The sequence below is a fragment of the Anaerotignum sp. MSJ-24 genome (assembly GCF_018918145.1).
GTDB lineage: Bacteria > Bacillota > Clostridia > Lachnospirales > Anaerotignaceae > Metalachnospira.
This window is the reverse complement of record NZ_JAHLPX010000007.1, coordinates 461,372-519,042: the sequence shown is the minus strand read 5'-3', so window position 1 is coordinate 519,042 and position 57,671 is coordinate 461,372. Positions and strand designations below refer to the sequence as shown.

Below are 57,671 nucleotides of genomic sequence, written 5' to 3'. Positions count from 1 at the left end.
CATCTGACAGCATTTGCGGATTATGTTTTCAAGACAGTCCTTATCACCGGACTTGATTTTCTCTTTATTTCCCTTTATATAATCATAAAATTCCTCCGAGGCTATTATTCCGTACTTAATAACCTCTGCCATGCCTGCGGAAAATTCACGCTTAGGCAGTGTATCAAGGCTTGATGTATTTATGTATACAAACTTAGGCTGATAGAATGCACCTACGGTATTTTTATAAGGGCCGTAATCCACTCCGACCTTTCCGCCGACACTGCTGTCAACCTGCGAAAGAAGCGTTGTCGGAATTTGTATAAAATCAACGCCGCGCATAAATGTAGCCGCCGCAAAACCTGCCATATCTCCGGTAACACCGCCGCCAAGACCGGCTATAACGCTTTTTCTGTCGATTTTATGCTCCAGAAGAAAATCATAAAAGCTCTTTATTGTATCAAGATTTTTGCTTTTTTCTCCGGCAGTAAATGTACATACATATACCTCGGAAAAAACTTTTTCAAGCTCGCTTTTTACCTTTTCGGCATAAAGCGGAGCAACATTGCTGTCGCTTATTATACAAAGCTTCTTTCCTTTGCAGCCGCACTTTTCGGCGGCAGAAGAAAGTGAATCAAAGCTTTCCTCAAAATAAATGGGATAGCTTTCCTTACCTGTATCAACTGTAATATAATTCATTTCATTTCCTCCAACTTTAAGTTGAAAACCATAAAAATTCTGACTTGGAGTTTTCAGCATTCTTTAAACATATTTACCTATTTTTATGCTTATTCTGCCTTTTTTTGTTTCGCCGTTTACCGAAATCAGAACGCCTCTGCCGCTTCCCTTAAGCGAAAGAACATCGCCTTCGTTCAGCTGTGCGGAAACACTTTTTAGCGGCAGCCAGTTAACGGACGCTTTTTCGGCATTGATAAGCTGTTTAATGCTTTCTCTTGATTCATTAAAAACCGCACCAAATATTACATCGGCACGCATTGATGCAACGGTTATATTTTTTTCGACCATTTTCTTTTGCGGAACAAGGTCATCGGTTATATCTGCCTTTTCAGCAGTCACCTTAGTATGTCCGACTCGCTCAAGACCGGAAACAACATAATCAGCAATTCCGTCCTCAATAAAGCAGACCGCACCGTTTTCCACAACGGCAATATCGCCGACCTTTCCGCGTTCTATCCCCATACCGAGCACAGAGCCGAGATAATCCCTATGGGACGGAGGCGAAGAAAATTTCGGATTAAACTTTATCTTCACTGCCGTTATCGGAAAATATACGTCCTCGGCAGACATATAATCAGGATAAAAGCCAAGCATTTTTCTTTCGCAGTCGTTATAACCGCCGTATGCCAAAAAAGACAGGTCATGTACTTTTTTAAGAAGCTCAACCGCCTGTGCCGTTTCCGCCGGCGACAAAAAGTCCGAAAAAGTAATGATATGTCTGCGTAAACTCAAATCAGCCTGATCCAAGACTTTTGCCAGCAAAAGCTTTTCATCAGGCTGATAATAACTTTTTAACAAAGCATTCTTATTTATAAATTCCATAATAAGAATAACCGCCCTTTCAGAATATTGATATAATTCCGAGAATAATCATCTGAATAATATCTAATATGAATAAAGCAATAACGGGAGAAAAATCGAGCATCATTCCTCCGCCGAGCGGTGATTTATCCATCATTCTTTTTACCGGTCCGAGTATAGGATCGGTAAGCGTTACAATAAAATTACCTATTGTTGTATATCTGAGATTAGGCACCCAAGACATGAACACCCTAATGATAATCAAAATATACAATAATTTAAAAAATACATTTACAGCATTTGTAAGCAGTGTCGTCATTGACGCACCTCCTGAAAGTTAAGCCGAAAACAGGTCTATATTTCAAAACCTGTTTCCGATTAATCTCTTATTATCTTCCGCCAAGTCCCATCCATGAAGGAACGCTTGTCTTAGCAAGCTTAGGCTCTTCCATAGACTCGCTTGAAATGTTATAGTTCACCGGTGCAATAATAAATATCTGTTTTGAAACACGCTGAAGTTTTCCTTCAAGTGCATAGCATGTTCCGCTTAAGAAATCCATAACTCTCTGTGCAACCGGAAATTCAAGCTTTTCAAGGTTTACAACAACCGGTCTTCTAAGCTTCATCTGGTCTGTTACAGCCTGAGCGTCTTCAAACGTAATAGGTTTGATAATAACAACCTGCTGTTCCGATGAGCTTGCCTGAGCGGCACCGAAATCAACAACCTGAGGCTGACTTCTTCTTGAAGATGTCTTAGGTGCTGTGTATTCGGGAATTGATTCATGTTCACGTTCTTTTACACTTTCTCTCTGTGTTCTTGAAGAACGTGCAGGCGCATGGTATTCTTCTTCTTCGTCATCATATCCGTCGTAGTCGTATTCATCATAATCATCATCATAAGGTCCGGCTATAAAATCCTTGATTTTATCCATAAATTTCGCCACAGTATTTTCCTCCTAAATGGTAGTAGTTTTCTTGATTTAATTCTTATTTCGTATAATCTCTTTTACCGAAAATTCCGGTGCCGACTCTTACGATAGTTGCACCCTCCTCAACGGCGGTTTCATAATCACCTGTCATACCCATAGACAGAATGTCCATGTTTATATTATTAATATTTTTTGCGTTGATGTCAACTAATAATTGCTTCATATTCCTGAAATAAACTCTGTTTTCTTCTCCGTTTTCGACATTAGGCGCAACAGTCATAAGTCCTCTGACTCTGATATTGTCCATTAATGCCAATTCTCGGATAAAGCCTTCGGTTTCCTCCGGTTTAACGCCGAATTTGGATTCCTCATCAGCCATGTTTACTTCAACAAGCACATCCATAACAAGATTATGCTTTTTAGCCTGTTTATTAATTTCCTCAGCAAGCTTAATACTTTCTACCGAGTGAATAAGTTCAACCTTATCGATTATATACTTAACCTTGTTTGTTTGCAAGTGTCCTATTAAATGCCACTTAACATTTTCGCCCATAGGCTCGTATTTTTCCATAATTTCCTGTACACGGTTTTCACCGAGGCTGTTAAGTCCGCAGTCAACAGCAACCTTTATTCTGTCAACATCCACAGTCTTTGAAACCGCAAGAAGAAGAACATCCTTAGGATCTCTTCCGCTGCGTTTACAGGCAGCATCAATATTTTTTCTTATATTTTCAATATTCTCGGAAATATATCCGTAGTCTTCCATACTATCATCCTCCGAATTAATATATTTCATCGCCTTCTGCCGCATCAGCCGCATTGGTGATTATTTTGTCATAAGCCTTTAAGCCGGATTTATTCGCATCGGCTATTGTATATTCCCCGTTTTTACCCAAAACGGAGATAGATGCAAACTGGGCAAACGCACCGTTAGCCGTAAGAACTCCCGTCTTTGTGGAAACCTCGCTTATTGTATATTCCGTTGCCGTTTCACCGGTTCCTTTAAGAATAACATCGCCAAGCTTAAGCTGGTCAAAATCCTGACGAACATAAATAAAGTTTTCGTCACTGCTTTCCACATCAAGCTTAACAACGCTGTCGTTTCCGTCAACACGTTTTATTACACTTCTCTGGTCAAGGCTTGTTGTTACACAATCAACAGGTATTTTAATAAATGTCTTTTCCACAATGGCGCTATTCGGAACCTTAAGTCCTACATACGAAACATCACTTATATAAAACTCAAATGTTCTCACACTCATAAAATCCTGAACATTTCGGTCACAGGCAAAAACAACATATGTACTGTTTTCCTTCTCTGTCATGGATTCGATTGTTGCCTGAACGGTTTTTTCGCTTTTATCCACAAGTGCACGCAGCATCTTTGTATCACCAACATTCCATTCGGCGGCAATATTGGTATCTATATAAGCGCATATATACCAGTTGTTGCTTCGTATTATTTTAAACAGCGGACTGTCTGCGTCAACTGCCGTTGTTTTGGAAAGGTATGTTACCGAAGATCCGTCACGAATATCCTTTTTAGATATATCCTCCATTGTATCCGGAGTATACGTTTCTTCCTTACCGTCACATGAAAGCACCAGTATTCCGCTGTCTGTCGCTCTTTCGGCATGAACACTGCTGTCAAACTGTGACTGATATGATTTACGCTGTGACGAAAGCGATGAATCCGAGCCTTCGCTGTTTTCGGTAATCCAGATTTCAGTCCTTATATCAAGCTGTGTTTCAACCGCATTACGCATTGTATAAATGGCATATGTATTTCCGGACGTAACATTTCTTGCGGCAGAATATATTGATGATTCCATATTTTCCTCTGCCCTGTTTATATCGTCCTTATATATGGATATATCTATTCTGTTTTTCTGTGCCTCAATTATGCTTTCATCTATATTTTTGAGCTTGTCCTTTGCAGCCGCGGCAGATTCGCCTTCGCTTACGGTGGCAACTATTGAATTTTTGGCTACCTTATCGCCTTCGCCGTAATTAAAGGTAGGCACGCCGGTTGTATCCGTATTAACAACATATTCATCTCTTACCGCAATTCCGTCAAAGGAATTCGGTATATCTATCGTGCCATATGAAACGGATTCTATCGAAATATTGTTTCCGCCCTTTGCAAAGTCAATGGTATATTTAACCATATAAGCAAGTATAATCGCAAAAAGCACAAAGGCAAGTTTATTAAGGCCACTGCCGTGCCGTTTGCGTTTTTTTCCGCGGTTTGGCTCAGGCGGAGCCGGTACAGCCGTATTTCTGTTATCGGTGTAACCCGGAGGCACACCGTTTCTTCGTCTATGTTTGTTGTTAGGCATAAAAATTCTCCTAATCATTTATTAAAATCGATATATAAAATCAATTCAATATATTTGACTATTTATTATACCATAAAAATAGCGACATTTAAAACCTTTTTGTTAATATTTTAGTAATATGTTCTTACAATTTTGTATATAAAAACAGGCAGAGAGAAACTCTCTGCCAAAAAATACAAATAACTAAATGAAATTGTCAGGCTTATTTTCTGTCAAGATCTATACTGTCAATATCAAATACTCGTATTGCGTCAATGGAATTCTTCTCCTTTGAAAGTGCCGAATATTTATCGACCTGTGTAACATCCTTAGGTCCGTGCGAAAGTGATGCCGCACCGCCGATACAGCCGCATTTGCAAGCCATACCTTCGATAAAGTTTCCGTCAAGCTTTCCGGCCTTTGCAAGTCTGAGTATTTTTGTACAGGCATCAAGTCCGTCTGCCGCAACCGGTTTAAACTCAACATTGAATTTTTCATGTCCGACAACCTGTTTAACAGCCTCGCTTACACCGCCGCTTCTTGCGAAAAGTCTTCCATAGAATGAAGCATTGTCAAGCACGCTGTCCTCGCATTTTTCAAGCTCAATGTTCATTGCATCAAGCATAGCCTGAAGCTCCTCAAAGGTAATAACAAGGTCAACTGCGTCCTTAATATCGTCCTTTTTGATTTCCATTTTTTTAGCCGTACAAGGTCCTATGAATACAATCTTTGCGTCTTCATCAAGACTCTTTATAAGTCTTGCTGTTGCAACCATAGGTGAAACCGTTTTTGAAACATGATCCATAAGCTCAGGGAATTTTTTGCTTACATAATCAACAAAAGCCGGACAACAGCTTGTTGTTTTCCACTTCATTTCTTCTATTGTTTCGGCAAATTCGTGTGCCTCATGGTATGAAACAATATCGGCACCGAGAGCCGCCTCAACAGCATGATAGAAGCCGATTTTCTCTATTCCAGTGATAACCTGCTCTATTCTTGCGTTTGTAAACTGACTGGATATTGCCGGAGCAACAACTGCATAAACCTTATACTTTGTATTGTTTTCGGATTCCTTAAGAAGGTTAAGCACATCGAGTACAAACGGTTTATCCACAATGGCACCGAACGGGCACTGATGAACACAGGCACCGCATGATACACATTTGCTGTCATCGATAACCGCTTTTTTATTTTCGTCTATCTGTATTGCTCCGATTTCACATGAACGTATACATGGACGTTTAACATCACTTATTGCATTAAACGGACACACCTCTTTACAGCGTCCGCACTCTATACAAAGCTCCTGATTTATGTAGGCATGGTGGTTTACCATGAATATCGCATTTCTCGGGCAAACCTCCTGACATCTGTGTCCGAGACAGCCTCGGCATGCCTCGGTAATCATAAAACGGTTTACCGGACATTCGTCGCAAGCGTCATGGAGAATACTGATTACATTTTCTTTTGTCTGAGGATAGATAGCGTTTTTCGCTCTTTCCTTTATGATATGTCTTTCTTTATATATACAGCAGCGTGTAGCCGGCTTAGGTCCTGGAACAAGCTTTTCCGCAATTTCGTCAAGAGAGCTGTCCAAAGTACCGTTTATAAAGCGTTCTGTTATTTCCCTGTTGACAAGATATTTAATGTACTGAACATTGCTTTCAAATTTTCTCATTTTTATAATCGTCCTTATTGTCAAAATTTATATATATGTTACCTCTACGTCCTTACCCATTTTTTCAAGCAGATGGGTAAGCTCATTAATCTGGTTTACCTTATAGGTAAAGTCCATTTTGAATGCCAGATCCTGATGTGCCGGATTTACTGCCATTCCCTGATATATTTTTACACCGTCGCAGTCCTCAATAAGCAGCTTTGCAAGCATTGATGCCGCATTGTTTTCATTGAGCTTTTTATCAATTTTCGGATTGTAGTCAGGCTTAACGTATTCACGAAGAATATCTATTGTTTTACTCAATGTGATTATACCTTCGGTAACAAGCTCTATGCCTTCAATATGCGCCATCGGCGGAATATCCATGGTCATTGTGTCCATATCAAAATCCACTTCTTTATCGAGTATTCTTGCGGCTATCTGTGCAGTTGTACCTCCGCATATAACGGTCTTTCCGCCGGAGGAAAGCACCTGTTTGAATACGGCATTATCGTTTTTCTTATCCCTCGGAGGCCCTACAAGAAGATTTATTACCTGCTGCTCCTTTATTTTTACGGCAAGCACGGTTGTATCGTCACCGGGCTCCTCCTCATAAAGCTCATTGCAGCTGTCAAGGACATTTTTAACGACGTCCTTTGTCGATATATCTTCCTTGGACATATCTCTGAGATATGTGTTTACATTCACCCATTCCCAGCCGAGATCGAGCGAATGGCCTACTCCGGCGTGAACAACGCCGTCGCTTACAGCAACAAGCATTGTGTCTTTATCCATCATGAAATTACTTTCATATATATTTTTATCACCTATTTTTTTCAGTGTTTTTTCAATAGGTATATCCTTGCCGTTTTTATGCAGAAACAGCGCCGGATTATCGAACTCTGCCGCATAGGCATGTCCGTCCTTGAATATCTTTATAAGCGTAAATGTTGAATACGCAAGATGTCTTTGCTTACAGACAGGCAGAGTATGGACTATTGTGTCTATTGTTTCCTCAAGCGTTGAGCCTTCTCGCAGCATTGTAATGGCTATTTTGGACGTAAGTGTAGACAAAATATTAGCTTTTACACCACTGCCAAGGCCGTCCGCAAGTACAAAAATCTTGCTGTCGTCAAGGTTAGCCTGCTGAATACAGTCACCGCAAAGCTCCTCATGGTGTTTTTTCAGGCTGTTATAGGAAGCGTCAATAAAGTACACCGTCATTCACCTTCCTTTATTACGACCTTCTTAAGCTTATTAAGGGCAACCTTTGTCTCGGCAGTTGTTTCACCCAGCAGACTGGCGATTTCCTGAGCAACCATCATCTGTTTATCAATGACCTTCTGCGCTACCTCAACCGTATTGAGCTTAAGCTTTTCAAGCTCTACCCTTCTTTTTTCCTCTTCTGTTATGTTCTGCATTGTGACCATGAACTTTTGGTCATCGGGCATATACATAATATTCATAAGTCCCGTATAATCATTGAACTTGGGTATATTGATTTTTTCGCCGACAATATCCGTCTTTGTGGAAAAAACCTTTTCAAAATATTCTCTTGGTATGAACTCCTCAACAGACATACCTGTTGCATCATCCATGCTTATTCCCGTAACTCTTGAAGCCGCCGGATTTATTCTTACAACCTTATAATCAAGGTCTGCCATCATAATAAAGTTTCTTGCGGCAATAAATATGGCACTTGTCATCGTTTCGGCTTTTCGCTTCATAAACGGCATACACATATCCACCTGTGCCATTCCCGAAAGAACGGCAACCGCTTTATCACGACAGGAATTATATCCGCATGCGCCGCAATCAAGCTCATCTGCCCTGCTGTTTTTGCCCATTGCAACAAGAACGTCCTTTATCTCTTTTTCGGAATAAACAGGCTTTTCTATTCCTTTCGGCGAGAAATTGTTTTTAAAGCTGACACCGGACCAGTTCATATACTCGTCGCTGTCATCTCCACCCATGGTTTTTTTACGATGGTCAACGTGTTTTCTAAGCTTCTGGAGAGCAAGGAACATATTCGTATTTGAACCGTGCATAAACGGGCCGTCAAGACACGAACCGGCACACATCGCCAAATCAGCAACAGTTCTATCAAGTATGCCATCTTTTATAGCATCAAGAAATTCAGTAACCTGATCCGCACCTTCAATCGAAACCATACTGTAATTAAGACTGTTTGCTTTTACCACCAATCTGTCGCATGTCTTTCCGGGCATTGCATAGTTCTTTCGTTCACTGCCGGAAACTATGTCCGGAAGAAGAGGCTCAATCTCATTATAATCAATAAAGCTGACCTTCATCATTCTTACAGCCTCAGAAAAGCTGATTGATGCATCAAGGCCTGTTTTTTCACTGTGCTGACTTTCATATCTTCGACTTAAGCAAGGACCTACATATACATTAAAGCTGTTCGGTCTTCTTTTTCTTACATACTTTGCAAGAGCAACAACAGGCGAAACAACAGGTATAAGATATTTAACAAGCTCCGGATAATATTTACATACATATAAATATACGGATGGACAGCTTGCCGTTATCATATATTTGAGGAATCTGTGATCCTCCATGTATTCCATCTGTTCTTCGGTAACAACCGCCGTACTTGATGCAATCTCCATAACAGAGGTAAAACCAAGCTTTTTAAGACCGGCAACAAATCTCTCCGGTTCATCGAACATAGCAAGATATGATGAATCCACAAGAGCACTTACTTCTTCTCCACTCTTTATTTTGTCAAACACCTTTGAATAATCATTATCCACATTTCTAACATGTTTCGGACATATAACAAAGCATTGCCCACAGGCAATGCACTTGTCAGAATCGATTTCCGCTTTTCCGCTTTCAAAACGGATTGCCTTTACAGGACAATATCTGATACATTTGTAACAGTTTTTACAGTTGTCGCTCATGAAATCGAACATTTTTACCATGGTAATTTATTCTCCTTTGATTACAGAGTGATAAAATTCCTCTGTTGTGGCAGGCTGAAGTGAATACATGTTATCATCATAAGTAACGGCAACGGCACCTTCGCAGTTACCAAGACAGAATGATGCCTTTACATTGACATCATTGCTCAAACCATCTCTTTCGATAGCTTTTTTAAGAATATTTATAATTTCATAAGAACCTTTTAAATGACAAGCACTTCCAATGCACACTTTTACAGTTTTCATCAGAAAAACCTCCTCTATATAATGTTAAATAATTGTATTTTTTCCATACAGGCACAGCTTAAACGGCTATACCTATTCGTTTATATTATAGCAGATATGTCTATATTGTCAAAGCCTAAACAAGTATAAATACAGATACAAGGACGATAATTTTAACCAATATTACCGGTTTATTTTTTCTTATTACTGTACATATTAATTACTCTAATATTACGCCGTTTTTACATATAATGTCTGATATTGCTCATTAAATGACCATGTCGTATAATATGTCAGAAATGTTAATGTATATAAAATACCACAGTAAGCTTTTTCACTCTCTGCACTACATTATATATATTTCGCAAAAATTGTATGACAAAATAAACAATTCAGACAAAAAGAATAAATTTTTAACAGACATGAGGAGATACAATGACTACCCTAATTGATTTTTCCAACCCAATCCTTGATAAGCAGACCGCCGAACAGCTCGCAACAAATATACTTGACAATTTTTATGTTTCCGAAGATGTATATAACAAATTCAATCTATACTTTGTTCTGGAAATCTCGATTATATTTTATGAAAAAAGCGGAGATACGGCTCTTGCGGCACATTTAAGCTTTCTTGCCGCATATTATATTTTTTATGCCTTAACGCCGCCGGGTTCATATGAGCTTGCTCTTTATCACATGAGTAATGCCATAAGGCTGAATGATACAAGCGAATACAGGGAACAGCTCGAAATAATGAAAAAAGGCAATTAAAATGTCAACTTTTTAGTGTATAACACAAAAAACATGGTATAATCCTTTATGGAATTATATTAAAGGAGTTGTTTTAATGGGACTTATATCAGAATTTAAAGAATTCGCCGTTAAAGGCAATGTAATGGACATGGCTGTCGGCATAATTGTCGGCTCTGCTTTCACCAGCATAGTTAACTCCCTTGTTAAGGATATAATTATGCCGGTAGTAAGCACAATAACAGGCGGCATTGATTACTCGGCATGGTTTGTTGCTTTGGACGGCAACAAATATGCAACAGCCGCAGCAGCAGAGGAAGCCGGAGCAGCAACACTTAACTACGGTATGTTCATTTCTTATGTTATTAACTTTATAATCGTTGCATTTGTGCTTTTCCTTGTTATCAAGGCAATGAACAAAATGAGAAAGCCTGCACCCGTTGTCGAAGAAGCGCCTACAACAAAGGTATGTCCTTACTGCAAGAGCGAAATCTCTATCGATGCAACAAGATGTCCTCACTGTACATCAGAGCTTAAATAAATATGAACGCAAAACTCCGCCTATCGCATTTCAATGACAAGCGGAGTTTATTTTTACAATTCTATGTCCAGTTCAACCGGGCAGTGGTCCGAACCCATAATTTCCGAATGAATTTCGGCAGCCTTTATTTTATCCTTTATACTGTCTGAAACAATATAATAATCTATTCTCCACCCTGCATTGTTCTTTCTTGCATTAAAACGATAGCTCCACCATGAATACGCACCTGTTTTATCGGGATAAAGGTATCTGAATGAGTCAACATAGCCTGACGCCAAAAGATCGGTCATTTTTGCCCTTTCCTCATCGGTAAAACCGGGATTTTTTCTGTTTGATGCCGGATTTTTCAAATCTATTTCGTTATGTGCCACATTAAGGTCACCTGTAACTACAACCGGCTTTGTTTTATTAAGCTCGTTTATATAATTTCTGAAGGCATCGTCCCACTGCATTCTGTAATCAAGTCTTGCATTTTCACTCTGTGAATTCGGAGTATAAACCGTAACATGATAAAAATTATCAAACTCAAGAGTTATAACTCTGCCTTCTTTATCATGCTCATCTATGCCAAGTCCGTAAGAAACCGAAAGCGGCTCTTTTTTAGTAAATACGGCAACACCCGAATATCCCTTTCTTTCGGCATAATTCCAGTAACAGTTATATCCTTCGGGAGCAAAATCAATCTGTCCTTCCTGGAGCTTTGTTTCCTGAACGGAAAATATATCCGCATCGGCGTTCTCAAAGTATTCCTTAAAGCCCTTTGTAACACAGGCTCTCAATCCGTTTACATTCCAAGAAATCATTTTCATAATCTATCACCTTTTCAGTTAAAATTTTAAATTAGTTTTCAAACAACAATAATCGTGCTATACTCATTGATGACGACATAACAGGAGGTCAGCATTAATGAAAACAGCACTCGCACAATTAGATATTATATGGGAAAACAAAGAGGCAAACAAGATCACCGCAGTGGAATTCATAAAAAAAGCCGAAAAAAACAACTGCGACATAATTATCTTTCCCGAAATGTCACTCACAGGCTTTTCCATGAATATAGACATAATTGCCGAAAAAGAAGAAAACTCGGAAACAGTTAAATTCTTCTGTGAACAGGCAGCAGAAAACAATATTTACATAACCTTCGGTATCGCACTCACCGGTTCAGACGGCAAAACTCGCAACTACGCCATAACCTGCAACCGACATGGACAAATTGTTTCCAAATACGCAAAAATACACCCGTTCTCACATGGCGTTGAGCACAAATATTTTGTCGGCGGCGACCATATCGAATGGTTCGACCTTGACGGTGTAACCGCATCAACTTTTGTCTGCTATGACACACGTTTTCCGGAAATATTCCAGGCCGCATCTATGAAAAGCAAGCTTATAATAGTAATCGCCTGCTGGCCGGACGTCAGAACCGAACATTGGGAAACACTGCTTAAAGCGAGAGCACTTGAAAACCAGTGCTACATATGCGGTGTAAACAGAACAGGCCGTGAAATGAAATATACATATAACGGACATTCTCTTGTTGCCAGTCCATACGGAAGAATAATAAGCGACATCAGAGAGGACGAAGCTCTTATCATAACCGAATTCGATATTGCCGAAGTTGACAAATACCGTCATGCCTTTGCTATGAAGAGCGACCGTCGTCCGGATATATACAAAAAGTATTTGTAATTATTATGGGGCTTTTTAACAAGCCCCATAAACTTTATTTTTTCTCTTTTTCAAAATCCACAAGCTCTATTCCGGCTTCATTCAGCATTTCAAGTGAAAGCTTGTCCGGATAGCTTTTTGAATAAACTATCCTCTTTATTCCGGCATTAATACAAAGCTTTGCACATATTACACAAGGAAAATCCGTTACATATATTGTAGCTCCTTCTGTTGTATTGCCTATTCTTGCCGCCTGTATAATTGCATTCTGTTCCGCATGTATCGCTCTGCACATTTCGTGGCGTTCTCCCGAAGGAATATTATGCTCCTGTCTGAAACAGGTTCCTATTTCCGTACAATGGCGGCATCCCGAAGGTGCTCCGTTATATCCGGTTGTTATAATTCTGTTATCCTTAACAATAACCGCTCCTACCTGTCTTCGCATACATGTCGATCTTGTTTTGACAATATCGGCTATCTGCATAAAATACTCATCCCAGCTTACTCTCATACTTATCCCCCAAAATCACTTATTTTTCAAATATTCCAGTGCTCTGTTCAAGTGATGGCGCATAACAATGCTTGCTCCGACACCGTCACTTTCCTTTATGAATTTGACCACTTCAAAATGGTCCACAAGAACACCGTCGTCAAAGCTTTTATTTCCTTTTATATATAATGCCTGTCTTGAATCCTCTATTTCATAATCCACAGTAGTCATAAGTCTATACAAAATGGCATTATGCGACGCCTTTGCAAGAGAAATATGAAATTCCCTGTCTGTATCATCAATAGAGCCGCCGTTCAAAAGGCATTCTTTACAATTTTCGGCACACTTGAGCATATCCGCTATATCCTCTTCCGTTGCTCTTTCTGCCGCAAGCATAACTATTTCCGGCTCAATAATACGTCTTGTTTCAAAGGAATCCTTTATATGCTCCTTCTTGCTTTTCGTAAAATATATACCGTATGGATTGACAGAATCCTTATTCTCATTGGAAACAAAAGTGCCCACACCCCTTTTAATATAGAGAATATTGTTTGCAATAAGAGTTTTGACCGCTTCTCGAACAGTTAGCCTGCTTACCCCAAGTTCATGTGCAAGCTCATATTCGCTCGGTATTCTGTCACCGGGTTTAAACCGTTTTTCGTTAAGAATCATGTTACTGATTTTCCTTGCCGTTTCCTCCGGCAAACTTTTTTCCTTTCCTAACATATATAACACCCCATTCTTTTTTAACTATATCACAAAAGAATTGCCTAATCAACTTTTTAATATTGACATCTGATGTTCAAATATTTACAAAGCCTTTTAAAATACGTCCTACCAATTTATATAAATTGATGAAGTTGCTTAAATTAAAGTTTTTTTCAAAAAACGTATTGACTTTTAGACATCAGATGTGTATTATATAGCCATAAGTTAATTAGACATCAGATGTTAAACAAACATCACTCAGGTTCTAAATTTAAGGAGGAATTATTATGAAGGCTACAAAAACAGGTTATTTTCTTATCACATTAGTAATGGCAATTTTCACAATCGGACTTGGTTCTTTATCACTCTAAGAAGAGCTTAAACATATAGGAGGTAATAATTATGAAAGCAACTAAAACAGGTTATGCACTTATCACTTCAGCTATCGCAATCTTAACAATCGTTGTTGGTTCTTTTTCACTTTGATTTTGATTTCGGTTTTATTTAAAGGAGGCTGTTATTATGAAAGCTACTAAAATGGATCGTGCACTTATTTCATCAGCTATTGCTATATTAACAGCTGTTGTAAGTACTTTAGCACTTTGATTATATTGATATACAGACATTTTAAGGAGGCAGTTATTATGAAAGCTACAAAAACAGGTTACGCACTTATAACTTCAGCTATTGCAATCTTAACAATCGTTGTTGGTGCTTTTTCACTTTAATTTTGGACATAATTTAGAGGAGGTAATTTTTATGAAGGCTACAAAAACAGGTTATGCACTTATAACTTCAGCTATTGCAATCTTAACAATCGTCGTTGGTGCATTCTCACTTTAATATATATTTAAAACTAAAACGCAATTATAAATCATTCTTTATTTTTATATATTTTTTCACAATTCACCTTACATTCCAACCCCAACGGAATATGAAATATAAACCAGGAGGTCATATGACCTCTTGGTTTTTTGCATTCATAGTAGTCTGATGTCTGTAAAATATACTATCCATATTTTTTAATCAGCTGTTCCAACTTTATTTCCGGCATACAAAAGCGGCAGAGGTCTGATGACCTCTGCCGTTAATTTTACTTGCATATCAATATTTATCTGTAAAGTTTGAAAGCATCATAGCAATATCTGATCTTAAAGCATTTGTTGAAGGAGCAAGATACATTGCATATCCACTGCCATAGCCTTTCATAATTCCGCTGCCTACCGCCCAGCTTACCGCAGGTCTTGACCAGCCTGTCGGTGCATCAACATAACCTGTAAGTGTGCTTACTTCTGATACATTATATCCTTTAAACTTAGCATATGTGTAAAGGAACTGAGCTGCCTGTTCTTTTGTTACATAGCCGTTAGGATTGAAGGTTGTTTTTGTCATACCGCTTGCAATACCTACGCTCTGTGCCCATGCAACCGCATCGCTGTACCATTCGTTGCTCGGAACATCTGTAAAGCTTGAACGTCCGTATACCTTAGGCGTGCCTTCGATATTGTAGAGAGTTTTAACAACCATTGCTCTTGTAAGTGTTGAGTTAGGACTAAATGTTGTGTCGCTTGTACCGGCCATAAGTCCTTTCTTATATACATCAACTACCGCATCATAGAATGAGTCTGTTTCATAAACATCAGTAAAAGGAATATCATCTTTCTTTTCCTTAACGAATTCAGCCTCAATCTTATTATCGGAATCAACATCTTTAAATGTATATTTTGAAATATCTCCCTTACTTCTGCCGTTTACATATACATCACTTATCTTATAGCCTCTGTCAGGTGTGATTGTGTAAGTGATGTCACTGCCCTTCTTAACCTCTTTTGGTCCTTCATGGCTAATTGAGCCACCCTTACCGGCTATCGCCTTGATTGTATAGTATTTTGCACTTGAACTCGAACTTGCAACCTTAAATGTACCTTCTGCCGAGCCATCTTCGAATACTATTTCAACATCATGATCGCCCTTCTTTAAATCCTCAGTGTAGCTGCCTTTAACCTTAACAACTACATAGCTTCCGGATTCGTCTACTGAGTAGTATTTACTTGCAAGCTTTTCATCATCAATAAGGATCTTTTCAAAATCATCTTCATCAGCATTTCTTACTCTGAATGTTATGCTTTCGCCTCTATCTATTCTGTTATCTCCCGAAAGATTGTATTCTGAGCTCTTATCTATTTCAAACTCCTTATATGCAGGCTTTGATGCAAAGTTCTTTGATGTAGCTTTTTCTCTTACATATACTGTATAAGTTTTTCCATTTTTAAACGTTCCCTTAAATGTTCCACTGTTCTGCCAGTCGGATTTGTCCATCGAAAATTCACATTTGTTGTAATCATCGGCATTTGTTATTTCTACTTTTGATTTTGTTGCTTTTACCTTAAGCTTTCTCGTAGGTGCATCCGGTCTTGACGGAATTTTAAGCATCTGTGCATAGCTATCATCAGTTTTATTTGTTCCCTTCTTAACTATGCTGATTGTTTTTCCGAACCAAGCCTCGGGAATACTGATTGTCGTTCCGTTTGATGCTGTTTTATATTCTTTTCCTTCGATTATATATGTACTTCCCTTTACAAGGTCTGTAAGTCTTTCCTTGCCATAATCAATGGAAGCATCCGGTGTTTTTTCGCTTTCTTTTGTTGCGGCAAATTTTTTTGTAAGAACAAGCTTGCCACCTGATATGACTGCCTTATCCCAACCGTCTGCCTTTACAGATTCTGCAAAGCTATAACCGGTCTTAGGTGTAAGTGTAACAACTGCTGTATATTCAGTTTTTGCTTTAAAAGCAGTACCGCTAAATTTACTTGAGCCTATCTTCCATTCGATTGTTCCTGTATAGCCATCTGTAGACTCAATTGTTCTCTGAGGCTTCTGACCTGTTGACGGTGCAGTAACATTAATTGATACACTTCCGATTTCAGATGAAAGAGTAACTGCCAATGCTGATGAAACTGCTTCATTATAAAGCTTATTTTCTTCAGCCTTAACAAAGAAGTAATATGTTCCGCCGGCTTTAAGCTTATTAAACTCAGGTGATGTCTGCCATGTAGCTTTAGTAACATCGTTCTTTTCAGAATATCCGTATTTAACTCCGTTCTGAGTTTTAAGAGTGACAGATGTTTTTTCTTTTTTTGCTACTTCAGGAGTATCAACCTTCTGTGTACCCTTATTAACCGTAATAGTATTTGTTGCAGATGCAGCATTAAACTTATCCGAAGCTTCAACTTCTGCCTTTATTTTAAATGTTCCGGCTTTAGTAACAGTAAGCTCAGAACCGTCGATTGAGCCTTCACCTGTTCCTCCGTCCTTATTATATCTAACTGTAACACCGGTTTTATCAACTGTGAACAAATCAGAAAGGTTTATAGATTTTCCTTCATATACATAGGCGTCCTTAGCAACAGCAGTTATTTTTACATCTTCCTTAGCTGCTTTTGCATTTATAACATCAACCTTACCTGTTAATACTTTGCTGTTTGCGTCGAACTCGCTGTTTTCAGCTGTCCATGTAAACACATTTGTTTTTTGTGGTGTCTTATCATAATTCGAACAAGACCATTTCAAATTGAGTTCTTTCTTTCCGTCCTCTGTTTCCACATCGACCTTCTGCTGAAGATCTTTAATAATGTCATCAACTGAAGCATATTCTTTAGTAAGTACCTTGCCGGATACAACTCCGACTGATTTAATTTTTGCTTTTGCAGTCGCTTCAAAAGTATGTGTAAATGTTACTGTCTTTTTATCCTTACTGAGTACCGTTCTTGTCCAGCCACCTGCTTCAACAGTATCCTTAAATGTTTTGTCCTGCTTTGCCTCAAAAACAACTGTTGCTGTATATACTTTGTTATAACCGTATTTTCCAACAGGATTTTCTGACCATGATAAGCTTTTTGCTATATAATCCTTATCTTCTGTAACCCCTGTAACAGCAGTCTGAACAACACCGCCTGCAACAGGTTGATCTACACCAAATGAAAGTGCAGATATTTCATTTGCTAACTGTCCGCCTGTTCCATTGTCTGCATAGGCAACCACATTAGGAACTACCGTTCCGCCTGTTACCATTGCTACCGAAAGAACTACGGAAGCTGCCTTTTTATAAAAATTCTTTTTCATAAGTTTTCCTCCCTCCATAACTCCATATGTTGTTAATATCATTATAGCAAATTAATCTTTAAATAACCATTTATAACCGTTTCTTACGAAAATATTAGGTAAAATTTAAGAAATAGACTTCAATATTTTATTTAACCTAAACGAAAGCACCGTCTGCAAACGCAGACGGTGCTTCATACAACCAATAAATTAAATTTATAAGCTAAAAGTGAAAATGGGTAGGAAACTTTTTACTTATGAATTTCTCATTAAACCATTAAGTTCATCTTTCTTGCTTCGAAAAGAAGCTCTTCTCTGAACTTAGGATGTGCAATATCGATAAGGGCTTTTGCTCTCTGACCTGCTGTTTTGCCCTTAAGGCGTGCAATACCATATTCTGTAACTACATTATCAATATCGTTCTTTGTTGTTGTTACGGCTGCACCGGGTGTAAGAATAGGCTTAATCTTTGAGAGTGTGCCATTCTTAGCTGTTGAGTTCATGGCGATAAAGCTCTTTCCACCCTTAGAAATAGAGCAGCCTCTTACGAAGTCAAGCTGTCCGCCTGTACCGCTGTAATTCTTGTAACCGATTGACTCTGAGCAAACCTGTCCGAGTAAGTCGATTTCAAGACCGGCATTTATAGAAACAAAGTTATCAAGTTTTCCGATTATATAAGGGCTGTTTACGTAGTCAACTCCGTGAAGCTCGATCGAACGGTTATCATCAATGAAGTCATACATTCTTTGTGAGCCCCAGCAGAAAGCCGCAACTGTTTTACCGATGTCAATGTTCTTTTTCATGTTTGTAACAGCACCGGCCTCGATAAGGTCAACCATACTGTCTGTGAACATTTCTGTATGAATACCGAGATCCTTCTTTTCAAGAAGAAGCTTACCCACTGCATTGGGAACCTCACCTATACCAAACTGGATTGTTGCACCGTTGGGAATCATTTCGGCAATCATAGTACCCATCTTCTTGCTGTTTTCTGAAAGCGGCATTTCGGGAAGTGTAGGCATAGGATATGAATTTTCACATAATGCTGTTACCTGTGAAATATGTACAACATGTGTACCCATAACTCTGGGAACCTGATCATTTACTTCAAGGAAAACATATTTTGCTCTTTCAAGCTGTGCAAGTGATTCAGCGGCAACAAGACCGAATGAGAAGAAACCGTGTTTATCCATAGGTGAAACTGTTGCATAGAATACATCAAGTCTTGGAATATATTCTCTCCAGATCTTAGGTATCTCGCTATAATGAGCAGGCATAAAGTCGAAACGACCTTCCTGCACACCTTGTCTTGATGCACCGGATGTGAACCAAGATACGTGATAATATTTTCCTGCAAGCTCCGGATCAAGATAATCTCCGCCGCCGGGTGAAATAAGGCTGTGGTGCTGAACATTTGTTATTTCATTGTTTCGCGCTCTCTCCCCTATTGCGTGAACGATGGCAGCAGGCTCAGCCATACATGTAGGACATGCACAGATAAAATCATTTTCAATGTATTCGGCTATTTCTTCAGGTGTTCTAAGCTTAGCCTTATATATTCCGAGGTATCTGTTTCCGGGTTCAATATTGTATTCCATTCTAATTTCTCCTTCCTCAAATTGTATTCAATCCACTGTATACATAAATTCGTTATAATTAATATTTAACATATTTTAAAGCATTTGTACAGTATTTTTTTGCAAACAATTTACCTATGTATACAAAAACATAAAAATATTGCATATACTTTGTGCAATCCGCTCATTGATTGTTTATAGATTAACAACAAAATATTTAATTTAAGATTAAAAATGCCATAAATAAAGGCATTTTTTAAGGATATAATTTAAAATGTCCTACCAAAATGCCTAATAAATTAACAAAAATTTTAATTTTTATATTGTATGACAACATTGTATACATTATTATGAGTGCCGTCTATGCTCTTGTTGTTCTGTACAGCAGTGCATTGACTATCGCTGCCGCAACGGTGCTTCCGCCCTTTCTTCCTCTTGCGACAACATACGGACATCCGCACTGCATTATTTCTTCCTTCGCCTCTACCACGTTCACAAAGCCCACCGGCACAGCTATTATAAGTGTCGGCTTTATTTTTCCGCTCTCCATAAGTCTCTTAAGCTCAAAAAGTGCCGTCGGTGCATTGCCTATTGCAAATATAACATCGCCCTTTATCTCCGATGCCTTTTCCATGCTTATTACCGCTCTTGTTACGCCTCTTTTTACTGCCTCCTCTGCCACATCCTTATCCGCCATAAAGCATACCGCCTCACAGCCACATTTTGACAGTGCCGCTTTGTTTATTCCCGATTTTGCCATGTTTGTATCTGTGACGATAACTGCACCGTTTTTTAGTGCGTTTTCACCGATTTTTGCGGCATTCTCCGAAAAAACAAGATTATCGGCATAATCAAAATCCGCCGTTGTGTGTATAACTCTTTTTATTACATCGGCATTTTCCTGTGCAATATCGTGCGGCAGTTCAGATTCGATTATTTCCATGCTTCTTTTTTCTATATCCATTGGCTTGATATATTCCATACTGATTACATTCCTTTCCCAAGAATGCGGTAAACCGCCTGCATATCCATGTTTTCTCTTACCATATCGGCAAGCTTATCATACTCTCTTTCCTTAACTGTTTCATAGGAAAAATCCGCCGATATTTTTTTGCCGGTTTCCGCAGAAAGTACGGTGAGGAATTTATTCAAAAATTCCTTTTTATCGAAAAGTCCATGCAGATATGTTCCGAAAACATTGTTTTTTCCGCTGCATATAACCTCTTTGTCACCGACTTTTGTTACTCCGGCATGAATTTCATAGCCCTTTGCCATACTTCCGTTAAGCACCGAAAACAATCCGCTTATTCCGTCAAGCGTTTTGCTTCCGTTTATACAGGTCTTTTCGCTCTGCATTACCGTTTCGGCATCAATAAGTCCAAGACCGTTTATATTTTTTATTTCGCCTTCTACACCCATATCGTCGGTTATTTTTCTGCCGAGCATCTGGAAACCGCCGCATATTCCAACAACAGGACAGCCTTCGTTATTCATAAGCCTTATCATTCTGTCAAGCTTTCTTTCCTTCAGCCACTGCATATCGGCTATTGTGTTCTTCGTTCCGGGAATTATTATACAGTCGGCGTCCCAAAGCTCTTTACCGTTATCGACATATCTTACCTCACAGCCGTCAACGGAATCCAGCATATTGAAATCCGTAAAATTTGATATTCTCGGTAGCTTTATTACGCATATAAATATATTTTTTTCGTCCGTCTGCTTTTTTCCGAGCCTGTCGGAAAGGCTGTCCTCATCGTCAATATCAAGCGGTGTGTATGGCAGAACTCCGGTTACCGGAACAGGACATATATCCTCAAGCATTTTTATTCCCGGCTCAAGTATCATCTTATCGCCTCGGAATTTATTCATAACAAAGCCCTTTATATACTTCTTCTCATTTTCCTCCAAAAGCATATATGTGCCTGTGAGCTGTGCAAAAACTCCGCCTCTGTCTATATCGCCCACAAGAAGAACCGGCGACTTTGCCATTTGTGCCATGCCCATATTCACAATATCGTTTTTCTTTAAATTAATTTCTGCCGGAGAGCCTGCACCTTCTATGACTATAACATCATACTTTTCCGCAAGCCTGTTATATGCCGACATTATCTGCGGAACAAGGCTCTGTTTATGCTTGAAATAATCAACGGCACGCATATTTCCTATTGCCTTTCCGTTTACAATAACTTGTGAGCCGACATCGGTTGTAGGCTTAAGCAATATTGGATTCATGTCCGCAGACGGCTCTATGCCTGCCGCCTCTGCCTGCATAACCTGTGCTCTTCCCATTTCCAGACCTTCGTTGGTTACAAAAGAATTGAGTGCCATATTCTGTGATTTAAAAGGAGCCGCCTTAAGTCCGTCCTGCATAAACACACGCAGAAGTCCGGCAGTAACGTAGCTTTTGCCGACATTGGACATTGTTCCCTGTATCATTATTGCCTTTGCCATTACATTTTCTCCTTTATAACCTCTTTAAATATCTCAATGAGCCTGTCGTTTTCAGCCTTTGTTCTGACCGCAATCCTATAATATTCGTTTCCAAGCATACGATAATTTCCGCATTGTCTTATAAGTACATTTCTTTTGAGCATATCCTCATAAAGCCCATCATAGGCCCTGAAAAGAATATAGTTTGCATATCCGTCATAAACCTTAAAGCCAATCTCCGAAAGCCTACGAACAAGCTCTTTTCTTTCGTTATGTATGTATTCAACGGTTTTTTCGACATATTTTCTGCATTTAAGTGCCGTAGCTCCGGCAAGCTGTGCCGGTGCGGATACATTCCAACAGCCACCGCATTCCGAGCATTTTTCTATAAGCCAGTCGTTTGAGGAATACATCATTCCGAGCCTTAAGCCTGCCATACCATATATTTTTGTAAATGCGTCAAGCACAATGACATTTTTATTTTTCATCGCCGTTTCGAGCATACTGTGCTTTTCATCGATTACAAACTCACCAAAGCATTCGTCAACAACAAAAATAAATCCGTCTTTTTCAGCAAGCTCTGCGATTTTCTCTAATATAGTTTCCTCTGTCATAACTCCGACGGGATTTGACGGCGAGCATATAAATACTATATCCGGCTTTTCCTTTTCCACAAAGCTTACAAAATCCGATTGTATACAAAAATTATTTTCTTCGCTTGTATCGTAAAAGCTGATTTCTCCACCGGACGCTCTGACCGACTTTTCATATTCGGAAAAGCAAGGTGCCGCAAGTACTGCCTTTTTCGGCTTAACCGCAAAGCACAGACGATAAATAATATCCGACGCACCGTTTCCGCAAAAAACATTTTCCTCTGATATGCCTTTATTTTCGGCAATCGCCTGTCTTAATGCCAGACAGGATGAATCCGGATAATCAACAAAACCGTTTATATTTTTTCTGTCGGAAAGCACATCAACAACCTCCGGCGGCATTCCGAATGGATTTACATTTGCCGAAAAATCCAGCTCAATATGCTTATCGTATTTTTCTCCACCATGATTATATTTCATATAAACATAACTCCAATCGCTATAAATATAATAACAAGCAGAATTTCACTTCCGAACATAAGCCGCCATGAACGGCAAATATCGTAAGGCTCAATTTTTCTCAAATCGTCACCGATAAACGGCTTTTCGTGCCTTACCCCGAAATACCATGCGTCACCTGCAAGCTTTACTCTCAATGCTCCGGCACATACCGCCTCCGTCTGTGCCGAATTCGGGCTTGCATGCTTAAGCCTGTCCCTTTTCCATATTTTAAAAGCATTTTTCCCGTCAAGCCCGACAATATATGCCGCCAGAATCATTAGCAGAGCCGTAAACCTTGACGGTATAAAGTTCAAAACATCATCGAGCTTTGCCGCCGCTGTTCCGAAATAACGGTACACATCGTTTTTATAGCCTACCATTGAATCCATTGTGTTTACCGCTTTATAAAAAAAGCCGCCGGCCGCACCGAAAAGCATTATATAAATAAGCGGAGCCGTAACTCCGTCCGACGTATTTTCGGCAACGGTTTCTACTGCCGCCTTTGTTATGCCTGCTTCGTCCAGTCTTTCAGTATCTCGTCCTACAATCATGGAAACTGCGGATCTTGCACCTTCGGTATCGTTATTTTTCAATGCCGTATACACCTTTCCGCTTTCTTTTTTAAGGCTTCCGGCGGCAATAAGCTGATAGCACCATAAGGCTTCAAGACAAATATAAAGCACAATATTTATTCTGTACGAAATCCAAAGACAACATATGACAACCGCCTCTGTTATCACTATAACCGATATAACAAGAAGAACGCCGCCTTTCCGCTCTTTTTTCGCATTGCCGTCACAACTTAATCTTATTTTTTTATCCAGAACAGAAATAAGACTTCCTATATATCTTATCGGATGTGGAAAGGAATAAGGATCGCCGAATATCCAATCCAGTATAACTGCCGCAATGACTGTTATTATTCTTATCATAACCGCATTATATTCCGGCATTTTCCGTCCTCCCATTTGCAAACAAAGCCTTCTCCGTTATCGGTTATATAATCATAGTAGCTTTTGCCTTCATCACCAAGCTCAGACAAAATCGACATTATTGTTCCTCCGTGAACGACAAAAGCGGCTGTATTTACATTTTCATTTTCCAGCCAAAACATTATTTTTCTGAACTCGGAAACACTGCGTTTTTTAAACTCTGCCATGCTTTCGCCACCGGGAAAAGGCAGTTCGCCCATTGAATCTATCCATTTCTGATAATATTCGTTTCCGTCCAGATCCGAATGATTTTTTCCTTCAAACTTTCCGAAATTACATTCATTGAGTCCCGAAAGTTCATAATGCGGTACATTTTTATAAATAATGTCTGCCGTCATTCTGCACCTTAACATACCGCTTGTTATAACAATATCCGCTTTCGGATAAGTCCTGTCCAGCTCGGCAATACCCTTTTCGCAAAGCGGCTCATCGGTAACGCCGATATATGCTTTTCTTAAATTCCCTTCTGTCTTTCCGTGGCGTATAAATATAAGCTGCATTATTTTATCCTCGTACATATTCCGCTGACAACCCTGTAAACCTCATCAGAGCTTTGTGCAATGCGTATATTGAATCTTCCGTTCAACTCTCTGAAAAGTCTTTCGTTTTTATCTATCGGAACAACTCCGTAGCCGACCTCATTGTTTATTATTACAACATTTTTATTTTCACTGATAAATCTGTCGGCAAGCTCATTCACTAAAGACTCATCAAGATTTTTTCTTATAAATCCATCTATTCCGTATATGCCTTCGGCTGAAAGCATTTCTTCCATATCCGTATTTTCGGCGTTTATAATATTTTTTATGTTTTCGTTTTTAATAACGGCCTCTCGTTTTCCCTGAAAACAGCCTCCGATATAAAGCTTCATAACGTCCTCCGTTTAAAATATACATACAACGGCAACAAGCACCGCAATAAGCAGCTGCATATACCAGCCTGCCGTATCTCCTGTAATTCCGCCGAAATTCTTATATGTATAGCTTTTATACATAAATGCCGAGCCTACGCAAACAGCTCCGAGTATTATTCCTTTTATAAAGGCATGATCCATTACATATGCAATTATCAGAACAGCATACGCCAGACTGCTGAGTATTACCGCACCGTTATCGGCCGCACCGGAAACAGTATGCTGCATTCCGTCATTTTTTGCACCCTTCAGCATAACAAATGTAACTCCGCTCATGGCTCTTGCAAGGCAGAACATGGCTCCCGAAAGAAATACATTTTCCCTGTTCACAAGGCTAACAACGGCTGTCCAGAGCATTATATAAATAATTCCATATATAACCGCAAAAGCGCCTATATGCGAATCCTTCATAATCTCAAGCTTTCTCTGCGGTTCACCGTAGGAATGTATTGCATCGTTCACATCAAGAAAACCGTCCAGATGTATTCCGCCGTCAAGTATAAACGGAAGTGCCGCAAGCGTAAGAGTTCTGAATATTGACGAATCGGTTATTTTAAGCGAAACAAAAAACCATAAAATCCATATCAATCCATGAACAAGCCCAACCAGAGGGAAAAAGCACATGGTATATTTCATGTTTTCTTCCTTCCATTCTATATTCGGCATAGGAATTTTGGAGTATATCGAAAATGTCATAATCATTGACCTTAACACATCTTTTATATTGGCATTTTTGTTATTATCTTCAATTTCGTTCACGCTTATCCTCCTTAAGCACAACCGGTATACCGCAGACAACCTCATAAACACAGTCGGCCTTTTCCGCAAGCCTTCTGTTCAAATATCCGAGTATTTCAATGTATTTCATTGTTTCGGCACTGTAAGCCTCTCCGTCGGAAAATATCTCATTTGTAACAACGACCGCATAATCCGCTTTGTCCGAAAGCAAGCAAATATCCTCCGCAAGCTCTTCGGCAAAAGAATCAATATTGTTCTTCATTCCGTTTTCATCAAACATATTGTTTCCGAGATAATTGGACATACATTCAAATATCACTGCGGTATTTTTCGTATTATCGGAAATTTTTTCGTCCGAAATTCTTCCGTATATCTCCGCCGTTTCAAAGCCCTTATCCTTCCGCAGAAGCCTGTGCCGTTCTATCCTTTTTATACATTCGTCATCATATGGTCGCATAGTGGCTATATATATTTTTTCCTTTTTTCCGCTTTTTTCAATCAGACCTTCGGCAAAGGCACTTTTTCCGCTTGACGCTCCGCCTGTAACAAGAATAAACATATGTCCTCCTATTTATTGCCGTAATCAGTATATTTTCCGACATTGATATTTTCAAAGGTTATATTATTGGAATAAACCGCATCGGCATTATTGATAAGCGACATAAGCATTGCCGCACCTGTACCTTCGCCGAGAGCCATATCCGCATATATAACAGGTTTTAAGCCAAGCTTATCCAGAAGAAGACCGCAGGCAGGCTCCTTTCCCTTATGTGAGGCAATTACATAATCCTTTATATTCGGATTCAGTCCGACAGCCGCCAAAGCCGCAACAATCGTTATAACTCCGTCCAGAACGACAGGAATTTTATTTTTTGCACATCCGATAATAAATCCGGTAAGTGCCGCAATATCACCGCCTCCGACAGACGAAAGAACACCGATAACGTCGTTTTTATCCGGCTTATGGAACTCAACGGCACGTTTAACAGCATCTATTTTTCTTAAATAGCCTTCGTCCGAAATTCCCGCACCGTGGCCTGTTGCTGTTTCCGCATTGCAATCGGCAAGCACCGCACAGACAGCCGCAGAGGTTGTTGTGTTTCCGATACCCATTTCACCTATTCCGGCAATGTCGCAGCCATTCCGATAAAGTCTGTCGGCTATTTTTATTCCTTCCGCTATCGTCTTTACCGTATCGGAACGGCTCATTGCGTTTTCAGCACATATATTGCCTGTACCGTAAACAGCCTTATGTTTTTCCACACCGTTTACGTCCTTTAACATTCCCACATCATAAGGTATTACCTTTGTTCCGGAACATCTCGACATAAGGCATACGCTTGATGTTCCCTTTGCCATGTTTCCGGCAACGATAGCCGTAACACTGCTGTCTGTCTGAGAAACGCCTTCGGCAACAACCCCGTTGTCGGAGCACATGACAGCTATATATTTATTTTTAAGACTGAAATTTTCATCGTCCTTTATTCCGGCAATGCGTATAAACATGTCCTCAAAAAGTCCGAGCCCGTCTATAGGCTTGCCTATGTTGTCCCATTTATTTTTTGCTCTTTTTTCAGCCGCCAAGCTTACCGCTTGTATTTCTTTGGCTGTTTTTAAAAGCTGATCTTCATTCATTGTTTTTTCTCCAAGCACTGCATTTATCTAAAAATGTTTCAAGCATTTTGTCATTCGACTGCATATAAAAATGCGGAAAACCGCCGTAAAAGCTATCGGTCAGAGTTCCTTCCTCCCATGTATCTCCGTTAGATACCTTTGTGACCTTAAATCCGTTGCCTATACAGTCCGTTTCATAATAATGGAAGGAATGCACCGGAAACTCCTCGCCTTTTTTTCCTATAAGACAGTCATTTTTCAGCTTAAGTCTGCCATAACCGAAGTGCACAAGTCTTTTCTGCCTTGAGCATACTCCCTTTACGGCACCTACTGTTTTCCAAACCTTTCCGTCAATGTCCGCTATGCCTTCGCTCATATACATATATCCGCCGCATTCGGCAATGATCGGCATTTTGTTATTAAAGGCATTGCGTACAGCCTCAAGCATATTAGTATTTTCCGAAAGCTCCTCAGCATAAATTTCGGGATAGCCGCCGCATATATAAAGTCCGGACAAATTTTCCGGCAGTCCTTTATCATTGACCGGCGAAAATTTTATAACCTCAACTCTCATTTTTTCAAAGGCTCTTATGAGGTCATCATAAACAAATGAAAAAGCACAATCGCTTGTCAGTCCGATACGCAGACCATCATATTTTTTATAATTTTCATCATTTTCTATATCTTTTTTCGGTGCAGACATTGCTATTTTTATTATAGAATCCAAATCCAGAGTTTTCTCCAGAGTATCGGCAATATATTTTATTTTGCTGTTTATGTTTTCAAGCTCGTTCGGCGTTATAAGCCCCAGATGACGGCTTTCCAAAGATAAATTTTTGTCCGTAGGAATATAACCGCAGGGTATCAAACCGAGCCTTTTAACCTCTTCCACCGCAGATTTATACAGAACGGAGCTCATTCTATTGAATATAACTCCCTTAATATTTTCGCCCTTAGGCATATTTATAAAGCCGTTCACAATCGCCATTGCCGAATATCCACAAGCGGCCGCATCAACAACAAGTATCACCGGAGTATCTGTTATTTCCGCCGTTTCCGCACATGAGGCTTTGTCCGAAAAGCCTATGCCGTCGAAATATCCCATTGCTCCTTCTATCACAAGAATATCGCTGTTTTTCTCTGCCTCTGACGTCTGGTTTGCAATATACTTTTTATCGGACAGAAAGCCGTCCAGATTTCCCGTCGGTATTCCGAGAACGGCTCTGTGGAACATAGGATCAATATAATCCGGTCCGCTTTTAAATGCCGAAACATTCAGTGACCGTCTTTTAAAAAGCTCAATAAGTCCGCAAACTATCGTTGTTTTTCCGGCTCCGCTTTTTGTGCCGGCAAGCATAATCCGCATATGTTCCTCCCAAATTATAATGTTCCCTTAACAAGCCAGACAGGTGTTTCCGCTCTCATAATGTGATATTTTCCGAGCGGTTCGGCTGATGACACCGCTGTCTGCATTATTGAACTGTCTTTAATTACTCCGTCATTAATAAGCTGTAATGCCTGTCCGAAGGTTTCCGTTGTCGCACAGGAAATTACCACCCTAATTCCACTGTTTTCAAAACAGCCTGCTATTTCCGCAAGCTTTCCTTCGCTTCCGCCTATGAATACCGCAGACGGATAAGGAATATCGTTTTTAATTGCGTTTTTTATGCTTTCGGGTGCTTTTCCTCTTACAATCGAAACATTGTCGGCAGAAAATTTCTTTATGTTGGCACTTATGACCTCACAGGCCCTTTCCTTATATTCAAAAGCATATACCTTTCCTTCGGGAACAAGCCTTGAAAGCATTACCGAAACGCTTCCCGTTCCTGCACCGATATCATATATAATACTGTTTTCGCTTACATCAAACATGGAAACAACCGCATTTCTTACAGACGCCTTTGTCATCGGCGTATTGTTTCTTATAAACTCATCATCGGAAATATATCTCATTCGGTTCTCATAATTATTATTAATTATAAACAATGACTGGAGTGAATCCGTATCGTTTCCGTCATAGCTTTCAGGTGTTGTTTCTATTATTCTTTCATCGGGATAAGACAAACGACAGCCTATAAATACCTTGACAGCACCAAGTCCGTATTCGGTAAGGTGCTTAAGTATGTCGTTCACAGAGCCGTCCGTAAGCACGAATGTCTTTTTATGTGTTCTTACGGCAAAGGCAATATTCGCACTTCTTCCGTGAAGACTGACATTATATACATCCTCCCACGAAATGCCTATCTTTGCCGACATATAAGACAAGGACGAAACTCCCGGCATTATTTCAACACGCTCACCCAGTCTTTCTGCAAGCTTTTTTGCTCCGGAATAAAATCCGGTATCGCCGGACATAAGTATAACAGTTTTTCCTTCGTTTTTTTCTGCCTCTTCGGCTATCTTATCGGTATTGAAATGCTTGAATACCTTTGTTTTGTCGCTGATAAGTCCGTTTTCCTTGCAGGCGTCAACCATTCTTGACGCACCTATTATAAGGTCGCTGTTTCTTATTATTTCGGCTTTCTTTGATGAAATAAGGCTTATATCGCCCATACCGATACCGATTATATATATCTTTTCCTTTGGCTTTTCTTCCTTTATCTCTATTTTCTTTAATTCGGTGCTTTCGGCGCTGTTATCCATGTTTTCTCCGCTATCCCTTATAAGCTTGGCAACTGCCGCTTTTTCGCTCAAGCCTTCCTCTTTCGGACGTCTTACAACTATTACATTACAGCCGCATTTTTTTGCCGCAGAAAGCTTTTCCGCAAGGCCGCCGGCTCTTCCGCTGTCCTTGGTAACAAGTATACGGCTTTCGGTTCTTTCTATTGTGTCTATGTTTTCAGCCTCACTGAAAGGCCCTTTTCCTGTTATGATATGACTTCGGTCATATCCCATTTCGCATAAAGCGGCAACCGTCTGTTCATCGGGAAGTGTCCTTAAATATACCCTGTTTTGAAAATCATTCAGCTTTGTATAGTCTGCGGCATTTTTGCTTCCTGTCGTAACAAGAATATTGCCTTCCATACTGTTCAATATGTTTACAGCCTCTTCAAAGCTTTCGGTTACAACCGCATCATCATCTATCGGTACGCTTTCCCTTACAACTCGTATATATTCACAGCCGATTCTTTCGCAGGCAGTTCTTACGTTGTCCGTTACCTCTCTTGCATACGGGTGCGTTGCATCATAGACATATTCGAAGCCTTCATTCTTTAATACCTGTTCTATCTCCTGTTCGTCAAGTCTTCCTTCTCTCAGCTCAATACTGCTCAGACATTCCAGCCCTTCACAGCCCTGTGCCGTTGCAACAAAAACAGTACAGTTTATTCCGTAAACGTCACATACCATTGCTATATGGCGTCCTTCTGTTGTTCCCGCAAATAAAGCCATTTTCATTTTGTATCATAGCCTCTTTTCGTAAGCATAATTTTTCTTACATCATCAAGCTCGGTTGTTTTGTTTCCTATAAATACTGTTGTGAACATATCCGCCTCATAATCCTTAAGCCTACCTAAGGTCATAAGCTCGGACATTTCGCCTTCTCTTCCTATATTACGCACAACTCCGCAGGCAGTATTTTCGTCCAATGTTTCAAGAAGTATTTCACAAGCACGTTTCAAATAATCCTTTCTTACTCTGCTTGAAGGATTGTAAAGGCATATAACAAAATCGCCTTCAGCCGCCATACGAAGTCTTTTTTCTATCTTTTCCATAGGTGTGAGCCAGTCGCTTAAGCTTATACAGCAGAAATCGTGCATAAGCGGTGCTCCGAGAACAGCCGCACCCGATGCCGCCGCAGTAACTCCGGCTATCACCCTTACATTGACATTGGAATAGTCCTTTGAAAGCTCCAGAATAAGTCCTGCCATGCCGTATATTCCCGAATCACCACTGCATATCATTGCCGTTGTTTTTCCGTTTTCGGCAGACTCAAGGGCAAGAATACATCTTTCCTTTTCCTTTCTCATCGGTGTTACTATCCATTCCTTATTCGGAAAGCTGTCCTTCACAAGCTCCGCATAGGTAGTGTATCCGGCAAGCACATCGCATTTTTCCAAAACCTTATAGGCTTCTATTGTCATTCCTTCAATACCTCCAGGGCCTATTCCTACAACATATAAATCAGTTTTCAAAATCTATTCCTCTTTTCTTATCAGCAAGTGCAACCGTTACCGAGTTATAAACCTTTTTGTGCATAATCAGCTCTCCGTCGGAACAGCGTACGGCACTCCGTTCACATACACTGCCGACTCCCGTTATGCTCTGCACAAATTCCGATTCAGTAAAATCTCCTTCAACCGCTTTAAGTTCTTCGGCAGTATAGGTATAAAACGGAATTTTATATTTTCCGCAAAGCTCATTTATGCCACTTTCGTTTTTCTTCAAATCTATGCTTGAAACACATTTAAGTGCTTTTATATTCAAATCTATTTCTTTAAATGCCGACAAAACAGCATTCTCTATATCTGCAAAACCAGTGTTTTTCCGACAGCCTATGCCACAGTATATCGTTCTCGGCACAAGCTTTAATGTATTTTCAAATAAATTTTCTGTATTATTTTTATCCGAAATAACAATACCGTTTTTCGGTACTGCTTCCCATTTATCAATAAGTCCCTTCGGCAAAGCTCCCGTTACCGGATAATCAGAAACAACACCTATTCTTTCGCCTTCAAGCAGTGCCGCAGAAATTTTCTTTGCCGCCTTCATATCCGAAATAAACATATCGTTTTTTTCTGCGAAAACATCAACGGCAAAAAGGCCTCTGCCGTCGGTTGCCGTCGTTATGACAGGCTCGGCAGATATTTTTTCCGCAAGCTCCTCGGTAAGCTCATTTGCTCCGCCGATATGCCCCGAAAGGAGAGAAATCGCAAAGCGTCCGTTTTCATCAACTACCGTAACGGCACAATCAGTTCTTTTGTCGTTTACATACGGTGCAATAAGTCTTACGGCAATTCCGCAGGAAGACACAAATATAATACCGTCTGCCTCCGAAACCAATTCAGCCATACATTCGGATATTTTTCTCTTTTCGGACAGCTCACCCAATGCCGAGCATTTAACAAAAACACTGCATTCATGCTCTGTCATTTTTTCTTTTATTTTCAACGCAAGCTCATAGCCCCTTCTGCTAAAGGCAACAGCAAAAAGCCTCATATCATTTTGTACCCCTTCTGTATTTGGTCGTAAACTCTCCGTCATAAAGATTTGAGCGTGAATATTCATTTCCGAGCACCTTTCCTACTATAATAAGTGCCGTCTTTGTTATGTTTTCCTTTTTCATTGTTTCTTCAAGCCTGCCGAGTGTTGTAACAAACTTTTTTTCATCACTCCATGACGCTTTATAAACAACTGCCGCCGGAGTATCGGGCGAATATCCGCCTTCTATCAGCTCCTTCTGCACCTTTCCGACAAGGCCAGAGGAAAGGAACAGCACCATTGTGCTCTGATGTGACGCAAAGGATTTTAGCTTTTCTCCTTCCGGCACCGGCGTTCTGCCTTCCGCCCTTGTTATTATAAGGCTTTGTGAAACATCGGGAAGTGTATATTCAATTCCAAGCGTAGCCGCCGCCGCAAAGAACGAGCTTACTCCCGGACATATATCGTATTTTATTCCGAGCCTTTCCAGCTCATCTATCTGTTCTCTTATAGCACCGTAAATAGACGGATCACCCGTATGCAGTCTTACGGTTTCCAAGCCATTTTCTTCTGCGGAAACCATTTCGGCAATTACCTCTTCGAGCGTCATATAGGCACTGTTGAATATTTTGCAGTCTTTTTTTGCATATTCCAGAAGCTCAGGATTTACAAGCGATCCGGCATATATAACGACATCTGCATTTTCAAGCAGTCTTTGACCTCTTACCGTTATAAGATCCACAGCACCCGAGCCGGCGCCGACAAAATGTATCATCGCTTTTCCTCCTTTATTTTTCCGATTATCCGTTCAATATTTCCACATGAGCATAGCTTTCCGTATTTCTCCGAAAACATGACTATGCCGCAGTTCACATTTTTTCCTGCTCTTGACGATATGTGCTTATAAGCCGCTTTTGCTATGCTGTCCATGGTTTTTTCAAATATTTTGTATTTCTTAAGCACATCTATCATTTCATCTGTATTTATACAGTCCATTATTTTTTCTGCGGCTGTCCTGTCACCGCCGTTAAGCACCGCATGGATAGCCATTATTTCAGCTCTTCCATCTGCGACCTTTGAATGTGTATTCATTATCCCGGCGGCAGTTTTCACAAGCTTTCCGATATTTCCTATTAACAGCATATTTTCAAAACCATATGCAGAAACAAAATCCAATGTGTGGCCTATATAGTTACTGCATTTCACTGCTCCGTCGGTATCAAGTCCGAGGTATTCCTGTGCATAGGAAATTCCGTAATTTCCAGGTGTAACAAGAAGTGATTTTTTGCCGAAAAATGACATTTGCTTTATTTCCGTTTCTATTGTATCTATTATTGCCTGTTCGCTCATAGGCTCAAGTATTCCGCTTGTTCCGAGTATGGATATTCCGCCGATTATGCCAAGCTTCGGATTAAATGTTTTTTCCGCAAGCTCTCTTCCGTCCGGAACGGATATTGTAACGGTAACAGGCTTTTCGTTTCCGTTCATCGACTCCCTTACTGCCGAAAATATCATTTTTCTCGGCACAACATTTATTGCCGCCATACCGACAGGCTGTTCAAGTCCTTTTTTTGTTACTCTTCCTACTCCTTCGCCACCGGAAAGATATATGTTGTCCTCAACGAAATCGGTTTCGGCATTGCCTTTGACAAGCCTTACCTCGGCACATATTTCCGTTCCGTTGGTAACATCGGGATCATCGCCGCTGTCCTTAAAAACCGACGCACAGACTCCGTACTTATCTATACGCTTTATATTTACCTTAAGCTCCGTTCTTATGCCCTTCGGAGTATCAATAAATATACTTTCCGGAATTTTTCCGCAAAAAAGTACCTCCGCCGCCGCCTTTGCAGCAGCGGCAGCGCAGGTACCCGTTGTTACTCCGCATCTTAACCTTTTTCCATTTTTAAGAACATAATCTCTCATGCTTATTCCTTATCTCTAACGATTATTGTTGTAAAATATCCGGCATTCTCGTCTATTTTTTCGATACTGTCGTATACCGTTTCAGTTTCCATTGTGCAGTCGGTAACCGCTCCGGCATCAATAAGTCCGTTCTTTTCCATTTCCAAAAGCTTATGCTTTACCTCACCAAGGCGGCTTGCGGATTTCATAAGCACTCTTGTTCCTTTTACTGTGAGCATATCGTCATTGTCATATGCCGCAGGATAAATATGTATGGATTCCTTATTCTTCGCAAGGTTTATGCCAAGTCTTCCTGCAACGGCACAAAATGACGTAACTCCGTTTACTATCTCGGCATAATATCCGTCAGCCTTAATTCTCGAATGTATGCCCATATATGTTGAATACACCGTCGGATCTCCGAGATTCAAAAAAGCGACATCGTCGCCCTTTTCGAGAGCCTCTTCAATGTCCCTAATACCTTTTTCATAGGCTTTTTTCAATACTATTCTGTCCCTAGTCATAGGCACGGGAACAGGTATTATTTTTTTACAGCTTACATTTGCGGTCTTTTTTGCAATCTGATATGCAGTGCATTTTTCTATCGTTTCCGTCGGTATGGCTATTGCACCGCATTCGTTAATAACTCTTACCGCCTTAACCGTCATAAGCTCCGGATCTCCCGGTCCAACACCGACGCCGAAAAGTCGTCCTCTAACCATTTTATTTAATCATTCCTTCTGTTCTTTTAATCAGATGTTTACGGAAAGCTTCATATTCGCCGAGTCCTTTTATAACGCACTCAGCCTTTCCGCCTGCCTCCGTAACCTTAGTATAAAACGAATCTTCATTTCCTGCCATATCATTTTTTGCATGATCTCCGGCAACAATCATAAGAGGCTGTATAACAACAGGCTTTTTCATATCAACATTTTTAATAACATTATCTATCAGCAGTTCACCTTCAACAGTTGCAATTCTTACGTTAGCCATACCGTTTTCGGCAAAGGCCTTATTGAGCTCACTGTATCTTTCGTCCGCCTCGTGGTCTGTTCCATGGCCCATAAGTATATATTCGTGTCCGTCGTCAAAGCCGATTATTTCCCTAAGCACAGGCACAAGCGCTTCGCAATCGTCAGGGTTTTCTATTATCGGTTTGCCTATATCAACCGACTTAAAGCGTGTCCTGTTTTTTTCGGCAAGAGCCGTCAGCTTATTGTATTCTATTCCGTTTATTATGTTGGTCGGAACGATATAGACCTCGGATATTCCGTCAGAATATATTTTGTCCAGCGCTTCCTCTGCTGACATTATGCTCATACCGTATTTTTCATTCAGCTTGCGTCTTACGGTCGGGCTTGTATATGCGCTGTAAAAGCCATATCCGCCGAAATGCTCATGTATATCCTTTTCTATCATTCCTATGCTTTTTTCGCCGGATTGCTTATCCGCAACGCCAAAGCTTACTGTCAATATTCCCTTCATTATTTATCTCCTGTTTTTTTAATTTGCCAATTGTCTCTTTAATTCATCTACCGAATATTCATAATCGGCATCTATTCCCTCGCCATGTATGTTTTTTCCGTCGGGCATAAGCCATGTGAAGGCGGTTGCATTTAGATAAAATCCATTTTTAAGCGGTATTGTTATCTGTCCAATGCCCTTTCCGAAGGTCGTGTCACCCATAAGGATAACATTATCCAGATTGCCCTTCAATGCTCCTATCAATATTTCCGCCGCTGATGCCGTTTCGGAATTTTGCAATATTATTATTTTATCAAACTTAAGCATCGCATCATTCTCGGTCTTTACTGTTTTGTCAAACGTGCCGTTCAGTGTATGCTCTGAATAAATAATGCTGTCCTTATCCAAAAATATTTCGGCTATTTCTTCTGCCGAATCGACATATCCACCGGGATTGTTACGCAAGTCCAGAATAAGATTTTTATAGTTCGTAAGCTTATCCGCATTATCATAAACAAACTCCGACGACTCATCGGTAAAATTGGTTATGTTTAAATATGCCGTATCACAGTTATAGGGTGCAAACCTACAGCTTGCGCCTCTTGCACTCTCTCTTTCGCTACTGTAGATATATTGATAAGGAAGATACAGATATGTATAATCATCACCGCTTATTTCATAAAGCTTATCAATAAAAACGCTTATAACCGCATCGTCAAAATATTTTCCGATATCGGCATTTTCCTCGTCAAGCTCCCAGTCTACAAGCTCCTGAAGGCTCGACTGATATATATATGTTTTTGTAAACATTGTCTTAAACGCAATATAATCAAAATTTGAATATATTAAAAAACCGAGAACCGTCGCAAGAACGATTGTTAAAATCACAAATACGTTCCTTGTTTTTTCTGCCTTTAAGAGCTTTTTCTCGATCAGATTTATATGTTCGGTTATCTGCTCACCGTTTTCAAAAAGTAGATACTCGTTGTTTTCTTCGTCAATATATGTATTCATAAAATCACCGCCAATACTTTTTATTGAATTATATCATTGCGATATGAATATTTCATTAAAAATAACGTAATTTTTTAAGTATATTGGGGCTTTTTCCAGCCCTCCGCAAAGCTTTAAAAAGTTTTTGGTATTGAATTTTGAATTTAGTATTAATTAGTATAGCCAAGGTGGTAACGGGGGACAGAAGTCCCCGGTATATTGATTACTTTCGTAAACAAAAGCGTTTTTTAACCACCACATAATGGCAGAAGCATTTCGCTCCCACGCGACTTGCAGAGTCGCAAAATAATTGTAATATTACTGATAAATAAAATATCTATTTTCTTATTAATCGCACGTGTGCCGCTCCGTCCTCTTCCGTCACTACGGCATTAACACCGTAAACCTCCCTAACAGTCTTTTCCGTAAGCACATCATTAGGCTTTCCGAAAGCATAAATCTTTGAGCCCTTCAGTACAAGCACCTTATCGGCATAAAGCGACGTAAGATTTAGATCGTGTATGGACATAAACACACCAAGATTTTTATTTTTTGCCAGATCCGTTATGAGTTCCAGTGTAAACATCTGGTTTTGCAGGTCAAGACTGCTTGTCGGCTCATCAAGAATTATTATTTCCGGCTCCTGTGCCAAAGCTATTGCAATAAAAACCCGCTGTCGCTCTCCGCCACTCATCTCGTTTATGTTCTTAAAGGCGAATTTCTGCAGGTTCAGCTTTTCTATAAGGTCAAAAACAATGTCCTTATCCTCTGTTCTTATTCTTCGTCCGGCAAAGGATATCCTTCCGAGCATTATTGTGTCAATTACGTTCATAGAAAACACATTATTGTTATACTGCGGAACATATCCAATTTTTTTTGCAACCATCGCTGGTGTCATGTTTGCTATATTTTCTCCGTTTATTGTAATTTTTCCGCTGCTCGGAGTAAGTATATGGTTTATACATTTCAAAAGCGTTGTTTTTCCCGTACCGTTGGGGCCCAAAAGGAATATGCTTTCACCGTTATTAAGCTCAAAGCTAATATCCGAGAGTATTTCTCTTTCTTTATTATAGCTGAAGCTTACATTATCAACAATAAGACTCATTTATATATTCCCCCTTTTGCTCTTTAAAATAAGACTTACAAAAAGAGGAACTCCAAGGAAGGAAACAACGATACCGACCGGAATACTTACCGGCGAAAGTATTGTTTTTCCTATTGCATCGGATGCCATAAGCAGCATTGAGCCTGTTACGGCCGAAAACGGTATAAGAAACTTATGGTCATTGCCGACAAGCATTCTTGCTATATGCGGAGCAACAAGACCGACAAAGCCGATAACGCCTGTAAAGCTTATTACAGCCGCAGTCATAAATACCGACATTGCAAACATAAGCGTTCTTATTCTTTTGGGATTTAAGCCCAGTGTTTTTACAAGCTCATCATCACCCGATGCCATTGCATTAAGACGGAGATAATTCACCATTATAACAATCGAGCATATAAGAACAATTACTCCGGAAAATGCTACATCCTTCCAGACCGTTCCGTTGAATGTTCCGAATGTCCACTGTACAACGGCAGCAAGCTTATGCTCCTGTGCAAAAAACTCTATTGTCGATGTAAGTGCACTGAAAAAATAATTCAGCGCTATACCTGTGAGTACTATTGTTTCCGCACCCATACCGACTTTATTAGCAATAGCGTACACAACCGCCATACATAATATGGCGGCTGCAAATGCACAGAGTATAATACCTAATTCGCTTCTTAAGAATGCTCCAGATGCAAAAACAATGCACATGGAAGCTCCAAAGGCTGCGGCAGAAGAAATACCCATGGTAAATGAACTTACAAGCGGATTTCTTGTAACTGCCTGCATGGCGACACCTGAAACAGAAAGTCCCATTCCGGCAACAATGGCTATGGCTATTCTCGGAAGACGCATAAGAACGATTATCTTATATGCCTTCATATCCTCGCCTATTCCTGCCTTAATGCTTCCGTTAAACCATGCGCCTATTGCCGAAACTACCTGCGAAAAGCTTGTATCGGCAACACCGAGTGTAACAAAATAAAGTCCGCATATGAGCATAACAACTATGCTAACGATAAGAATTATTATCTTTTTTCTGTTATTACTCTCATATTCTTTTCTGATATCATAAGACTCTGTATTTTTCATGATTAATCCTCAAATGTATATGCAGGATATGTATGTCCTTCAATGTAGTCAAGCTTCTGATATTTTTCAAGCCAGTCTCTGAATACTTCTTCGGGATGAAGATCGGGAAGAAGATCGGGATAGAGGAATTTAGCGATATACATACAGCCTACAAGCTTTGATGCACCGCCATGAACATAGTGTGAAAGAAGAAGAATGTTGTCGTTCTTTACAGCGTCGATTTCGTCCCAGCCCGGTCTGCTGATAAGCTCTTCTTTAATTGCCTGATGCTCCTCAAGTGTAGGAGGATAGTATGATGAATACACATCGGGTGCCGAAACCTTAACGATATATTCGGGATTTGCGGCAATAACTGCCTCTGATTCAACCTCTACGTTCTGTGAATCTTTAAATACGTTGTCTGCTCCTGCGTATTCAACCATGTAATAGAAGAAGTTTCCGGGAATTGTTGTGTTTCCTTCTCTTCTGTATTCAAAGTAAAGTGTTTTCTTTTCAACACCTTCGAGCTGTTTATTGATGTAATCAAGCTTGTCCATGAAGTAATGCTTAAGCTCGTCAGCATTTTCTTCCTTGCCGAATACCTGTCCTAAAAGGTCGCAGCTCTTTTCAAACTGATCTGTGTAGTATGCGTCACAAACAACAACCTTGATTCCGAAAGGCTCAAGCTGCTGTTCAGCCTCTTCGTATGTACCGTTGCCTGTGAGGATAAGTACTTCGGGAGCAAGCTCAATGATTTTTTCGTAATTAAGCTCTTTCTGGCTCTGTCCGATTACCATGTCTTCCGTAAATTTGTTTTTCCAAGATTCTTTATCCTGATAAATGTTATAATCAACACCGATTACGCAGTCAAGTGCGTCAATAGCGTTGATAATTTCTGTGTTATAAGCGTTTGCAACAACAGCCTTTGTTACAGGGTCGGGAATCTCTACCTCACGGCCGATGCTGTCGATAACCACCTGTGTTTCGCTTGCTGTGCTGTCGTCATTTGTGTCCTCTGCCTTTGTTTCTGTTGTGTTTGATGATGAAGAACATCCTGTCATTGCCGACATAGCAAAAATCATTGCTAAAAGTAAAGCAACGAGCTTTGTGATTTTAAAATTTGATTTCATACATTACCTCCAATAATTTAATTTAAAAGTTACTGTTTAAAAATTTTTATGTCCCTTCAATCACTCCTTTTGTGCAGTTAAAAACGGGCATAAAAATAACACCCATCTTCAATCCCCAAGATTTGCATTCATAATAATCTGTTAAGGCAGGTCTCCTGGCTTCCCGTCATCCTAATATGCTTTGAACCTTCCCAACATACGTCAGTGGCTAACCGAAACGGTTAAAAAGCAATTCGTCAGAGTTACAGTAGTGGGTGCTGTTACGGATTTTCACCGTATTCCCTATTCTCTTTTTGTTACAAAAGCACCTTAACATACATATTAAATTATTGTGTATACAAATTTATTGTATTACGTAATGTCTGTAATGTCAAACATTATATAATTAAATCTGACAGCATTCTCCAAAAACAAAAAGCCGTACCTAAGGTGTAGCAATACACCAGGTACGGCCAAAAATTTTTATGTAATTATGCTTTACGTTCCTTTGCTTCGGCAATCAATTTTACTATTTCTTTTACCGTAAAGCCAGATGTTAAAATAACCTCGTTAAGCTCTTTAAGCTCTTTATCCTCCAACTGTTTTTCAAGCTCGTTTATATCCTTTTCAACCTGCTTTAATTCTTCCTTAAGTTCTTCTTTTTTAACCTTTGCTGCCTCTAATTTTTCTTCTAATGTCTCATCTTTAAATGTTGTCATAACTATCACTCCTTTTGCCCATTATAATAGTTATTCGGTGTATATTTTTCAAGTATAGTTTCTAACAAATGTGAATCAATAAAATTGTGCAGTTTTGTATGGTATAAGTATATTATCTGTGTATTTTACGTAAAGTTATTTTCAAAAGTTTAAATTTTTTCATTTTCGAAACCGCCTGTATAAAATATTATGCCCCTTTCATCAAAAATAAAAGAGGCATACAAATTTTCAGTTTTTATATTTTCAAATTAATTAAAATATCCGTAACCGTATTTTTTACCGGCACCGCCATTTGGTTTGATAACAAATATAAGCACAATACCAAATATTATAAGCAATCCGCTCAATGCCTGGCTGACTCTTATGGGACTTCCGAGAAGATAAAGGCTGTCGGTTCTCAAGCCTTCGATCCATATTCTTCCCAAGCCGTAAAGCACAAAATACATCGGAAGTATTCTTCTTTTAAGCTTTCCTTTTTTCCTCAATGTCATAAGTATTATTATGACTCCGACATTCCAGAGTGCCTCATACATAAATGTAGGATGCACCTGTATATATTCAACTCCGTTCACCGTTACCGTATGAGCAAGAATGTCATCTGTCAGATTTCCGCTTGAAACCTGACTTAGCTTATATCTCATTGCAAAAAGTCCGTCTGTATATCCGCCGAAAGCCTCTCTGTTAAAGAAATTTCCGAAACGTCCTATTGCCTGTCCGATAGGTACAGACGGTGCAATAACATCTGCCATTGCCCAGAAATCCAGATTTCGCCTTTTTGTAAAGAATATTCCGAATATAATCGCCGCAATTATTCCGCCGTATATCGCAAGACCGCCTTCACGCAGATTAAATATCTCCAATGGATTATCCTTATACATCTCCCATTCAAATATTACATAATAAAGTCTTGCGCCTATAATACAGAAAATAATTCCGTATAACATAAAATCGGAAATATCCTCCGGATTTCCGCCGATACTCTTCATATATCTCATCGCAATATATGTTGCCAGTATTATTCCGCCACCTATCAATATTCCATACCAATATACATCAATACCAAAAAGCGAAAACGCCACACGGCTCAAAGAATTTATCTCTATTCCTAAATTCGGGAACCATACATCAGGCATATTTATTACCTCCGATACAAATTTTGCGGACAAATACAATCCGTAAAACCGATTTTACCACATATTCCCGAACAATACAAATCATTTGCCGTATATTCCCGTTCCGCATACATTCTCTGTCTTTTCTGCGGCATAATAAATATCTCTTTCTCTTATTGATTTAATCATTGATATTATCTCCGGTGCCGTCAGCCTTTCCTTATTCCATTCGCTTTGTGCTGTTATACATATATGTGTATCGTCAAGTGCCTTCATTACCTCTCCGAGCAGTCGTTTTACCGCTCTGTCAAAGGCTATGCTGTCTACTCTGCCACCGTAAACAAAGCTTTGCAAAGTTCTATTTATTATTTTGACTATCTCTTCCGGTTTTTCCGACCAGCCGCTTACGGTAAGTATTCCGCCATTTTCAGATATATATGCCACAGACGGAGCTTCGGTGCAAATACCTTTTCCGCTCATTTCGGCAAAAGCTTCCGAGCTTTCCGAAAACAGCATATCACCGAGTATTCTATATAAAAATCCGGCTTTAATTTTTCCGCAGCCGATATTTGCCGGAAATGCCGCCGTATATGACGGAACATTATTGCTACCGACTACTTTTTTTGTACCGCCAACAGCATTATATCTTCGGTTTATCCTCATCATACTGCTGTTTTCCGTATTTATACCGTTCTCGGTTATTTTTATTATTCTTTCCGCATCTACATTTCCGGCACAAACGACCGTCATATTTTCTGGCGTATAGAATGCCTTATGGAATGTATAAAGTGTATCGGCATTTATTTTCTGAATGCTTTCCACACTTCCGGCTATTTCCTCCGAAACCGGACTGTTCGGATAAAGCATCGACAATGCCGCAAAATATGACTGCCAAGACGGATCATCTGCATACATTTTTATTTCCGAGGCTATTATTTTCTTTTCCGTTTCAAGCTCATTATTTCTGAAATACGGCTTTTGAACAAAATCCAAAAGGAGTTTAAAACATTCCTCAAAATTTTCTGCCGTCCGAAAATAATAAACCGTCTTTCCGCTGTCGGTAAAGGCATTGGATTCGGCACCAAGCTCTGTAAATTTTTCGCTGACACTGCCGTAGCTCTGTTCAAACATTCTGTGCTCGACAAAATGAGCCGTTCCCAAAGGAACAGAGTATATTCCTCCGTCAAGCTTAAACTCCGTATCGCATGAACCGGCATTGAACACAACTGCGGCTGTTTTTATTTTCCGCTTTTTAGGTATTACATACAGCTTAAGTCCGTTTGAAAAATGCTTATATATTGTTTCATAATTTGTTCCGCAATCAAGCCTTACCACCAACTCACTTATCTCCCTTCTGTGCATAAAGTATAAACTTGCCTTTATATTCAAGTTTATTCAACGCCTTACTTACATCATTTGTAGAAATGCTTTCTATCATTTTCTCAACAGGAATTTTTTCGATTATTCCGAGAAGCATGGAATTCATTGTTTCATTCAGCCTTCCGGTTCTTTTATCCGCTGTTTCTCCTTCGGCTCTGATAACAGCATTTTTCGCTTTATTGACCATAGTATCGGTTATTTTTGTACTTCGTATGCTGTCCTCAATAATCGATGCCGCCTTTTCCTCACTTCCGACCTTTATTCCGGCATCAATAATATAAACCATTCTGAACCGCATAAGCCTTCCGCCTATATAATAGCAAAGTCCTTCCTTCTGCCTTACGCTGTCATAAAGTACGGAATCTCCCGAACCGCATAATATTTCTCTAAGCACCAATGCCGTATAATAATCCTTTCCGTATGGCTCAAGGTCTGATGTATAAGCCATTGCGATACGGCTCTGGTCTATGCTTCTGCCTTCACTTTTTTCGGCACAGCCGGCTGTTATGTTCACATCATCAGCCTCAAGTTTCTGTGGATTTCTTCTCTTATAAACAAGCTGTTCGGCATAATTAACAGCCGTTTCTTTATTAATATCACCGCTTATGAATATATCTGTCGGTGCCTCTGCCTTAATTTTTCCGAAAAGCTCATTTACATCATTTACTGATATATTGCTTATATCCTCGGCATATCCGTCACAATGTACCGAAAAGGAATCATCGGCGTATACAATATCTATAAGCCTTTCAATGGCTGTTTCTGCCGCCGAATCATTTTTCTGTTCAAGCCTGTTTTTCAATCTCTGTTTTGCCTGGTTCAGCATTTTTTCGTTTATTCTGCACTCAACACATTGTCTTAAAAGCTCAATACCGTTTTTAAGCACCTTTTCGTCTGCCGCTTTATCCGATATACTTTCAAAATTAAGTGCAATAAGCTGTCTGCCGCCCTTCTGTATTATCTGTGCATCAAAATTCGCCCCGTACATATCGGCAAGTCTTTTATCCAGCTCGGTTCTGTTGCCGTCCGGACCTGTCTTCAGACATTCGGCAATAAGCGACACTGTTGTTGCTGTTTTTTTGTCCGCACTTACCGTCCATACAAGCGATACAAAATTTGTTATAAAATCTGTTTCATAATAAAAATGCAGTCGTATACCTTCCGATACTTCAATATACTGCATATTTTTTTCATTTTCGTTCATCAAAACAATCACCTCATAAAAATTGTTTCCCGAAAACATGGAGTATATTCTTGTATACAAGTCATATTAATGTTAGAATTATTTAAAATAAGTACGAATGGAGAAATAAAATGGAAAACGACAAAGAAAAATTTAAAATAATTGAAAAATTAAATGCAAGAATACAGGCTTTAAGCCAACACGAGGAGCTCAACTCCGATGAAATTCCGATGACACTCCAGATGAAGGCATACTTATATGATTTTTCTCTTGAAGACAAATCAATAACAATTGCATTTCCAGTTCAGAAAAAGCAGCTTAATCCCAATAAATCAATGGTAGGCGGACTTATTGCCAATGCTGCCGACATGACTTGCGGACTGCTTATGTTTGCCCTTGACGGCTCTTCGATAGCTCCGACGATAACAATGACAACAAATTTTCTTAATCCTATTTTCGAAAACGACACATTGCTTATGACGGCAACAATAGAAACATGGGGCAAGCGAATCATAAATATGTCGGCAAGAGGCATTTCCAAAGAAAACGGAAAAAGCATTATTACCGCTACGGCATCATTTATAAGTCCGGAATCCTTCAAAAAGCACTAAACAAACAAAATAAAACTCCTTCATGTGATTTACCTTACATAAAGGAGTTTTGTTTATTTAAGTATCATACACATTTTATGTCTAAAAGGCTAAATTTAACAGCAATTTTACATACATAAATAAAACTAAATGTAAAAAATTATCGCTAAGTTCGTTGTAAGCATTATATAACAATTCACTTAACATATTATCAATTTATTACTATGCTGTATTAAAGCCTTGATATATATGTATACTTTTATTACCTATTCTTGAATTCCGGTTTTCTTTTTTCCAAAAACGCCTTTACGCCTTCGTTCTTGTCCTCACTCGCAAAGACCATTCCGACAGCATTAACCTCTATGCCAATGCCTGTCTTCAAATCAACATCAAGGCCGGAATTAATGCTTTCCTTTGCATATTTCAAAGCTACGCTCGAATGCGAAAGCACATCTCTCATTTCTGCAAACGCCTCATCCATCAGTTCATCGGCTTTAACAACCTTATTAACAATTCCTATCTTTTCGGCATCATACGCAGATAATTTTTTACAGGTGAATATAAGCTCCTTTGCTCTTCCGCTGCCTATAAGCCTTGCCAATCTCTGTGTTCCGCCGCCACTCGGTATTATTCCTATATTCAGCTCCGGAGCACCCAATACTGCATTTTCAGATGCAATTCGCCAATCGCAGCATAATGACAGCTCAAATCCTCCACCCAGTGCAAATCCGTTTATTGCACATATAACAGGTTTGCTTATATCAGCAATCTTGCTGAACGCCTTATTGGAAAGTCTTGCAAACTCTCTTCCTTCCGCACAGCCCCATTCAAGCATTTCGGAAATATCCGCACCTGCCATAAAGCTTCTGCCTTCGCCCGTAAGTATAATACCTCTTACGTTATCATCTTCCGCAAATCTATCAAATAACGCTGTCAATTCAGCCGTCATTTCGGTATTAAGTGCGTTAAGCTGTTTCGGCCTTGCAAACTTTACAACAGCAATGTTATCTGTTATTTCCACATTTATGGTATTAAAGCTGTACATATTGAACTCCGCCTTTCTTTTATATGGTTTTTATTTAATTATATCATATCAAACGTTATTCATGTAATTAAAAAAGTGCCTAACTATATTAAACAGTTAAGCACAAATTCACAAATTACAATATTACATATAAATACACCGCATATGCCGCAAGCATAGCAATACCCTGCACCTTTGACGCTTTTTCTCTGATAAGCATAGGGATTATTGCAAGAAGTATTATTCCAATACATACCGGAATATCTATTGCTATACTCTGTGCCGAAACAGGAAGTCTTTGTCCTGATACGGCTGAACAGACAGGAAGTATAAGTGCAATGTCGATTATGTTTGCACCGATAATATTTCCGATTGAAAGATTTGATTCTTTTTTAGCAATAGCTGTCAAAGTTGTTACCAGCTCAGGAAGTGATGTTCCGACAGCAACAAGAGTTACGGCAATAATTCTTTCGGGAACACCGAGAAGCTCTGCTATTGCACTTCCGCTGTTTATTAAGAACTGTGAACCGATAACGATAAGTGCCGCACCTGCAAGGAATTTTATTACATGTGAAGCAAATTTTTTCTTATCCACAGATTCTTTTTTATCTGATGACATATCCTTCTTTGCATCTCTTACATTTCCGACCATTGATATAACAAATATTGCTATAAGTGCTATTGAGCCCCATATACTTACACTGCCGGTATAGCATGAAAGCCAGAGTACAATAGCCGAAGCCGCAAGAAGAATACACTGACGCATATATTCTTTTCTCTTACAGACAACGTGCATAAACAGCATTGCCACAGCAAGTATAAGACCTGTGTTAGCTGTTACCGAACCGACCGCATTTCCGACAGCCATATCATTTTTACCTTCAAAAGATGCCATGGCAGACACAATCATCTCCGGCAATGTTGTTGCAATACTTACAATCGTTGCTCCGATAATAAAGGTAGGAATACCGAATGCTCTTGCTATCCAGCTTGCCGCATCAACAAAAAGATCGCCGCCCTTTACAACGCAGATAACTCCGATTATAAAAATCAGTACAATTACAAATACATTCATAAATACACTCTCCCGTTAATCAATGCAAATGGCATAAAAAAAGGCCCATCTGCAAACCAATAGTTAATTGCAGATAAGTCTTGTCAATTACAGCTATACCAGACAGCTAAACCGCCAGTATGTTGGCACAACAACGTCATGCGATGACTACTCCCTTACCAGTTTTTATATATTATCATGTCGGTTATTTTTTGTCAACAAATCAAACGCGAAAAATCGCTATTCTTAGCTGTAATTTTTCTGTTTCAGAACCTTTCCGATAATAGATTTCCGTAAACTCACATATATTATGCACGTAACTTTATATTTTAAAACATTACTCAAAAACAATGGGCGTCGTCACGACGCCCATATATGCACCGGGCACCCCTTTGACATACGCCCATGGTCCATCTTATTAATTTAATCAGTCAATATGGATAATTCTGTTTCCTACAAGATCCATCTTTCCGCTTAAATCCTTTGACATATCGGAAATTGCTCTCACATGGAAATCCCATACGGAATAGTTTATATTATTATTGCCGTATGAATATACAACCGGAGCCTCATCTGCATCCATATCCTTATCCGTTACTGTGAACGAAACATTTCCGGTTTTATTTTCGGTAAATGTAATTCTTACGGGAATATACGCATAATCCTTTGATGTTATCATAAGCGCGTGTTTGCCTTCATATATTCCCCATGAACATTCGATTGCACTGTCAAAGTCATAAGCAATATCAAAGTTTCCGCTTGCCTTCTCATCATAATCCACAGGAATTATAAGCATACCTGTATCGCCTACATAAAGCTTATCATATTCCTCATCATTTTTATCGAATATAAAAATTCCGTTTTCTTTTTCAATTATGCTCTGTTTTTCCTTTATTTCAGAAATTATATTTTTATAGTTAAGACCTTTTTCCGAAAGCATATCATCGAAATTGATAAGTGCCTTTTCGCGGCTGTCAACAACACGTACATTCACCGTTGTTCTGGAATGATTTGTTGACGCAAATCCGGGATAGTGCATAACGATTCCCGATGTTCCTCTGTCGTCCGCTGTTATGAAAAGAGCCGCCTTTCCGTCCATATATCCAAGCTTTGCCTCGCATACGTCCTCATTTGTTACTTCCATTTCAATAACCTTATTAGGATCGGCATTAACAGGAAGAACTATTGTTTCATCCGGAAGAAGATAAATTGTATCAAAAACGGCCTGAGGTGCTTCGGAATAATCGCTGTTATACTGCGATTTAGCGGCATTTGCGGAATAAACCGAAACAGTTCTCGTCATTGCATTCCATGTAATATCAATATCAAGTCCTTCCGAAATAGCTCTGAGCGGAACATAAACTCTTGAATCAACAATAACAGGTGCAACAGGAATTTTCTTTTCTTTTCCGTTGACCTTCATAATGTCATTGCCTACCGTAAGCTCAATATTTGATGAACCTTCGTCAACAACAACCTTCTGTTCATCTTCCTTCCAGTCTACTTTACACGAAAGCTCTTCGGCAATAAATCTAACCGGAACAAGTGTATAACCATCCGAAATTTTCGCCGACGCACCGTTGATAATTTTTCCGTTTACATAAATAACCGCATCGGAATTCGTTACCGTACCGGCATAAGCATTGAAAGACATAAGCACTGCAAATGCACCGGCAACTATATATTTAAAGCATTTTTTCATCTGAGAACCTCCCCAAAAAACGCATGACTGCATAAAAATAATGTTAATATAATCCTATATAAATAGTAATACATTATTCCTCAATTTTCAAGCAAAAACTAATGAAATTGACAATAAAAAATCGTTAATTTTCACAGTCAGTTTCCCATAAAAATTATATACGGTTAATTCTCAAAAGTTTTTCTTTCGTTTTCTCTCATATAAACTCATATCCTAATGAAATCAGCTTATTTTTAGCATTTTCAAAATTTTCCGTTTTAACCAGCACGTAATCCGTATTGAAGGTTGACACAACGAAAACGCCTATTTTTTCCTCTGCAAGTGCTGCCGATATTTTAGATATTATGCCTATAAGGGAAAAATCAAGTGTCCCTTCTATTCTGAAGGCCGTCCAGCCGTCCTCTCTCTCAATGCAATCTTTCGGAGCTTTTCCCTCTGTACATACCAGAGAAAGCTCCTCATCGGTTTTACCGACAAAACAGTATTCATCACTGAAATCTATTTCATTAATATTTTTTACCTTACATACGGTAAAGCTTTTATTAATCTTTTTTAATATCATATCAACATCTTATTTTATGTCTATCTGACACATCTTCATTGTTGTAAGTGCCGCCTCATGGCTTTCCGGCGTTACTCCGGCACAGCAGCCTGAATCAACCGAAATATGTACCTCCGGCATTTTTGCCTTAAGAAGAAGTGCATTGGAAACAACACAAATATCCGTACAGAGTCCGACAAGCTCAATCTCTATGTCCTCATGACCACTTCTCGCAAACAATATATCCGCAAGATCCGTACTGCCGAAGGTGAGCTTTGTTATCACTTTGGCCTCCGGCATGGCCTCTTTTACTTCATCTCTTATCTTCCAGCCTTCCGTATCTTTTATACAGTGTTCAACAGGAAGATTTTTTCCTTCGGACGTCTCAAGATAATCCGCAAAATGTGTGTCCATCGTCGCATAAATATTCTGCGGCTTATATTCCTTAATTTTTCTGACAACAGCCGGAACAATGGCCTGTGCCTCCTTTGTTCCCAGTGAACCGTCAATAAAATCATTCTGCATGTCTATAACAACAAGTATTTTTTCCATAAATATTACCTTCTTTCTTTATTGCAAAAATAGTAGCACCGCAAAAACCTATTGTCAATATTTCTCATGCAATGAAATTTGCATTGCATACGGACCTTAATAAGGTTATACTAATAAGAAAAAAGGAGCTGTTATAAATGAATCCATTTAATCTTGATATAACCAGAATAGTTAAATACGTATGTATGACAATCGTTGCAATCGTTTCCGTTTCGGTCGGCTGTGCAACTCTCGCAAGAATAGCCGAGGCTCATTTAGAGGCAATATCCGATAAAAACTGGGACGATGAGGAATAAAACGGCTTTTTTAATATAATTGAACTATACTAATTTTTAACGGAGGACAGCTATGGTTTTTTACTTCACCGGAACCGGAAACAGCCGTTATATAGCCGAAATAATCAGCAAAAGACTTGATGACGACATAGTTTCTCTCAATGAAAAAATCAAACAAAATGACTACTCGGAAATTCATTCCGACAGACCTATTGTATTTGTATTTCCGATATACGCATGGCAGATGCCTCATATTGTAAGAGATTTCATAAAAAAGGTGAAATTTTCAGGTACAAAAAAGGTATATTTTATTGCTACCTGCGGAGCCGAAAGCGGAAATGCCGTTCATTTCATAAAAAATCTGTGTTATGAAAAGCATCTGCATTTTATGGGAATTATGACAATTAAAATGCCCGAAAACTATATTGCCCTTTTCTCTACACCGTCAAAAGAAAAAGCTGCGGAAATAGTTTCAGCCGCAAAACCAAAGGCTGTAAAAGCTGCCGGATATATTCTCACAGAGCGTTCCCTTCCCTGCGAAAAGCTCATTTTTATTGACATTGCAAAAAGCTCATTTATAAACAAGTTTTTTTACAATCATATAATAAGTGATGAAAAATTCTTTTCAAAGGACAGCTGTATTGGCTGTGGAAAATGCGTACAGGTCTGTCCTACAAATAATATAACACTTGAAAACAATCGTCCTGTATGGAACGGAAACTGTACACACTGTATGGCATGTATTTCTTTCTGTCCTGTTGAAGCAATAGAATACGGAAAAGCGACAGAAAAGAAAAGACGTTATTATATTAAGGACGGTGAAATACATTGACACTCGAAACTGACAGACTGATTCTCAGAAATATAGTTGATTCAGATGCAGAGGATATTTTCGATTATTCGCATAACGAAGATGTAGGTCCCAATGCCGGTTGGAAACCACACGAAAATATAGAAGAAACAAAGCAGATAATCAATGATGTATTCAAAGACGAGATAAGTATATTCGGAATAATACTTAAGGACACAAAAAAGCTTATAGGCACAATAGGGCTTATCGCCGATCCGAAACGCGAAAATCCCAGAGCAAGAATGCTCGGTTATGCTTTAAGTAAAGATTATTGGGGACTCGGCATAATGACCGAAGCCGCAAAATCCGTAATCAGTTATGGATTTAAAAGTCCCTGTACCGATATAATCACATGCTGTTGTTATTCATACAACAAGCGTTCCCGCAGAGTTATTGAAAAATGCGGTTTTGTCCATGAAGGAACACTCCATGACGGTGAAATGCGTTATGACGGTGAAATATTCGATTTGGAATGTTTTGTTCTCAGCAAATAATTATTTATTTCAACAAATTAATCTAATATATTGACTTTAAAGCAACGTAGTTTTATACTTAATAATGTTTCAGGGCGAGGTGCAATTCCTCACCGGCGGTAATAGACACAATGTGTCTGAGTCCGAGGACCTGTTCAAACAGGTTGATTTGGGTGCGATTCCCGAACCGACGGTATAGTCCGGATAAAGGAACAGAAATATGCGTTCTTTGTGCGTCCCTGTTTTGGTATGCACTTTTTTATTGTTTTTCTGTGCCTCAACTATACCACAATAATATTTCTACATAATCGGAGGTTTAAAACACAATGGAAAGATCGGCAAAAGTAAGAAAACTCACTACAATGGGTATGATGGCGGCTGTATCGATAATTCTTGTTTATCTGATACATTTTCCCATATTCCCGGCAGCATCATTTCTTGAATATGATCCTGCAGACATTCCTATATTTATCTGTACATTTTTATATGGACCTTTAAGCGGATATTTACTTACAGTAATTGTGTCATTTATTCAGGGCTTTACCGTAAGCTCACAGAGCGGCATTATCGGAATTATGATGCATATTTTCGCAACAGGCTTTTTCACAATCGCTGCCGGAAACATATATAACCGCAACCACACAAAGAAAAACGCCATAAAGGCTCTTATTATCGGAGCAATCGTTATGGTTGCTTCAATGTGCGTATGGAACATTATCTTTACACCTATTTTCATGGGTACTCCCAGATCAGTCGTTGCACAGATGATTGTTCCCATAATACTCCCGTTCAATGTAATCAAGTCCGGAGTTAATTCATTTATTACATTCCTTATATATAAGAAAATTTCAAACCATATTCCTCACGGAAATGCACTTAAAGACTGATACATAGAAACAGGCTGTGGAAAATTCCACAGCCTGTTTTTTATACCTTTATTCTATCAGCAACATCCTTACTCAGCGCAACCTGTTTTCCGTTTATACCAACAATAACATTGCCGAAAAAAGATGAAACAACATCAACATCTGCTCCCTGTACAATTCCCATGTCGGCAATAAAATCCCTGCTGATATAATCGCACAAAATCCATTTAATTGTATACAACCCATACTTAGATACATCTGCCAATGAAATCATAAAATCATCTCCCCAACCATAATAAAAACGACTACATAATTATAATTGTTCAATCCCTTTCTTTTTATTTAATTATTTTATTTCCGAAATTAAATATGATCAATCCGGCTACTATAAACGCTCCGCCGACAATCGTTGCCGAGGTCACACTTTCTCCTGCAACAATAAACGCTATCAATGACGTAACAAAAGGAGTAACAAACATATAATTGCTAACGGACGAAGTATGCTCCGCAAGCGAAAAAGCCTTCGACCATGTGCAGTATGCAACAGCCGACGAAAGCACTCCCAATATAAGTATATTCCAAATCTGGTTAAACGGCATTCCCGGAAGCTCATTTAAGGCATTCGGCATAAACACGCACATGAACAACGCTCCCCAGAAAATACTGTATGCAGTTGAGCAAAGCGAAGAATATGTTCTTGTGAGCCTTTTCTGGAATATGTTATAAAGGCTCAAAGCAAATGCCGCTATTATCAGATAAAGTATTCCTTTATTTACCGAAAATCCGCCACTCAGAACCGTAAGCACAAGAACGCCTATAAACGAAACCGCAATGGCACAATACTGCATTTTTGTAAGCTTTTCTTTATAAAATATTCTTGCAAGTATCGCCGTCATAATCGGTGTTGTTGCAACAATAACACTGCTTGTTGATGAATTTACCGTTCTTGAACCGAGATTAAGCATTGTCGCAAATGTAAAAAATCCCGTTGCTCCGGAAAGTGCAAACCAGATCATGTCCTTAGCTTTAGGCGGCTTTATTTTCTGGACAAGCACAACTATAAGCATTGCCAAAGCCGCAACCGCATATCGCAGAAAGCCTATTGCAAACGGTGAAAAATACTTCAGTGCAAGTCTTGTATTAACATATGCAAGCGACCAGAAAAATATTGTTGTCATTGCATACGGATGGAAGCTCTTTTTAAAACTCATTTAAGCTCACCGACCTTTTTGATAAGCTTTTCATATATATTCTTTTTCATCCAAGGCTCGCTCACCTTCTCCATTGCAGTCTTAACATCAAACCACGCAACGCCTTTATTCTCATCTGCTTTTATATGCAGTTCATCATTTTCGTCTGCTTCAAGAAGATATGTAACATTCAGATGCAGATGCGAAGAAACATATTTTCCACGCTTAATATGTCCGTCAACAGTAAGCACTTCTATCGAAAATATCTCCTCCGAAACAGGTCTGATGTGCTTTATTCCTGTTTCTTCAACAGCCTCTTTTATTGCAGTATGAAGAAGATTTTCCTCTCCATCGGCATGGCCGCCTGTCCATGCCCATGAATCATATATATTATGATAAATCATAAGCACCTTGGTTCTGTCTTTATTGACTATCCATGATGATGCGGTAAAATGTGCAACGGTGTTATCTCTCAAAAGATAATTATTGCAGTTATCCATAAACGAAAGCATAAGTCTGCGATCATTTTCCTCCTGCTCACAGCATGGTATATATTCTTTAATTTTCTCGTATAACATAGACTTACTTTCTCCCATACCATTTTTTGTTGTTTTCCACAAGCTCGTAAAATGTAACCGGCTTAAAGTTATTTATATCCACACCGCAGTTAAATGCATCCGGAAGATAATCCCTTATTATCGGAAAAGCCTCTGTTGTTCTGCTCGAATGGATATGTCCGTGTATAAGATAGGATTTTTCCTTATGGAAATGACTGCTTCCTGGCCATTCCAAAAGCGGATAATGGCAGAGCGTAAGAAAAGCATCGTCCAAAAACATATACTCTATGTTTTTTACCGAAACGAAATAATCCTTGTAATTCGGTGTTTTTCTCATCCAGCCAAAATCATGATTTCCTATAAGAAAGTGCTTTTTTCCTTTAAGTCTTTTTAAATAGCATTCCGCATTTATCGGCGGACCGCATACAATGTCGCCGAGTACATATATATCGTCATCTTCTTCAACCGTATCATTCCAACGTGATATTATATATTCATTCATTTCATCTGTATTTTCAAAGCCACGAATTTTTCTCATATCATCGTGGCACAAATGCAAATCCGCAGTAAAATAAAGCATAAAAATCAACTCCATATATTCTTTTTATTATACATCTTCAATTAAAAAATACTATATCGGAAAAGTCAATAAAAAAATGCCGAACAGCTTGTGCGGCTCGGCATTTATAAAACTCAATATCATGATATTTATATAATTATATACAAAACAATATGTGAAAACATCACATTAGAGATGTCTAACATATTCATATAAGTCTAACATTTATTACATTAGTTTTCTATTGATTTTCTAACATCATTCTCATGGTTAAACAGTGTACAGCCTCCGTTATGTACCTTTTCATTCCTGCTTATATCCCGTACATTGCTGAAAAATCTCGATTCAAGCACTTCTTTTATCGAACAGCTTTTCATATTATGTACGGAAAAAGGCGAAAACGGACATGGTTCGGCACTTCCGTCCGGTGCTATATGGAAAAAGCCTCTTCCTGCCGCAAGACAGCCTTCCATATATTCCTCATCACCGGGAAAACAAAGTATTGTCATATCCTTTTTGATTTTCTTAAGCCTCTGTGTTTCGTTGTTGAGCCATTCGGTATCCTTATGAGAAAGCACAAGTCTTTCCGTACCCTTTTCAGCCGGAACATACTCAACATAGAAAACAACTCCGCAGCCTTTTTCTCTTAATTCATTAAGATATTCCTCCGTTACGGCATTGCAGAGATTTTCCGAAGTAACCGTTACCGACACGGCAAAAAGTATTCCTCTCTTTTTCAACTCGGCCATGGTTTTTGCTATGCTTTCGGCAACGCCTGCTCCTCTTCGTATGTCTGTTTGTGCCGAATCGCCTTCCATACTTATTACCGGAATCATATTTCTGTTTTTATCAAAAAATTCGATATATTCATCATCTATAAGTGTTCCGTTTGTAAATACAGGAAAGGCTATATGCTTAAACTCTGCCGCTGTATTCATTACATCTTTTCTTATCAACGGCTCTCCACCGGCAAGAAGTATAAACGAAACACCTATCTCGTCTGCTTCGGTAAATATCTTTTTCCATTCACCAGCTGTCATTTCATCATTTCTTCCGCCTTCTGTGCACATTCCGTCTGCCCTTGCATAACAGCCGATACAATGCAGATTACATTTTGAGGAAATACTTGCAATAAGAAACGGTGGAATATGCAGACCGTTTTTTTCACTTTCCTTTCTCAGCCTTGACGCTCTTGCAAGCGACGGCACAAAACCGGAAATAAATTTAATGCCCTTCAGATTATTGAGATAAAATGCCGATATGGTAGAAGAAATTGATTTAATGCCATGTTCCATATAGCTGTTAAGCTCCATAAAAATCACCCCATTATATTTTCTGTCAAAATATCAATAAACTTAACTCTGTCCTCTCTGTTATACAGATCCAGACCACAGTAGTTTTTTGTTCCTTCAAGATTCAACCCTGTTGACTGCAATGGTATTATTATCTGCATCGCAATTATTTTAAGCTCAAGCTCTGTTTTGCTTTCTCCGAAAATCTGTTTCAAAAGCGGCAGTAATATGATTTCCGTTGAAAAATCACCTTCGGTAAGACATCTTTTTATCAGAAACTTTTCTATCTCCTCATATTTTATTGTTAAATCATAAAATCCGTTGAGCATTGCTTTAAAGCTTTCCTTTTTTGGTTCGGCAAGGCTTTGGGATATTTTTTCCGATGCCTCTTCCGTCATTATTTCCGCAAGTACATCACCTATAAGCTTATCCTTACTTCCGAAATGATAGTTAATAAGCCCGACTCCAATCTCCGCCTGTGCGGCAATGGCACGAACTGTTATTTTATTAATATCAACATCTTTCTCTATCATTTGCCGTACCGTCTGTATTATCTTTTGTTTTGAACCGTCATCATTTTTCATTATATCACCTGTCCGTTTTATTTGAACATGTTCAAATTGAACGTGTTCAGTTTATACCTATATTACACTTCTGTCAATGCTAATTTAAGATTTTCGTAAAAACTTAATTATATGTTTATGATATTATAAAATCAAATGGAGGTAATATATGAAAAGAATATTTAAAATAATTATAATCGGTATTTGTCTTGGCATTGTTCTGATAATAATAAGAAATCTGTTCCAAATAGACGAAAAAGTATTTATGAAAGGATATATAACAGCAGCTATATTGGTAATAATGGCGGCAGTTATCATAAATATTCTGTACTTTATGTATTACCGCAAAAAAATAAACAATGCTGTTGAGCTTTTCAACACCGGCAAAACTCAGGAATTTATATCCGAACTGAACGAAATGCTTAAAAAAGCTAAAGGAAAAGGAGTAAAGAATCTGATAAACCTCAATCTTTCAGCCGGATATATAGAAACAAAGGACTATTTATCTGCAATAGAAATATTGGAAGCATTATCTGAAAAAGAACTTAAACCTGAAAGAATAAAGCTTGTTTACTACATAAATCTCTGTGATGCTTATTTTTACACATCGGAATTTGATAAACAGCTGGATTTATATAATTCACAAAAATCACTTTTTGACAAATACAAATCCGACAATATATACGGCAGAAACATTGCCGAGCTTAACATACTTGTGGCAATAGCCGAAAAACGATATTCGGACGCAAAAGAAATGCTTGTTGCCGCCACAAACACATGGCATGAACAAAAGTATGTTGATTCCTTCAAGCAAATAGGTGAAATTCTTTCAAAAGCAGAAATACAAAATAATTAACAAAAAATATATGAACATAACAAAAGTGCATTCATATCACAAAACGGTTTGAATGCACTTATTTTTTATTATTTAACTATTTTGCCTGTTTTCTTTGTGGTTGTTATGACCTTCTGCGTTGTAACAGTCGGTGTATTCGATGTTCCGGAAGTATCGGTTGATGACGTATCGGTATTTGAACCGCCACCGGATTCTGTGATACCGCTGTCGGTTACCTCAAACGTAAGCGTTATATCCTCTCCCGGTGAAACGGTTTCACCTTTTTTAGGACTCTGGCTTACAACAACTCCGTTTTCATCACCGTTTATTACCGCACCGAGTCCGGCATTCATTATTGCCGCAACAGCC

61 protein-coding genes and 2 riboswitches (2 of these 63 running past the window's edge) are annotated in these 57,671 nt (G+C 39.1%); of the genes, 9 read left to right on the top strand and 52 right to left on the bottom strand.

The annotated features are described in order from the left end of the window. From aroB to KQI66_RS08755, 10 genes are all read right to left on the bottom strand, one after another. A protein-coding gene (gene aroB / locus KQI66_RS08800) for a 3-dehydroquinate synthase (RefSeq protein ID WP_216428674.1) crosses the window boundary here: on the bottom strand, positions 1 to 678 show its 5' portion. 405 nt of this gene lie to the left of the window's left edge; only the first 678 of its 1,083 coding nucleotides appear in the window; it begins with the start codon at positions 676 to 678; its stop codon lies beyond the left edge, outside the window. Between the two features lie 63 nt (positions 679 to 741). Beyond that, complete coding sequence (locus tag KQI66_RS08795) at positions 742 to 1,539, bottom strand: YlmH family RNA-binding protein (RefSeq protein WP_216428672.1); 798 nt, start codon at positions 1,537 to 1,539, stop codon at positions 742 to 744. Positions 1,540 to 1,558: 19 nt separating this feature from the next. After that, positions 1,559 to 1,837 (bottom strand): YggT family protein, encoded by a 279-nt coding sequence (locus KQI66_RS08790; RefSeq protein WP_216428664.1) that lies wholly within the window; start codon positions 1,835 to 1,837, stop codon positions 1,559 to 1,561. Positions 1,838 to 1,907: 70 nt separating this feature from the next. Beyond that, positions 1,908 to 2,462, bottom strand: a complete 555-nt coding sequence (locus tag KQI66_RS11410) for a cell division protein SepF (protein ID WP_216428663.1) — start codon at positions 2,460 to 2,462, stop codon at positions 1,908 to 1,910. 43 nt (positions 2,463 to 2,505) lie between these two features. After that, positions 2,506 to 3,213 carry a YggS family pyridoxal phosphate-dependent enzyme gene (locus tag KQI66_RS08780; protein ID WP_216428660.1) on the bottom strand — a complete coding sequence of 236 codons (708 nt, stop codon included), beginning with the start codon at positions 3,211 to 3,213 and terminating at the stop codon, positions 2,506 to 2,508. Between the two features lie 16 nt (positions 3,214 to 3,229). Further along, on the bottom strand, positions 3,230 to 4,786 hold the full coding sequence (locus tag KQI66_RS08775; RefSeq protein ID WP_216428658.1) for an HlyD family efflux transporter periplasmic adaptor subunit: 1,557 nt from the start codon (positions 4,784 to 4,786) through the stop codon (positions 3,230 to 3,232). Positions 4,787 to 4,988: 202 nt separating this feature from the next. Next, positions 4,989 to 6,443 (bottom strand): 4Fe-4S dicluster domain-containing protein, encoded by a 1,455-nt coding sequence (locus KQI66_RS08770; RefSeq protein WP_216428657.1) that lies wholly within the window; start codon positions 6,441 to 6,443, stop codon positions 4,989 to 4,991. A 27-nt stretch (positions 6,444 to 6,470) separates the two neighbouring features. Continuing rightward, positions 6,471 to 7,646 (bottom strand): SpoIIE family protein phosphatase, encoded by a 1,176-nt coding sequence (locus KQI66_RS08765; protein ID WP_216428655.1) that lies wholly within the window; start codon positions 7,644 to 7,646, stop codon positions 6,471 to 6,473. Beyond that, a complete protein-coding gene (locus KQI66_RS08760; RefSeq protein ID WP_216428653.1) occupies positions 7,643 to 9,367 on the bottom strand; it encodes a [Fe-Fe] hydrogenase large subunit C-terminal domain-containing protein in 1,725 nt (574 codons plus the stop codon). Before KQI66_RS08760 ends, KQI66_RS08765 begins: the two co-directional genes overlap by 4 nt. Before the next feature lie 6 nt (positions 9,368 to 9,373). Beyond that, positions 9,374 to 9,613, bottom strand: a complete 240-nt coding sequence (locus KQI66_RS08755) for a (2Fe-2S) ferredoxin domain-containing protein (protein WP_216428650.1) — start codon at positions 9,611 to 9,613, stop codon at positions 9,374 to 9,376. 414 nt (positions 9,614 to 10,027) lie between these two features. Here KQI66_RS08755 and KQI66_RS08750 point away from each other — a divergent pair, with 414 nt between their 5' ends. Both KQI66_RS08750 and mscL read left to right on the top strand, forming a co-directional pair. After that, the gene (locus KQI66_RS08750) at positions 10,028 to 10,363 is read left to right on the top strand and encodes a hypothetical protein (protein WP_216428648.1); all 336 of its coding nucleotides are present in this window, start codon (positions 10,028 to 10,030) and stop codon (positions 10,361 to 10,363) included. A gap of 76 nt (positions 10,364 to 10,439) precedes the next feature. After that, on the top strand, positions 10,440 to 10,883 hold the full coding sequence (mscL, locus tag KQI66_RS08745; RefSeq protein ID WP_216428646.1) for a large conductance mechanosensitive channel protein MscL: 444 nt from the start codon (positions 10,440 to 10,442) through the stop codon (positions 10,881 to 10,883). Between the two features lie 53 nt (positions 10,884 to 10,936). On the opposite strand, the gene KQI66_RS08740 is transcribed toward mscL, so the two are convergent. Continuing rightward, positions 10,937 to 11,692, bottom strand: coding sequence for an exodeoxyribonuclease III (locus tag KQI66_RS08740; RefSeq protein ID WP_216428643.1), 756 nt, complete (start codon positions 11,690 to 11,692; stop codon positions 10,937 to 10,939). A 97-nt stretch (positions 11,693 to 11,789) separates the two neighbouring features. On the opposite strand from KQI66_RS08740, the gene KQI66_RS08735 reads away from it, so the two are divergent. Beyond that, positions 11,790 to 12,575: a carbon-nitrogen family hydrolase gene (locus KQI66_RS08735; RefSeq protein ID WP_216428641.1), complete on the top strand. Its 786-nt coding sequence runs from the start codon at positions 11,790 to 11,792 to the stop codon at positions 12,573 to 12,575. 34 nt (positions 12,576 to 12,609) lie between these two features. On the opposite strand, the gene KQI66_RS08730 is transcribed toward KQI66_RS08735, so the two are convergent. From KQI66_RS08730 to KQI66_RS08590, 29 genes are all read right to left on the bottom strand, one after another. Then, entirely contained in the window at positions 12,610 to 13,065 is a 456-nt protein-coding gene (locus tag KQI66_RS08730) for a deoxycytidylate deaminase (protein ID WP_216428638.1), read from the bottom strand. A gap of 15 nt (positions 13,066 to 13,080) precedes the next feature. After that, positions 13,081 to 13,770: a FadR/GntR family transcriptional regulator gene (locus KQI66_RS08725; RefSeq protein WP_216428636.1), complete on the bottom strand. Its 690-nt coding sequence runs from the start codon at positions 13,768 to 13,770 to the stop codon at positions 13,081 to 13,083. Between the two features lie 1,086 nt (positions 13,771 to 14,856). Beyond that, positions 14,857 to 17,874 carry an S-layer homology domain-containing protein gene (locus KQI66_RS08720; protein WP_216428634.1) on the bottom strand — a complete coding sequence of 1,006 codons (3,018 nt, stop codon included), beginning with the start codon at positions 17,872 to 17,874 and terminating at the stop codon, positions 14,857 to 14,859. A 248-nt stretch (positions 17,875 to 18,122) separates the two neighbouring features. After that, positions 18,123 to 19,451, bottom strand: a complete 1,329-nt coding sequence (locus tag KQI66_RS08715; protein WP_216428632.1) for an acetyl-CoA hydrolase/transferase family protein — start codon at positions 19,449 to 19,451, stop codon at positions 18,123 to 18,125. Positions 19,452 to 19,791: 340 nt separating this feature from the next. After that, positions 19,792 to 20,412 (bottom strand): precorrin-8X methylmutase, encoded by a 621-nt coding sequence (locus KQI66_RS08710; RefSeq protein ID WP_216428630.1) that lies wholly within the window; start codon positions 20,410 to 20,412, stop codon positions 19,792 to 19,794. Between the two features lie 5 nt (positions 20,413 to 20,417). After that, positions 20,418 to 21,881, bottom strand: coding sequence for a cobyric acid synthase (locus KQI66_RS08705; protein WP_216428628.1), 1,464 nt, complete (start codon positions 21,879 to 21,881; stop codon positions 20,418 to 20,420). Next, positions 21,881 to 22,933 (bottom strand): pyridoxal phosphate-dependent aminotransferase, encoded by a 1,053-nt coding sequence (locus KQI66_RS08700; RefSeq protein WP_216428627.1) that lies wholly within the window; start codon positions 22,931 to 22,933, stop codon positions 21,881 to 21,883. Before KQI66_RS08700 ends, KQI66_RS08705 begins: the two co-directional genes overlap by 1 nt. Then, positions 22,930 to 23,907, bottom strand: a complete 978-nt coding sequence (gene cbiB, locus KQI66_RS08695) for an adenosylcobinamide-phosphate synthase CbiB (protein WP_253287712.1) — start codon at positions 23,905 to 23,907, stop codon at positions 22,930 to 22,932. Before cbiB ends, KQI66_RS08700 begins: the two co-directional genes overlap by 4 nt. After that, on the bottom strand, positions 23,883 to 24,446 hold the full coding sequence (locus KQI66_RS08690; protein ID WP_216428624.1) for a histidine phosphatase family protein: 564 nt from the start codon (positions 24,444 to 24,446) through the stop codon (positions 23,883 to 23,885). Before KQI66_RS08690 ends, cbiB begins: the two co-directional genes overlap by 25 nt. Further along, positions 24,446 to 24,817, bottom strand: a complete 372-nt coding sequence (locus tag KQI66_RS08685) for a bifunctional adenosylcobinamide kinase/adenosylcobinamide-phosphate guanylyltransferase (protein ID WP_216428622.1) — start codon at positions 24,815 to 24,817, stop codon at positions 24,446 to 24,448. Before KQI66_RS08685 ends, KQI66_RS08690 begins: the two co-directional genes overlap by 1 nt. A 12-nt stretch (positions 24,818 to 24,829) precedes the next feature. Continuing rightward, entirely contained in the window at positions 24,830 to 25,618 is a 789-nt protein-coding gene (locus tag KQI66_RS08680) for an adenosylcobinamide-GDP ribazoletransferase (protein WP_216428620.1), read from the bottom strand. Next, on the bottom strand, positions 25,605 to 26,156 hold the full coding sequence (locus KQI66_RS08675) for a bifunctional adenosylcobinamide kinase/adenosylcobinamide-phosphate guanylyltransferase (protein ID WP_216428618.1): 552 nt from the start codon (positions 26,154 to 26,156) through the stop codon (positions 25,605 to 25,607). Before KQI66_RS08675 ends, KQI66_RS08680 begins: the two co-directional genes overlap by 14 nt. An 8-nt stretch (positions 26,157 to 26,164) precedes the next feature. Beyond that, positions 26,165 to 27,232 carry a nicotinate-nucleotide--dimethylbenzimidazole phosphoribosyltransferase gene (gene cobT, locus KQI66_RS08670; protein WP_216428616.1) on the bottom strand — a complete coding sequence of 356 codons (1,068 nt, stop codon included), beginning with the start codon at positions 27,230 to 27,232 and terminating at the stop codon, positions 26,165 to 26,167. Next, positions 27,225 to 28,577 (bottom strand): cobyrinate a,c-diamide synthase, encoded by a 1,353-nt coding sequence (locus KQI66_RS08665; RefSeq protein WP_216428614.1) that lies wholly within the window; start codon positions 28,575 to 28,577, stop codon positions 27,225 to 27,227. The genes cobT and KQI66_RS08665 overlap by 8 nt, the downstream gene beginning before the upstream one ends. A gap of 14 nt (positions 28,578 to 28,591) precedes the next feature. Next, positions 28,592 to 30,607, bottom strand: coding sequence for a precorrin-6A reductase (gene cobK, locus KQI66_RS08660; protein WP_216428612.1), 2,016 nt, complete (start codon positions 30,605 to 30,607; stop codon positions 28,592 to 28,594). Then, complete coding sequence (gene cobJ / locus KQI66_RS08655) at positions 30,604 to 31,344, bottom strand: precorrin-3B C(17)-methyltransferase (RefSeq protein ID WP_216428610.1); 741 nt, start codon at positions 31,342 to 31,344, stop codon at positions 30,604 to 30,606. Before cobJ ends, cobK begins: the two co-directional genes overlap by 4 nt. Then, complete coding sequence (locus KQI66_RS08650; protein ID WP_216428608.1) at positions 31,334 to 32,368, bottom strand: cobalt-precorrin 5A hydrolase; 1,035 nt, start codon at positions 32,366 to 32,368, stop codon at positions 31,334 to 31,336. Before KQI66_RS08650 ends, cobJ begins: the two co-directional genes overlap by 11 nt. Position 32,369: 1 nt before the next feature. Beyond that, positions 32,370 to 33,125, bottom strand: coding sequence for a precorrin-4 C(11)-methyltransferase (gene cobM, locus KQI66_RS08645; RefSeq protein ID WP_216428606.1), 756 nt, complete (start codon positions 33,123 to 33,125; stop codon positions 32,370 to 32,372). Continuing rightward, positions 33,122 to 34,276 (bottom strand): cobalt-precorrin-5B (C(1))-methyltransferase CbiD, encoded by a 1,155-nt coding sequence (gene cbiD, locus KQI66_RS08640; RefSeq protein ID WP_216428604.1) that lies wholly within the window; start codon positions 34,274 to 34,276, stop codon positions 33,122 to 33,124. Before cbiD ends, cobM begins: the two co-directional genes overlap by 4 nt. A 2-nt stretch (positions 34,277 to 34,278) precedes the next feature. Beyond that, entirely contained in the window at positions 34,279 to 34,977 is a 699-nt protein-coding gene (gene cobI / locus KQI66_RS08635; RefSeq protein ID WP_216428602.1) for a precorrin-2 C(20)-methyltransferase, read from the bottom strand. Position 34,978: 1 nt separating this feature from the next. Then, a complete protein-coding gene (locus tag KQI66_RS08630) occupies positions 34,979 to 35,740 on the bottom strand; it encodes a sirohydrochlorin cobaltochelatase (protein ID WP_216428601.1) in 762 nt (253 codons plus the stop codon). A gap of 18 nt (positions 35,741 to 35,758) precedes the next feature. After that, positions 35,759 to 36,733, bottom strand: a complete 975-nt coding sequence (locus KQI66_RS08625) for a S41 family peptidase (protein ID WP_216428599.1) — start codon at positions 36,731 to 36,733, stop codon at positions 35,759 to 35,761. Between the two features lie 316 nt (positions 36,734 to 37,049). Continuing rightward, positions 37,050 to 37,817 (bottom strand): ABC transporter ATP-binding protein, encoded by a 768-nt coding sequence (locus KQI66_RS08620; RefSeq protein ID WP_216428597.1) that lies wholly within the window; start codon positions 37,815 to 37,817, stop codon positions 37,050 to 37,052. After that, on the bottom strand, positions 37,818 to 38,897 hold the full coding sequence (locus tag KQI66_RS08615; RefSeq protein ID WP_216428595.1) for a FecCD family ABC transporter permease: 1,080 nt from the start codon (positions 38,895 to 38,897) through the stop codon (positions 37,818 to 37,820). A 2-nt stretch (positions 38,898 to 38,899) separates the two neighbouring features. Further along, a complete protein-coding gene (locus KQI66_RS08610) occupies positions 38,900 to 40,006 on the bottom strand; it encodes an ABC transporter substrate-binding protein (protein WP_216428593.1) in 1,107 nt (368 codons plus the stop codon). A 128-nt stretch (positions 40,007 to 40,134) separates the two neighbouring features. Continuing rightward, positions 40,135 to 40,333, bottom strand: a riboswitch (cobalamin riboswitch). Positions 40,334 to 40,476: 143 nt separating this feature from the next. Further along, complete coding sequence (locus tag KQI66_RS08605; protein WP_216428591.1) at positions 40,477 to 40,704, bottom strand: hypothetical protein; 228 nt, start codon at positions 40,702 to 40,704, stop codon at positions 40,477 to 40,479. A gap of 248 nt (positions 40,705 to 40,952) precedes the next feature. After that, the gene (gene lgt, locus KQI66_RS08600; RefSeq protein ID WP_216428589.1) at positions 40,953 to 41,837 is read right to left on the bottom strand and encodes a prolipoprotein diacylglyceryl transferase; all 885 of its coding nucleotides are present in this window, start codon (positions 41,835 to 41,837) and stop codon (positions 40,953 to 40,955) included. Positions 41,838 to 41,918: 81 nt separating this feature from the next. After that, positions 41,919 to 43,151: an EF-P 5-aminopentanol modification-associated protein YfmH gene (gene yfmH, locus KQI66_RS08595; protein ID WP_330655102.1), complete on the bottom strand. Its 1,233-nt coding sequence runs from the start codon at positions 43,149 to 43,151 to the stop codon at positions 41,919 to 41,921. Positions 43,152 to 43,155: 4 nt separating this feature from the next. Beyond that, positions 43,156 to 44,400, bottom strand: a complete 1,245-nt coding sequence (locus KQI66_RS08590) for a M16 family metallopeptidase (protein ID WP_216428586.1) — start codon at positions 44,398 to 44,400, stop codon at positions 43,156 to 43,158. 110 nt (positions 44,401 to 44,510) lie between these two features. Here KQI66_RS08590 and KQI66_RS08585 point away from each other — a divergent pair, with 110 nt between their 5' ends. Further along, positions 44,511 to 44,990: a PaaI family thioesterase gene (locus tag KQI66_RS08585; RefSeq protein ID WP_216428584.1), complete on the top strand. Its 480-nt coding sequence runs from the start codon at positions 44,511 to 44,513 to the stop codon at positions 44,988 to 44,990. Positions 44,991 to 45,231: 241 nt separating this feature from the next. Here the strand turns inward: KQI66_RS08585 and KQI66_RS08580 are convergent, their stop codons facing one another. From KQI66_RS08580 to KQI66_RS08560, 5 genes are all read right to left on the bottom strand, one after another. Then, positions 45,232 to 46,014, bottom strand: coding sequence for an enoyl-CoA hydratase/isomerase family protein (locus KQI66_RS08580; RefSeq protein WP_216428582.1), 783 nt, complete (start codon positions 46,012 to 46,014; stop codon positions 45,232 to 45,234). Between the two features lie 115 nt (positions 46,015 to 46,129). Then, positions 46,130 to 47,068, bottom strand: a complete 939-nt coding sequence (locus KQI66_RS08575; RefSeq protein ID WP_216428580.1) for a calcium/sodium antiporter — start codon at positions 47,066 to 47,068, stop codon at positions 46,130 to 46,132. Between the two features lie 406 nt (positions 47,069 to 47,474). Then, positions 47,475 to 48,749 (bottom strand): stalk domain-containing protein, encoded by a 1,275-nt coding sequence (locus KQI66_RS08570; RefSeq protein ID WP_216428579.1) that lies wholly within the window; start codon positions 48,747 to 48,749, stop codon positions 47,475 to 47,477. A gap of 196 nt (positions 48,750 to 48,945) precedes the next feature. Further along, the gene (locus tag KQI66_RS08565; protein WP_216428577.1) at positions 48,946 to 49,311 is read right to left on the bottom strand and encodes an ACT domain-containing protein; all 366 of its coding nucleotides are present in this window, start codon (positions 49,309 to 49,311) and stop codon (positions 48,946 to 48,948) included. A gap of 9 nt (positions 49,312 to 49,320) precedes the next feature. Then, positions 49,321 to 49,842 carry a cysteine hydrolase family protein gene (locus tag KQI66_RS08560; RefSeq protein ID WP_216428575.1) on the bottom strand — a complete coding sequence of 174 codons (522 nt, stop codon included), beginning with the start codon at positions 49,840 to 49,842 and terminating at the stop codon, positions 49,321 to 49,323. 137 nt (positions 49,843 to 49,979) lie between these two features. On the opposite strand from KQI66_RS08560, the gene KQI66_RS08555 reads away from it, so the two are divergent. The 4 genes from KQI66_RS08555 to KQI66_RS08540 all read left to right on the top strand — a co-directional run bounded on the left by KQI66_RS08555 (position 49,980) and on the right by KQI66_RS08540 (position 52,327). Further along, positions 49,980 to 50,138: a hypothetical protein gene (locus KQI66_RS08555; protein WP_216428573.1), complete on the top strand. Its 159-nt coding sequence runs from the start codon at positions 49,980 to 49,982 to the stop codon at positions 50,136 to 50,138. Positions 50,139 to 50,190: 52 nt separating this feature from the next. Next, complete coding sequence (locus KQI66_RS08550) at positions 50,191 to 50,949, top strand: EFR1 family ferrodoxin (protein ID WP_216428571.1); 759 nt, start codon at positions 50,191 to 50,193, stop codon at positions 50,947 to 50,949. Continuing rightward, positions 50,946 to 51,461, top strand: a complete 516-nt coding sequence (locus tag KQI66_RS08545) for a GNAT family N-acetyltransferase (protein ID WP_216428569.1) — start codon at positions 50,946 to 50,948, stop codon at positions 51,459 to 51,461. Before KQI66_RS08550 ends, KQI66_RS08545 begins: the two co-directional genes overlap by 4 nt. Positions 51,462 to 51,522: 61 nt before the next feature. After that, positions 51,523 to 51,659: riboswitch (FMN riboswitch) on the top strand. A gap of 107 nt (positions 51,660 to 51,766) precedes the next feature. After that, a complete protein-coding gene (locus KQI66_RS08540) occupies positions 51,767 to 52,327 on the top strand; it encodes an ECF transporter S component (RefSeq protein WP_216428567.1) in 561 nt (186 codons plus the stop codon). A gap of 40 nt (positions 52,328 to 52,367) precedes the next feature. On the opposite strand, the gene KQI66_RS08535 is transcribed toward KQI66_RS08540, so the two are convergent. From KQI66_RS08535 to KQI66_RS08510, 6 genes are all read right to left on the bottom strand, one after another. Then, positions 52,368 to 52,580, bottom strand: coding sequence for a FeoA family protein (locus tag KQI66_RS08535; RefSeq protein WP_216428565.1), 213 nt, complete (start codon positions 52,578 to 52,580; stop codon positions 52,368 to 52,370). 64 nt (positions 52,581 to 52,644) lie between these two features. Next, positions 52,645 to 53,517, bottom strand: coding sequence for a DMT family transporter (locus tag KQI66_RS08530; protein WP_216428563.1), 873 nt, complete (start codon positions 53,515 to 53,517; stop codon positions 52,645 to 52,647). Continuing rightward, positions 53,514 to 54,074, bottom strand: coding sequence for an NUDIX hydrolase (locus tag KQI66_RS08525; RefSeq protein ID WP_216428561.1), 561 nt, complete (start codon positions 54,072 to 54,074; stop codon positions 53,514 to 53,516). Before KQI66_RS08525 ends, KQI66_RS08530 begins: the two co-directional genes overlap by 4 nt. Before the next feature lie 4 nt (positions 54,075 to 54,078). Beyond that, positions 54,079 to 54,633: a metallophosphoesterase gene (locus KQI66_RS08520; RefSeq protein ID WP_216428559.1), complete on the bottom strand. Its 555-nt coding sequence runs from the start codon at positions 54,631 to 54,633 to the stop codon at positions 54,079 to 54,081. Positions 54,634 to 54,845: 212 nt separating this feature from the next. Then, positions 54,846 to 55,925 carry a radical SAM/SPASM domain-containing protein gene (locus KQI66_RS08515; RefSeq protein ID WP_216428557.1) on the bottom strand — a complete coding sequence of 360 codons (1,080 nt, stop codon included), beginning with the start codon at positions 55,923 to 55,925 and terminating at the stop codon, positions 54,846 to 54,848. Positions 55,926 to 55,930: 5 nt separating this feature from the next. After that, the gene (locus KQI66_RS08510; RefSeq protein ID WP_216428555.1) at positions 55,931 to 56,488 is read right to left on the bottom strand and encodes a TetR/AcrR family transcriptional regulator; all 558 of its coding nucleotides are present in this window, start codon (positions 56,486 to 56,488) and stop codon (positions 55,931 to 55,933) included. A 148-nt stretch (positions 56,489 to 56,636) separates the two neighbouring features. Here KQI66_RS08510 and KQI66_RS08505 point away from each other — a divergent pair, with 148 nt between their 5' ends. Next, positions 56,637 to 57,323, top strand: a complete 687-nt coding sequence (locus KQI66_RS08505) for a hypothetical protein (protein ID WP_216428553.1) — start codon at positions 56,637 to 56,639, stop codon at positions 57,321 to 57,323. A gap of 68 nt (positions 57,324 to 57,391) precedes the next feature. Here the strand turns inward: KQI66_RS08505 and KQI66_RS08500 are convergent, their stop codons facing one another. Next, positions 57,392 to 57,671 carry the 3' end of a peptidoglycan D,D-transpeptidase FtsI family protein gene (locus KQI66_RS08500; protein WP_216428551.1) on the bottom strand. The gene runs 2,063 nt beyond the window's last position, so the window shows 280 of its 2,343 coding nt (coding positions 2,064-2,343); its start codon lies beyond the right edge, outside the window; the stop codon is at positions 57,392 to 57,394.

Bases quoted from the DNA above. Each gene is read 5' to 3' on its own strand.
- KQI66_RS08795 (WP_216428672.1), bottom strand. From the start codon at position 1,539: ATGGAATTTATAAATAAGAATGCTTTGTTAAAAAGTTATTATCAGCCT.
- KQI66_RS08790 (WP_216428664.1), bottom strand. From the start codon at position 1,837: ATGACGACACTGCTTACAAATGCTGTAAATGTATTTTTTAAATTATTG.
- KQI66_RS08780 (WP_216428660.1), bottom strand. From the start codon at position 3,213: ATGGAAGACTACGGATATATTTCCGAGAATATTGAAAATATAAGAAAA.
- KQI66_RS08775 (WP_216428658.1), bottom strand. From the start codon at position 4,786: ATGCCTAACAACAAACATAGACGAAGAAACGGTGTGCCTCCGGGTTAC.
- KQI66_RS08770 (WP_216428657.1), bottom strand. From the start codon at position 6,443: ATGAGAAAATTTGAAAGCAATGTTCAGTACATTAAATATCTTGTCAAC.
- KQI66_RS08765 (WP_216428655.1), bottom strand. From the start codon at position 7,646: ATGACGGTGTACTTTATTGACGCTTCCTATAACAGCCTGAAAAAACAC.
- KQI66_RS08760 (WP_216428653.1), bottom strand. From the start codon at position 9,367: ATGGTAAAAATGTTCGATTTCATGAGCGACAACTGTAAAAACTGTTAC.
- KQI66_RS08755 (WP_216428650.1), bottom strand. From the start codon at position 9,613: ATGAAAACTGTAAAAGTGTGCATTGGAAGTGCTTGTCATTTAAAAGGT.
- KQI66_RS08750 (WP_216428648.1), top strand. From the start codon at position 10,028: ATGACTACCCTAATTGATTTTTCCAACCCAATCCTTGATAAGCAGACC.
- mscL (WP_216428646.1), top strand. From the start codon at position 10,440: ATGGGACTTATATCAGAATTTAAAGAATTCGCCGTTAAAGGCAATGTA.
- KQI66_RS08740 (WP_216428643.1), bottom strand. From the start codon at position 11,692: ATGAAAATGATTTCTTGGAATGTAAACGGATTGAGAGCCTGTGTTACA.
- KQI66_RS08735 (WP_216428641.1), top strand. From the start codon at position 11,790: ATGAAAACAGCACTCGCACAATTAGATATTATATGGGAAAACAAAGAG.
- KQI66_RS08730 (WP_216428638.1), bottom strand. From the start codon at position 13,065: ATGAGAGTAAGCTGGGATGAGTATTTTATGCAGATAGCCGATATTGTC.
- KQI66_RS08725 (WP_216428636.1), bottom strand. From the start codon at position 13,770: ATGTTAGGAAAGGAAAAAAGTTTGCCGGAGGAAACGGCAAGGAAAATC.
- KQI66_RS08720 (WP_216428634.1), bottom strand. From the start codon at position 17,874: ATGAAAAAGAATTTTTATAAAAAGGCAGCTTCCGTAGTTCTTTCGGTA.
- KQI66_RS08715 (WP_216428632.1), bottom strand. From the start codon at position 19,451: ATGGAATACAATATTGAACCCGGAAACAGATACCTCGGAATATATAAG.
- KQI66_RS08710 (WP_216428630.1), bottom strand. From the start codon at position 20,412: ATGGAATATATCAAGCCAATGGATATAGAAAAAAGAAGCATGGAAATA.
- KQI66_RS08705 (WP_216428628.1), bottom strand. From the start codon at position 21,881: ATGGCAAAGGCAATAATGATACAGGGAACAATGTCCAATGTCGGCAAA.
- KQI66_RS08700 (WP_216428627.1), bottom strand. From the start codon at position 22,933: ATGAAATATAATCATGGTGGAGAAAAATACGATAAGCATATTGAGCTG.
- cbiB (WP_253287712.1), bottom strand. From the start codon at position 23,907: ATGCCGGAATATAATGCGGTTATGATAAGAATAATAACAGTCATTGCG.
- KQI66_RS08690 (WP_216428624.1), bottom strand. From the start codon at position 24,446: ATGCAGCTTATATTTATACGCCACGGAAAGACAGAAGGGAATTTAAGA.
- KQI66_RS08685 (WP_216428622.1), bottom strand. From the start codon at position 24,817: ATGAAGCTTTATATCGGAGGCTGTTTTCAGGGAAAACGAGAGGCCGTT.
- KQI66_RS08675 (WP_216428618.1), bottom strand. From the start codon at position 26,156: ATGTTTATTCTTGTTACAGGCGGAGCGTCAAGCGGAAAAAGTGCCTTT.
- cobT (WP_216428616.1), bottom strand. From the start codon at position 27,232: ATGAATGAAGATCAGCTTTTAAAAACAGCCAAAGAAATACAAGCGGTA.
- KQI66_RS08665 (WP_216428614.1), bottom strand. From the start codon at position 28,577: ATGCGGATTATGCTTGCCGGCACAAAAAGCGGAGCCGGAAAAACAACG.
- cobK (WP_216428612.1), bottom strand. From the start codon at position 30,607: ATGAAAATGGCTTTATTTGCGGGAACAACAGAAGGACGCCATATAGCA.
- KQI66_RS08650 (WP_216428608.1), bottom strand. From the start codon at position 32,368: ATGAGGCTTTTTGCTGTTGCCTTTAGCAGAAGGGGCTATGAGCTTGCG.
- cobM (WP_216428606.1), bottom strand. From the start codon at position 33,125: ATGATACATTTTGTCGGCGCCGGCTCGGGTGCTGTGGATCTTATAACG.
- cbiD (WP_216428604.1), bottom strand. From the start codon at position 34,276: ATGAGAGATTATGTTCTTAAAAATGGAAAAAGGTTAAGATGCGGAGTA.
- cobI (WP_216428602.1), bottom strand. From the start codon at position 34,977: ATGGTTAGAGGACGACTTTTCGGCGTCGGTGTTGGACCGGGAGATCCG.
- KQI66_RS08630 (WP_216428601.1), bottom strand. From the start codon at position 35,740: ATGAAGGGAATATTGACAGTAAGCTTTGGCGTTGCGGATAAGCAATCC.
- KQI66_RS08625 (WP_216428599.1), bottom strand. From the start codon at position 36,733: ATGAATACATATATTGACGAAGAAAACAACGAGTATCTACTTTTTGAA.
- KQI66_RS08620 (WP_216428597.1), bottom strand. From the start codon at position 37,817: ATGAGTCTTATTGTTGATAATGTAAGCTTCAGCTATAATAAAGAAAGA.
- KQI66_RS08615 (WP_216428595.1), bottom strand. From the start codon at position 38,897: ATGAAAAATACAGAGTCTTATGATATCAGAAAAGAATATGAGAGTAAT.
- KQI66_RS08610 (WP_216428593.1), bottom strand. From the start codon at position 40,006: ATGAAATCAAATTTTAAAATCACAAAGCTCGTTGCTTTACTTTTAGCA.
- KQI66_RS08605 (WP_216428591.1), bottom strand. From the start codon at position 40,704: ATGACAACATTTAAAGATGAGACATTAGAAGAAAAATTAGAGGCAGCA.
- lgt (WP_216428589.1), bottom strand. From the start codon at position 41,837: ATGCCTGATGTATGGTTCCCGAATTTAGGAATAGAGATAAATTCTTTG.
- KQI66_RS08590 (WP_216428586.1), bottom strand. From the start codon at position 44,400: ATGAACGAAAATGAAAAAAATATGCAGTATATTGAAGTATCGGAAGGT.
- KQI66_RS08585 (WP_216428584.1), top strand. From the start codon at position 44,511: ATGGAAAACGACAAAGAAAAATTTAAAATAATTGAAAAATTAAATGCA.
- KQI66_RS08580 (WP_216428582.1), bottom strand. From the start codon at position 46,014: ATGTACAGCTTTAATACCATAAATGTGGAAATAACAGATAACATTGCT.
- KQI66_RS08575 (WP_216428580.1), bottom strand. From the start codon at position 47,068: ATGAATGTATTTGTAATTGTACTGATTTTTATAATCGGAGTTATCTGC.
- KQI66_RS08570 (WP_216428579.1), bottom strand. From the start codon at position 48,749: ATGAAAAAATGCTTTAAATATATAGTTGCCGGTGCATTTGCAGTGCTT.
- KQI66_RS08565 (WP_216428577.1), bottom strand. From the start codon at position 49,311: ATGATATTAAAAAAGATTAATAAAAGCTTTACCGTATGTAAGGTAAAA.
- KQI66_RS08560 (WP_216428575.1), bottom strand. From the start codon at position 49,842: ATGGAAAAAATACTTGTTGTTATAGACATGCAGAATGATTTTATTGAC.
- KQI66_RS08555 (WP_216428573.1), top strand. From the start codon at position 49,980: ATGAATCCATTTAATCTTGATATAACCAGAATAGTTAAATACGTATGT.
- KQI66_RS08550 (WP_216428571.1), top strand. From the start codon at position 50,191: ATGGTTTTTTACTTCACCGGAACCGGAAACAGCCGTTATATAGCCGAA.
- KQI66_RS08540 (WP_216428567.1), top strand. From the start codon at position 51,767: ATGGAAAGATCGGCAAAAGTAAGAAAACTCACTACAATGGGTATGATG.
- KQI66_RS08535 (WP_216428565.1), bottom strand. From the start codon at position 52,580: ATGATTTCATTGGCAGATGTATCTAAGTATGGGTTGTATACAATTAAA.
- KQI66_RS08530 (WP_216428563.1), bottom strand. From the start codon at position 53,517: ATGAGTTTTAAAAAGAGCTTCCATCCGTATGCAATGACAACAATATTT.
- KQI66_RS08525 (WP_216428561.1), bottom strand. From the start codon at position 54,074: ATGTTATACGAGAAAATTAAAGAATATATACCATGCTGTGAGCAGGAG.
- KQI66_RS08520 (WP_216428559.1), bottom strand. From the start codon at position 54,633: ATGCTTTATTTTACTGCGGATTTGCATTTGTGCCACGATGATATGAGA.
- KQI66_RS08515 (WP_216428557.1), bottom strand. From the start codon at position 55,925: ATGGAGCTTAACAGCTATATGGAACATGGCATTAAATCAATTTCTTCT.
- KQI66_RS08510 (WP_216428555.1), bottom strand. From the start codon at position 56,488: ATGAAAAATGATGACGGTTCAAAACAAAAGATAATACAGACGGTACGG.
- KQI66_RS08505 (WP_216428553.1), top strand. From the start codon at position 56,637: ATGAAAAGAATATTTAAAATAATTATAATCGGTATTTGTCTTGGCATT.